The following is a 57,671-nucleotide window of genomic DNA, read 5'->3' on the forward strand; positions in this document are numbered from 1 at the left end:
ATCGCTGATAGGACGTTTCCAGAATCTCAGCGAGAAGCGGGTTGTCTGCGTGGCTGGCAAAATTACTGGTATTAAACCCGCTGAAATCCGCGGGCTCATACTTCACATGCCCGTTCAGTAAAATGTCATTTGGCGCGGCGTTCAGCACGACATTCCCCACGTTAACGGTGAGCGTGTCGTCGGTATCCAGGTATATCCCACCGTATTTCTTGATCAGTGCAACGCGCATGACGTCCGACGAAGCCGAGAGGTTTTGCCCCTGCCCTGCGCGAAAATACTGATACATCTCACCATAGTTACTGGCACTCAGTTCTCGAAACGCTTCGTCTTTTTGCAGGTCCTGCACTTCAAGGCCGCCCACCTTGTGGTCCAATTCGGACTTTATTTTCTGAAAAATACTTTCATTGTTGCCATCGACGTGAACAATAGATTTATACCCTGGACTTTTTCTTGAGTTTTCAATGATGTTCTCGATCAAATGTTCAGGCATCTCATTGCCTGCCCAAAAATAATGGATGACCTTGGGTACCTGCGTAGCGTTTGACGGTATCGACGGCAACATCGGCAACTTCAGCGTTTTATGAGTCAAGGAGACAGGTCCATTGCGCTTACCCACAAGTGCTTCAGCTTTAGTACCGGACGCCCACTGATCGGCGCCTTCACGCCAATAAAAAATATCCTTCACCTGACCTTCTTCGTTAAGTCCACGCCACAGGCCCGCCGCTACGTCGTACTTGACTGGGCATGAGTAGCCGTTAACAAAAATATTATTTTTGTTCATGGCAAACTTATGAACATCGTCCATGGGAACTGTGAATTCTTCAACGATCACGGGCGGCGAAACAGGGCTCATCGGGTAGCCGATTCTGCCGTTAACGCGTTGAGGCGGGTTGAAAAATGGGCGCTCCTGTACGCCGGTTTGAGCGGTCACTTGGGCTCCCACTTCAACCCCGGCTGCTGCTCCCTCACTCGACACTTGGTTCAACAGCCTTGACGCTGTCAGCGCTTTTGCAAGCGGCGCGCCTACATGAGTGACCAAGGGCGGCACCGCGTTCAATACGCCGAAAACGATGCGGTCAGTGCCGGCCGCTTTCCCCTTGGTGACATCGTCGATACCGATGCCCACCTGAGTAGCCCCCGCTGCCAGATAGAAAACATCCAGTGCTATCGCGGCTTCCGGCATGACCATTGCCAAAGGCGTCATGAACATTGCGACTTTTAACGCCTCTTCCACGCCCTGAGCTATTTTGTCCTTCGTGTAGTCATTGTCGCTGACGATCGCATTTTCCGCATCAGAGTAAGAGCGCGCTTTTTGTCGAACCAACACCTCTTGAAAAGGATCACCACTCACTGCATCAACGGTGATGTAGCGGTCTGGCGACCAGTCATTGATCCTGTCAAAAAAGGAGCTGCCTGGCTCCTGCGCATCGGACCAGGCGCCCAGCCCTTCAAGGGTTTGGCGTACCCCTTCGAAAAATGTTTTGTGCGCCTGATCCTTCAGGGAGAAGTGCGTCAACAGCGATTCGCGCTTTACGGGATCAGAAGCCTGCTTGGCCAGCCACTTCTTCATTTGCTCTGGATTGTCGAAACGATGTATCGGCGAGGAGTTACCTGGAATATAGAGCAATGTCAGTTGGGTTTTCTTATCCGTCACGCACATCAAGTCCGCAGACTGCGAGCCGTAGATGCTCAGTAAACCGATGTGCAGATCCGGGTCTTTGACGGCGGGGTTGGTAAAGTCCTGAACCGTTAGCTCGGACCATTCCTTCTGTGCAGCAGCGCCCAGGGCTCGCTGGGCGAGTTTCGCCTCGATAGGCCCAAGCGTCCCTTCCAGACGTTGTAGATTGATAGCTTTAACAAAGGAAATTTTACTCAGTGAATCATAGGTAGCCGTGTGTTTTTCCCAAAACCCGTCAAGCATGTTTTTATAAAGCTGGGTCCTGTCCGTATCCCATACCAGTGTTTTGAACGCATCGACGGGTATAGCGACTTTAGTAGCCGACGTATAAGGAGATGACGCGGGCGGCTTGGGCGCTTGATAAATAGCTTGTCGAGTGTTCGCGGCCTTCACCCAGTGGTCTATTTGGTTATAGCCATACATCAACGGTGAAAAATACTGAGCGGTTTTTCGAAACCACCCTTCATCATCTTCAATGGGCACGTCCTGTCTGTTTTTCAACGCTGCCTGCGTCAGCGTAATTTTTTCTACAACATCCTTCTCGGTGTCACCATTGTTTTTGAAAGTAACCAGATAGGTTTTATCCGGGTCAACGTCGAGCCCCCAGCGCTGCTTTATTTTCTCCGCAAGCATGTTTGCAATTGCTTTTTCTGGAGAAGCAAAATCGGCCAAGTGCTGATGTATATAGTTATCGATATTGGCATTGTGCTTGAGTGCGAAACGTCCTGCGCCCTGGCCTCTGGTGCCATCAGCTGATTCAGTGTTTTGTGAGGGACTGTTTTGATTGGTGTTTTCGGCATAACTTGACCGCGCATGAGCGAGTGGGTGCGCGGGGCCTGATCTACCGGGCGGCAAAGGGGCGACAATTTTTGTTTCTTCAACAGCGGGCACGTGTGCCGGTGGGTTAACAAATTCGCGTATTACCTGAATAGGAAAGCGTATAGCCATGTCCATTTATCCTTTAATAGAACTTCTCCGTGTGCCGACCAGAATAATCAGATCGCCGCGAATTGCACGCAACGAAACATCCAAAAATATATAAACATCTTACAATCACAACATCTGGACACATGCATTAAATTACAAACAAAAAAAAGGCCGCACCCTGCCAAGGAGACGGCCTAAAACAGTTTTGAGCGGCAAGCGGCAAGCTTCAAGTAAAAGCAGATCCGCTCTAACTTGCAGCTTGAAGCTCGAAGCTCGAAGCTTGCCCATACCTATCGTGCAGTAATCACCGACAGCTTGGTGATACCCGCGCGTTCAATAGACGCCATGGCTCGCGCCACTTCGCCGTAATTCACACCATCATCGGCCTGCAGTTGCACTCGCACTTCGGGGTCTTTGGCCTTGGCCGCTTGCAGGTTGAACTCGAGCAAACCCGGCTGAATTTCATCCTTGTTGATGAACAGCTTGCCAGCGCCGTCGATACTCACCACCAGCGGATCTTTCTGCTCGACCGGTGCCACGGCCTCGGTCTTGGGCAGGTTGATCGGAATCGAGTTGGTCAAAAGCGGCGCGGTGACGATAAACACCACCAGCAGCACCAGCATCACGTCGACCAGCGGCGTAACGTTGATCTCGCTCAGTACCTCATCACTGTCTTGCGTGGAGAAGGCCATCTCAAGACGCCTCTTTGACTTTTTGCGGGCTGGCAGCCGCGGTTTTGGTCAACGCCGGATGCAGCAGTACGCGGAACGCATTTTTCTGCGCGAGGCTGTAGAAGTCGTGGGCAAAGTCATCCAGGTCAGCAGCGGTCAGCTTCAGGCGGCGTAAAAAGTAGTTGTAGACCAGCACCGCCGGTACGGCGACGGCGATACCCACGCCGGTCGCGACCAGCGCTGCGCCAATCGGCCCGGCCACGGTTTCGAGGCTGGCGGAACCGGCGGCACTGATGCCCTTGAGCGCTTCCATGATGCCCCACACGGTGCCGAACAGGCCGATAAACGGCGAGGTGCTGCCGATACTGGCGACTACGGCCAAGCCGGTTTCGAGGGAGCGGCGTTCACGCACGATCTGTTGGCGCAAGGCGCGTTCGAGGCGGTCCTGGTGATTAATCGCCTGGCTCAGGTCTGCCGCGTGCGGCGCATCGCCGACCTGAATCGCGGCATAACCGGCCTGTGCAACACGGGCGGCGGCGCCGGGCTGGGTTTCGGCAAGTTCAGCGGCCGCGTCGAGGCTGGACGCCGCCCAGAACTGTTTATGGAACTTGCGATCCTGCGCCTTGAGGCGACCGAACTGCAGGCCTTTGAGCAGGGCAAAGCCCCAGGTCGCGACCGAAAAGACCACCAGCAGCCAGATCACCGCGCTTTCGATGGATTCAAGTGGAGATGCTAATGCCATGATGTTTTCCCTCTGTGCAGGTCGCGGCGTGCACAACACACCGCTGCCGAATAGTTAGTGAATCTTGAAGTCGATCGGTACGCTGACCCAGCCGTCCTGAGCCACATCGCCCTGCTTGGCCGGCACGAAGCTCCAACGCTTCACGGCGGTCAGTGCGGCGTCGTCGAGTTGCTGGCGACCGCTGCTCTTTTGGATTTGGATCTCACCCGGCTTGCCGTTGGCCAGTACGTGCACGCGCAGCAACACCGTGCCTTCCCAACCACGCCGCTGAGCCAGCGAAGGGTATTCGGGCGCCGGGTTCTTCAAGTACGCGGCGTTGGCCGACGCGGGAGTCACCGGCGCCGGCGCGGGCGGCGCTACTGGCGCAGGCGCCGGCGGTGCAGGCGTTGGAGGCGCAGGCGGTTGCTCGACCGGTTTCGGTGCGGGCTTGGGCTCGGGCTTCGGTACCGGCTTGGGTTTCGGTTTTGGAATCGGTTTTGGCGGCGCCGGTTTGGCGGCCAATTCATCCACCACCGGCGGCGGTGGCTCGACCACTGGGGGCGGTGGCGGTGGCGGTACAGGCGGTGGCGGTTCAACCACCGGCGGCGCCGGCCGGGAAAATTCGATAGTCATCGGCGGAATTTCCGGCGGCACAATCGGCAGCACCGGCGTCGGTTTCTGGCTCACCCAATAAATCACCGCACCGTGCAGGGCCAACACCAGCAACGCCAACAGAATCCCTTCACGGCGACTCGAAAAGCGCTTCGGGGTTTTCTGCAACCGCAGTTGCCCCAATGGCGTGCGGTGCTGCCGGCCAAGGTCGACCAACTCACCACCCGGTGCCTGGCGCCACTGCGCCTCGGGTGCACTGGCGGCGGTCTGGACATTGCCCATTGATTCACTCCCTACGATTTTGAAACAAAAAAACCGACAGGCCTGCCTGGTAGGCCGTCGAGGGCTGAATCATCGGGGCTAGACGCTTATCTCTTAAAGTAACCTTTAAAGTTAAATATATGCCCTGATCGAATAAGCGAAATATTCTGAAACGTCAAAGCCCCGTACTACGTGGCTTAGCGAACAAACGCTGAATGTCGATGCCTTTGAGGCATACAAAATATTCATGGAAAGCATGGTTTTGCGGCCGATTGGCGGCTCAAACGTCAGAACCGGCAGCCTGCCCAAGTCCGCGTTTCCCACTCTCATCACTGGAACCCCAAACCGTCAGGAACCACCAAGGGTTGATACGGCGGGCCTGCTTGCACGTCGGCACATAGTCGCTAATACGCCTGGCTGCTCCTGCATTGGCGGAGCGCACTGGACTGGAGAGCCCATGAATATCTACTCCCTGATCATAAACACCTTCAACGGCCACCCGCCCAGTAGCGCACCGGCCGACACGCAACCGCCCGCGCGCCGCGCGCCACGCCCTACGAAAGGGCCTCAGTCGATTAGCTTTGGCCCGGCTAATTCAAAGAGCCCCGCCTCCAGTTCAACAACCGCCAAAGCTGACACCACCGACGGCAAGCAGCCGCTGCAGGAGATGCTGAGCTTAGTGCGCTCGATGGTGACCGCCATCGAAACGCTGTTGGCTGGGTTGGATGAAAAGAAGACGCCGCCAGACGCGAAACCCACACCCAAAGACCTACCAGACAACGCGCCAAAACCCGGAAAACCCTATACGCCAGATGCGCTGATAAATGGATTCTCGCAGAAGCGAGGCAGCATGAATTGCGTGACCGTCGCGGGCATCAAGGCGGCAATGCAACGATTCGGCGGCCCGAAAGAGGTCTACGCGTCCGTCGAACAAACTAAAGACGGTGTGGACGTCAAGATGAGAGACGCGCCTAACAAAACCTTCCATGTGACCACTGCTGAGCTTAAATACGCAGCTGCCCACTCAGGGTTCAAAGGCAGCAACCAGAAGATGCTTAACGATGCCAACTTCATGTACGCGGTCAGTGCCAAACGGGCACAGATGGAAAACAACGACGGCACCGCGTCGCGCAGTTTTGCCGCAGCCGTGAAGACCCTCGACACGTGGGAAAACACCCAGGAAGGGCTGCAGCGCCTGGGCTTGAGAAACTATGTGCAGCGCACCAGCGCAAAGGAACTGGCCAATGGCGTACCTGGCGTCATGGCCCAAAACGACCATGTTTTCACCGTGCTGAATGGCCGAATAGAAAATTACGGTAATTTGGGAAGCAGGCCAAACGGAGGGGCAAAGGCCTATAAGTTGAAGTAAGCGCACGGCGGGGCGGGTTGATGGCGGGCGTGGCCGGACTTTCGGTTCGGTCGCTCTATATATATGCATTTAAGATCTATAAAAAACAACAAAGCATTGTTGACGGAATAAGCGCTGACCTTAAAATCCCGGTTCTTTAAAGGACGCCGGGCACACCATGGACCTTCGCCAACTGCGCTACCTCATCGCGCTCAACGAGCATCGCAGTTTTGTGCGCGCCGCAGATGCCATGGGCATCACTCAGCCGGCGTTCAGCCGCAGCATTCAGGGGCTGGAGCAGGAGCTGGGCTGCGTGCTGGTTGACCGCGCCAATAAAGACCTGCGCCCGACACCGGAAGGCCAGGTGGTGCTGCAACACGCGTTGAGCCTTGTGCAAGGTGCGGCATTGTTGAGCCATGAAGTTACGCGCATGACCAAACTTGACGCTGGCGAGGTGCGTTTTGGCAGCGATGCGGTGGCGGCAGTGCACTTGGTGCCACAGGCAATCGCGCGATTTATGACCGCCTACCCCAAGGTACGCAGCCGCTTGCAGGTCGATAACTGGGAAAGACTCGGCCGCAGCCTGAACCGTGAAGAGATCGAGTTTTTTATCGCCGATGTGCGTCACTTCGAAGCTGATCCGAATTTCCAGACCCAAGCCTTGACGCCCCGCCGCACGGTGTTTTTCTGCCGCGACGGGCACCCGCTGCTGGCCAAGGACAGCCTGTCCACCAACGACTTGTTCGACTACCCGCTGGCAACCCCGCTGATCGCACCCGGCATTCGAAAAATACTCGCCAACCTCAGCGGGCGCATCGACTTTGCGCCGGCTGTCGAGCTTGAGCTGTTCGCTGCGCTGGCTACCGTGGTGCAGCAGTCGAACGCTATCGGTCTGGGGTCCGAAGAGGCCTTTGCCCAGGCGTTCGGCGGCGGCGAGTTACGCGTGTTGCACTGGCGCAATCTGCCGCCTGCACTGGACAGTTTGAACAACCGCTGCGGGGTGATCAGCCGGGCGGGGGATCGCCTGTCGGCTGCGGCGAAGGCGTTGATCGAGAGCCTGCTGGCGGTGGAAAACCAGGCGCTGAGGAGTGCCTGAAGTCATGCATTGTTCATGACAGGGACTGCTACGCAGCGCAACGCGAGCAAGCCCGCTCGCCGCAATAGCCGCGCTCGCCACAGAAGCGGCACCTAGACCTGCGGCTGCAGCCGATTGGCTCGCGCAAAGGTGCCGAAATCATTGAAGCGCACGCCCATCTCGGCCATGACTTTATGCGCCACCCTGGCGGTCATCTGGCGGATGTAAAACGGCTCTTTGACCACGAAGTGATGGATGCCGTGGGTGCTGCCGAAGTTGAAGCAAAACGCTTGCAACGGCCACATCCACCAGGGGTTCAATACTTGGGTTTGCTGGATCACATTGCCCAACTCCACATCACCGTAGTAGTGCATGTTGGAGCTGACAAAGTGCAGGCAAAAAGTGCGCAGCACGTTGGGGCCGATGATCACCACGGCGGCGATATCGATCACCTGCATGACCTGTAACGTGCCGGCCGACCAGTCGATGGGCGTGCCCATAAGCATCGCAATACCCTGCGCCGCGTGAAAGCCCAAGAACACATACCACGCGCCCCAATGCAGCAACGCCAGCGGTGCGTACACCCGCAGCGCACGCTTGAGGATCTTGAATTTGTGGCCCCATGTCTTGGCGCGCAGCACGCGGATGAACGCCGACATCACGTTGTCGCCGACCATCAGCAACCGCGCAAAACCCCACGGCTCACCGTTGGTGATGGCGCGCTCTTCCATATCGGCTTCGGTGCCGGAAAATTTGTGGTGGTTAAGGTGCAGGTGCCTGCGTACCCACGGGTTGATCGTGCTCGGCCGCGCCAGCCACACCAGGCCCATCATCAGGTTGTGCGGCAGGCGCTGTTTGCGAAAATACATACTGTGGATCAGGTCGTGTTCCAGTTCGTGCGTCAGTGAGGCAAGAAAAGCGTTCAGCAGGAGGCACACCCACCAGGCCATGTACCCGGTTATGTAGAGCGCCGCCGAGCCGAGCATGCCGAGCAGCGCAAACGCCAGGATGCCCGCGCCCAGCGCGTCCTGATGCAGCAACCACGGGTGTTGCTGGCGCAACCTCACGCCTTCGGCGAGCACCACTTCGCGAATGCGCGCCGAACGCTGGTGTGCGTTCATCTGTTGGGGACTTGCAGAAGTACCGTCCATGCTCCCATCCTCTTGTGCAGTGATGGATGCATCCTGGCCCAAGCGGTGCGCCAGAGCATCAGCCCCACACGCCAACCTGTTGACCGCAAGCGCCAATCGCCATGACCGAACCCACTTCACTCGCCAGTTGGACCCGCGCCCTGCGCAAGCAACTTGATGCCTTGGGCCTCGACAGCGCCGCGCTGTGCGCGCAGGCCGGGCTCGACCCGCAGCAGATGGACGACCCCAACGCGCGCTACCCGCTGTCGGCGACCACGCGCCTGTGGGAACTGGCGGTGCAGGCCAGCGGCGACCCGGCGATCGGCCTGCGGGTGTCGCGGTTTGTCAGCCCCACTACCTTTCATGCGTTGGGTTATGCGCTGGTGGCCAGCGGCAGTTTGCGCGAGGTGTTCGAGCGCATCGTGCGTTATCACCAGGTGGTCAGCGATGCGCTGACGCTGGAGCTGAGCCGGGAGGGCGAGCGTTACCTCTTTCGCTTGCTGCAACCGCCGGGCAGCCCGGCACCGGCGCTGGAAGCGATTGATGCGTTTGCGGCGATCTATGTGCGCACCTGCCGCAACCGCTTGGGCCGGGCCTACGCACCGCTGGCAGTGTATTTGCGGCGTCCAGAGCCTGATGATCCGACGCCGTGGCACACGGTATTTCGCGCGCCGGTATTCTTTGGCGCTGAAGAAGACCGCCTGGAGTTTGCCGCCCACGACTTCGACAGCCATTTGGATGACGCCAACCCGGAGTTGGCCGAACACAACGAAACCGTGCTCAAGCGCACCCTCGCCCAACTGCAACCGCTGACCTGGGAGCGCAAAGTGCGCGCAGCCATTGAAGCGCAATTGCCGGACGGCGAACCGAGTGCCGAGCGGATCGCTCAGGCGTTGCATTTGAGCCTGCGCAGTTTGCAGCGGCATCTGGCGGATGAGGGTTGCCGGTTTGATGCCTTGCTCAATGAGTGTCGGGAAAATCTGGCGCTGTTGCACCTGCGCGACCCGCAGTGTTCATTGGCCGAGATCAGCCATTTGCTCGGGTTCGCCGATACCAGCAGCTTTAACCGGGCGTTCAAGCGCTGGACCGGGATGACGCCGGGGCAGTTTCGGGATGGGTCGCGGTAGCAGTAAGGGCCTCATCGGGAGCAAGTCGAATCGTCGCACCGGCCCTCCCACATTTTTGACCTGTGGATATATTTCAAAGGTGGGGGGCTTGCTCCCGATAGCGGTGGCTCAGGCACTACAACCGTGATCAGCGCCCGCGATCGCGGCGCAAAAGCTTCCTCACGCGCGCCACCAATACCTTGTCCTCAAATGGCTTGAGCAAATAATCGTCTTCATGCAATTCCAGCCCACGCAACCGGTCTTCAATCCCGTCCGGCGTGGTCAAAAACAACAGCGGCGTGTCGCCCTTCAATCGAATCGCCTGCTGCAACTTCCAGGCATTCAGGCCCGGCAACATCACATCCAGAATCACCAGGTCGTACTCGTTGCTTTCAACAAACCGTAGCGCCGCCATGCCATTGGGCGCCACTTCTACCGCAAAGCCCGCCTCGCTCAAACCCTGAGCCATGCGCCGCGCCAGTTGCGGCTGGTCTTCCACTAACAACACCTGCATGCCCTACCTCTTGGTTTGATTACAAACCTGTCATTGAATTGTTCGGCTTTTGACGCCGTTCACTGGCTAACGTGGCCGCCTGCCTTTTGGAGGTTTCACCATGTTTCGCATTGCTTTATGCCTGAGCCTTGGCCTCAGCAGCGTCGCCCTGGCGGCGCCGCAATTACCGCGCCACGCCGACTTGAATTTGCACACCGCGCAACAACTCGCCGATGCCGGCCTGGCCCATTGCACCGCGGCGCTGACCGTACTCGACCGTGGCGGCAACCTGTTGCTGAGCCTGCGGGCCGATGGCGTCGGCCCTCACAACAGCGACGCCAGCCAGCGCAAGGCGTACACGGCGCTGTCGACAAAAACCGCAACCCGCTTGTTCGCCGAGCGCGCCCGCAATAACCCCGAGTCAACCAACCTTAACAGCTTGCCCCACTTGCTGTTGCTCGGTGGTGGCGTGCCGTTATTTGCAGGCGCAGAACTGGTCGGCGCCCTGGGCATCGCCGGTGCCGGCGGCGCCGCGCAGGACGAGGCGTGCGCGGTGCAGGCCGAGGCGTGCGCGGTGCAGGCCGCCGAGCAAATCGGCCTGAAAATCACCCTTTGATCCCCCATTAATGGAGACTTCGATGAAAACGCTAAGCATGACCCTCGCCGCCCTCAGCCTGAGCGGCCTGTGCAACCTGGCCATGGCCGCTGGCAACCCGCTGAGCGTGCACGTGTTGAACCTGGAGAATGGCCTGCCGTCTGCCGGTGTCAGCGTTACCCTGGAACAACAGGTGGGCGACCAATGGCAGCCACTGTCCCAAGGTGTGACCAACCAACAGGGGCGCATCGCCGAACTGTTCCCGGCCGACCGCAGCATGAGCCCCGGTGAGTATCGCGTGGTGTTCAAGACCGGCAATTACTACAAGAAGGCCAACCGCGAAACGTTCTTTCCAGAAGTGCCGGTAATTTTTCAGGTCAAACAGGCCGACCAGCATTACCACATCCCGCTGCTGCTGAGCCCTTACGGCTTCTCGACCTATCGCGGTTCCTAGTTCAAGCGGCGCCTGCGGCAGCACGCAGGCGCGGTAAATCGAGCACTTCAATTGCGCCATAACTCAAGTCGACAATGCCCTGCTGCTGCAACGCTTTGAGCAAGGCATTGGTGGTTTGGCGCGACACGCTGAGCATCGCGGCCAGGTCCTCTTGGGGCAGCTGCAACACGCGCCGCGCCGAGGTTGTTTCGCCGTAGCCTTCGGCGATCATCAACAACCGGTGGGCCAGCCGCTGGGCTGCAGGCATCAGGCTCATCTGCTCGATGTTGATCAACGACAGGCGCAACTTGTGGCTCATCAGCAAGGCCATGTCCCGCCAATAGACCGGGCGGTTGTCGAGTATTTTGAGCAGCGCCGGCTGCGGCACTTGCAACAGCGTGCAAGGGCCGACGGCCATTGCGTCGTGGGTACGCGGCAAACCGTCGAACAGGCAGATTTCACCGAACCAGTGAGGCGGCTCAACCAGGCTCAACACCGCTTCCTTGCCCTGTGCGCTGACCGCGCTGATACGCACGGTGCCCTGCAATACCGCGTACACCCCGCACGGGCAATCGCCACGCTTGAACAGCGCCTGCCCCGCCGTCAGCACCTGCAGGCGCGCCGCAGCCAACAGACTATCCTGAAGCTCGGCAGGCAAGTGGCTGAACCAATGCCCGCTGGCCAGTTGGGCGTACCATTTAGCCGCAATCATGAGCACTCCGAAGATTGTCGCCCACCTGACAGTCAGGCGCAGGCTGGCAGGGCATGATCAAGCATCCTACAGGAGGAACAACAATGAAAAGCCTCGTCGACCACCTCAGTCAATACGCCGCGTACCACCGCGACCCACGCAACATCGCCAGCCACTTTATCGGCATCCCGCTGATTGTGGTCGCCGTAGCTGTGCTGCTGTCACGCCCCGAATGGCCGCTGGGCGGGTTATGGCTGTCGCCAGCGGTAGTTGTGGCGCTGTGTTCGGCGTGGTTTTACCTGCGCCTGGAACGCGCGCTCGGCGTGCTGATGACGCTGTTGATGGGGTTGTCGGTGTGGGTCGGGCATGTGCTGGCAGCGCACAGCACGCTGGTGTGGCTCAGCAGCGGCATCGGCCTGTTTGTGGTGGGCTGGGTGATTCAGTTTGTCGGCCACTATTACGAGGGCAAGAAGCCTGCGTTTATAGATGACGTGTCGGGGCTGATCGTCGGGCCGTTGTTTGTGGTGGCAGAATTGGCGTTTTTGCTGGGGTTGCGGCAGGGCCTGAAGCAGCAGATCGAAGCCCGTTCCGGGCCGGTAACGCGCCATGATCCAAGGGCTAAACCGGTCTGAAATGTGGGAGGGAGCAAACCCCTCCCACAAAAGCCCATTCCCACGCAGGTTGTGCAGTGGGTTCAGGCTTTTTGCCACACCTTGGGTTTGAAGAAGAGCGTTTCACCGCGCGCCAGGCCGGTCAGGCTGTCGTGGTCTTTCACCACCTCGGCTTCGATCAGCTCACTCTGGCCTTCGACCTTCAAGGTCACGCGGGTCGTGGCGCCCAGCGGGCGAATGTCGCGCACTTCAGCCGCGTGGTGGTCCTCCAGCTCATGGCGCGACAGCGACACTTCGTGAGGGCGGAACAATAGGTGCTGGTCTTCGCCCAAATGCAGGCGGTTGGAGTCACCGAGGAAGTGGTACACAAAGTCGCTGGCCGGGTTTTCGTAGACGTCGCCCGGTGAACCGATTTGCTCGATCACGCCCTTGTTCATCACCACGATACGGTCGGCAACCTCCATGGCCTCTTCCTGGTCGTGGGTCACGAATACCGAGGTCAGGTTGATGTCTTCGTGCAGGCGCGCCAGCCAGCGGCGCAGCTCTTTACGCACCTTGGCATCCAGCGCGCCGAACGGCTCATCCAGCAGCAGCACTTTGGGCTCTACCGCCAGCGCGCGGGCCAGAGCGATACGCTGGCGCTGGCCACCGGAAAGCTGCTCCGGGTAGCGATCAGACAACCAGTCGAGCTGCACCATGTTCAGCAGCTCGTGCACTTTTACCGCGATCTGGCTTTCGCTCGGGCGCTGGTTTTTCAGCTTCATGCGCAAGCCGAAAGCCACGTTGTCGAACACGGTCATGTGGCGGAACAGCGCGTAGTGCTGGAACACAAAACCGACGTTGCGATCACGCACGTCATGGCCGGACACGTCTTCGCCATGGAACACGATGCTGCCGTCATCCGGGGTTTCCAGGCCGGCAATAATGCGCAGCAAGGTGGTTTTGCCGCAGCCGGACGGGCCGAGCAACGCCACCAGCTCGCCACTCTGGATGTCCAGGTTGATGCTGTTCAGGGCCTTGAAGGCGTTGAAATTCTTGCTGACATTACGGACTTCGATCGACATGACTTATTCCTCACCGGCGCTTTTGCGCAGGCGGTTGATACGGTTCTCGCTCCACTGCTTGAGCAGCAGGATGAAGAGCGCCAGGATCAGCAACAGGCTCGCGACAGCAAACGCGGCGACATGGTTGTATTCGTTGTAGAGGATCTCGACGTGCAGCGGCAGCGTGTTGGTAACGCCGCGAATATGCCCGGAGACCACCGACACCGCGCCGAACTCACCCATGGCGCGTGCCGTACACAGCACCACGCCATAGATCAAACCCCACTTGATGTTCGGCACGGTCACGTACCAGAACATCTGCCAGCCATTCGCGCCCAGCAGCCGCGCGGCCTCTTCTTCCTGGGTGCCCTGCTCTTGCATCAGCGGGATCAGTTCACGCGCCACGAACGGCACGGTGACGAAAATGGTCGCCAGCACGATGCCCGGCAACGCAAACACGATCTGAATGTCATGCTCTTGCAGCCACGGGCCAAAGAAGCCCTGCGCACCGAACATCAGCACGTAGACCAGGCCCGCGATCACCGGTGATACCGAGAACGGCAGGTCGATCAGCGTCACCAAAATGCTCTTGCCACGGAACGAGTACTTGCTGACGCACCAGGCGGCGCTGACCCCGAACACCACGTTAAGCGGCACCGAAATCGCCACGGCGATCACCGTGAGCTTGAGGGCCGACAGCGCGTCGGGCTCCAGGATCGCGGTGAAGAACGCGCCGAGGCCATTCTTCAAGCCTTGGGACACCACGATAAACAACGGCAGCAGCAAAAACAGGAAGAACACCAGCCAGCCAAGGCCGATCAGGATGCGGCGCGACACTGCACTGCCACGGCGGGCAGCGTTGGCCGAGGACGCGGCGGAAATAGACGATTGGGACATGTTCCGCGCCTCCTTATGGACGTTCAATGCGCCGCTGCAACAAGTTGATCAGCAGCAGCAAAACAAAGGAAACCACCAGCATCAGCACGCCAATCGACGTGGCACCGCGGTAGTCGTATTGGTCGAGCTTGACCATGATCAGCAACGGCAAAATCTCGGTTTTCATCGGCATGTTGCCAGCAATGAAAATCACCGAACCGTACTCACCGACGCCACGCGCAAACGCCAGCGCGAAACCGGTCAACCAGGCCGGCAACAACGCGGGCACGAGGATGTAGCGGAACACCTGCAGTGGCTTGGCGCCCAGGCAGGCGGCGGCTTCTTCGATTTCGCGGGGGATGTCAGCGAGTACCGGCTGCACCGTGCGCACCACAAACGGCAGCGTGACGAAGGTCAGTGCCAGGGTGATGCCCAGCGGGGTGTAGGCGATTTTGAAGCCGAGGTCTGCGGCGAATTGGCCAACCAGGCCGTTGGGCGTGTACAGCGCCGTCAGTGCAATACCGGCGACAGCGGTGGGCAGGGCGAACGGCAGGTCAATCATCGCATCGATGATCTTGCGGCCAGGAAAGGTGTAGCGCACCAGCACCCAGGCCAGCAGCGTGCCGATAACGCCGTTGATCAGCGCCGCGTAAAGCGCGGTGCTGAAACTCAGTTTTAACGCCGCCAGCACGCGCGGTGCCGAGATGATGTTCCAGAACTGATCCCAAGTGAGTTGGGCGGCGTGTACAAACATCGCCGCCAGCGGGATGAGCACAATCAGGCTGAGGTACACGACGGTGTAGCCCAGCGTCAGCCCGAAGCCGGGTATGACGGGGGAAATACGACGCGACATAAGAGTCCTTGGTTAACGGGGTAGAGACCACTGTAAGAGCGCGCCGCACCTGCAAAGGTTAGCTCACTGTGGCGGGGGGGCTTGCTCCCGTTGGGTTGCGAAGCGGCCCCAAAACCAGGCGACCCAGATGCATCAAGCGCATCTCGGATACCGGTTTGGGAGCGCTTCGCACTCCAACGGAAGCAAGCCCCCCCGCCACAGTGAGTGCGTCACACAGAAAACTTGCTCCTGCCAGTAGTGTTGCTTACTGCGCCGTGTAGATCTGGTCGAACACGCCACCGTCATTGAAGAATTGCGGTTGGGCAGTTTTCCAGCCGCCGAAATCTTTGTCGATAGTCACCAGGTCCAGTTTCGGGAACTGTTGGGCGTATTTGGCGGCCACTGCTGCATCGCGTGGGCGGTAGAAGTTCTTCGCCGCAATCTCCTGGCCAGCCGGGCTGTACAGGTGTTTGAGGTATTCGGTCGCGATCTCGGTGTTGCCCTTTTTCTCGGCGTTCTTGTCGACCACGGCCACCGGCGGCTCCGCGAGGATCGACAGCGAAGGCACCACGATGTCGAACTTGTCGGCGCCGCCGTCTTCTTTCAGCGCCAGGAACGCTTCGTTTTCCCACGCCAGCAACACGTCACCCTGACCGTTGTTGACGAAGGTGATGGTCGAACCGCGAGCGCCGGTGTCGAGGATCGGCACGTGCTTGAACAGCGCTTGAACGTATTCCTGCGCCTTGGCTTCGCTGCCACCGGCTTTCAGGCCGTAGGCCCAGGCGGCGAGGAAGTTCCAGCGGGCGCCGCCGGAGGTTTTCGGGTTCGGGGTGATCACCGACACGTCTTTTTTGATCAGGTCGCCCCAGTCCTTGATGCCTTTAGGGTTGCCCTTTCGCACCAGGAACACGATGGTCGAGGTGTACGGGGTGCTCGCGTCCGGCAGGCGGGTTTGCCAGTTTTCCGGCAGGGTTTTACCCAGCTTGGCGATTTCGTCGATGTCACCGGCCAGGGCCAACGTCACTACGTCGGCGCGCAGGCCGTCGATGACTGCACGGCCTTGCTTGCCCGAACCACCGTGAGATTGCTGGATCTTGACGTTGTCACCGGGGTGGGACTGTTTCCAGAAGTTGGTGAACTCAGCGTTGTAGTCCTGGTACAGCTCACGGGTAGGGTCGTACGAGACGTTAAGCAACTCGTAGTCCTTGGCAACAGCGGAACCTGCAAACACAGCACTGGCCAGTGCGGCCAGGGCGTAACGGCGAATCGACGACATAGAAGGCTCCTGAAATTCTGGGGTGTTGGCTTTTTCTTATAGTTGCGGGTCTGGCATGCGAATCGCCGGTGTCGCTTAAGCCGGTTTGTTGCCGGGGTTCTGCAAACGGAATTTTTCTTTGCGTTCGATTTGTACGACCTGGGCGTTGTGCACAGTGATTTCCACCGCGCCAAACCGCAGGTCGCGCAAGGCGCTCTGGATCTCACGCAAAATGGCTGCTTCGTCCTGGCCGTCGACGCTACGTAGAGATGCGCTCATGGTCTCGCTCCTGAAATGAATAGTGCCTCGCAGTGGCGGCACTGCTTGCGGCGTAGGGCGATAGTAGATAAGCGCGGATATTCTTAAAAATACTATTTAAGAATGTTTATATAACCAGAAAGAATTTTCTGGCGGGCCGTGGGGTTGCGAGGGGATTTTGCCAGCAGCGCCAACAGTAACGCTGGAGTAGCTCCACTGTGGGAGCAAGCCCTCTCCCACATTGGCCCGGTGTTGCCTATCGAATGGCTGGCGCACGTGACCAATCAATCTGATGCGCCGGCATTGGGCGCCCGAACCAATACCCTTGGCCCATATCGCATTCTTGATCCAACAGAAACCGCGCCTGCTCGACTTGCTCGATGCCTTCGGCGTGCACCTGCATGCCCATGCTTTTCGCCAAGGCAATGACCACGCGCACAATCGCCGCGTCGTCTTCATCCCACGGCAACCCGGCAACAAAACCCTGGTCGATCTTGAGCTTTTGCACCGGCAGACGCTTGAGGCGCAGCAGCGAGGAATAACCGGTGCCAAAGTCGTCGATTGCCAGTTGCAGGCCCAGTTCGCGCAAGCGGTGCAACTGTTCAAGGGCCACTTCGGGGTCGTCCATCACTGCGCTTTCAGTCACTTCAAGCTCAAGGAACGCAGGGTCCAGGCCGGTGGTGTGCAGTACCTGAGCCACTTGCTGGTACAGCTCGCGACGGGCAAACAACCGGCTGGAAACGTTAACCGCGATAAAGCTCAGCGGCGCGCCGCCCGCCAGCCATTCGCACATCTGGCGGCAGGCCTGGCCCATGACCCAGGCGTCAATGTCGGCAATCAGCCCGCTACGTTCGGCGATGGGGATGAAATCGCCCGGCGGCACCATGCCCCGCTCCGGGTGCTCCCAGCGCACCAAGGCTTCGACGCCGATCAGGCGGCCACCGCGCAGGTCGTGCACCGGTTGGTAGTAGACGCGCAGTTCTTGCTGATCAAGGGCGCGGCGCAACTCGCTGGCGACTTCGACGCGATTCTGCGCATGCGCGGTCAGCTCTTCGGTATACAGCGCGTAGCTTTCGCGGCCGGCGCTCTTGGCTTTGAACAGCGCGGAATCGGCATTACGCAGCAACTGTTCGGCGCTCAGCGCATCACTCGGGAACAGGCTGATGCCGAGGCTGGCACTGATAAACAGCTGGTGGCCGTCAAATATAAAGGGCTGCTTCATGGCATCGAGCATGCGTTGCGCCAACGCGGCGGCCTGCACCACCTGTGGACAACTTTCTGCCAGTACGGCGAACTCATCCCCACCGAGGCGCGCCAAGGTCACGCCGGGGCCGAACAGGCCTTTAAGTCGCTCGCCCACCGCTTTGAGCAACTGGTCGCCGACGTTATGGCCAAGGCTGTCGTTGATGATTTTGAAGTGGTCCAGGTCCAGCAACAGCAAGGCACAGCCGCGCTTGTGCACTTGCGCCGAGGCCAACGCCTGCTCGGCGCGGTCGGTGAACAACAGGCGGTTGGGCAGGTCGGTCAGCGGGTCGTGGTGGGCGAGGTGCGCCAGTTCGTGCTGGGAATCCTTGATGGCGCTGATGTCGGAAAACACCGCGACGTAATGACTGACATCGCCCTGGTCATCCGGGATCACGCGGATGGTTTGCCACTGTGGATAAATTTCACCGCTTTTGCGCCGGTTCCAGATTTCACCGCTCCATTCGCCTGTGCGCTCCAGGGCCTGAAACATCTGCTGATAAAAATTCGACGGGTGGTGCCCGGATTTCAACAGGCTCGGTTGCTCGCCCATTACGTCTTCGCGGCTATAGCCGGTTATCTCCATAAAGGCCCGGTTGACGTGCACGATCAGCCCCTGCGCGTCGGTGACCAGCACCCCTTCTCGGGTGCAATCGAACACGGCGGCAGCTTGGCGCAAGCGCTCGCGGTTTTCCTGAAGAGGTTGCTGCAGCTGATGGGTGCGGGCAGAACGCGCACATATCAGGTAAATGGCCAGCGCACTGAGCGCCACCCACACATACCCGAGCACCTCACGCCAGAGCCCCAGATCCCGTGGGTCATCGAGAAACTCGATCAATAAGTGGTTGCCGAGCTGAAGCCACACGATGGAAACCAGCAGGTATGCCAGCCCCACTCCCAAGGCACCTCGGTACGAAAACAGCATATAGTCAGTAATCCTTACCCAAAAAACAAAATCGCCCTACAAAGACTGCGGATTATAGAATAAGAAACATCCGGTCACTCCTATCTGAAAGAGCGGCTGGTTTTCTTTGTAGGCTTAGTGATAATGCGTGAGCTGTTTTTTACTTTATCAGAGGGCCATACAGCCTATGTGGTACAACGGTTTTCTTGACCTGTCAGCCTGGCAACTGGTTGCAGTCACGTTGTTGATGACCCACGTGACCATCATTGGGGTCACGGTCTATCTGCACCGATATTCAGCCCATCGCTCGTTAGAGCTGAATGCCGGCCTGAAACACTTCTTCCGCTTCTGGCTGTGGCTGACCACGGCGCAGAACACCCGCGAGTGGACCGCTATCCACCGCAAACACCACGCCAAATGCGAAACCGTCGATGACCCGCACAGCCCGGTCATAAAAGGTTTGTCCACGGTACTGCGCAAAGGTGCCGAGCTTTATCGCACCGAGGCGGAGAACCCCGAGACCTTGCGCATCTACGGCAAGAACTGCCCGGACGACTGGATCGAACGCAACGTCTACACGCCCTACCCGCTGCTGGGCGTGGCGATCATGGGCGTGATCGACGTGCTGCTGTTCGGCACCATCGGCATCACCATCTGGGCGATCCAGATGATGTGGATTCCCTTCTGGGCCGCCGGTGTCATCAACGGCCTGGGGCACGCCGTGGGCTATCGCAACTTCGAATGCCGTGACGCGGCGACCAACCTGGTGCCGTGGGGCATCATCGTCGGCGGCGAAGAGCTGCACAACAATCACCACACCTACCCCAACTCAGCCAAGCTGTCGGTGAAGAAGTGGGAGTTCGACCTGGGTTGGGCGTGGATCAAAGTGTTCAGCTTCCTGCGCCTGGCCAAAGTGCAGCGCGTGGCGCCTATCGCGCACCGCGTGGAGGGCAAGGGCCATTTGGACATGGACACCGCCATGGCGATCCTCAACAACCGCTTCCAGATCATGGCCCAGTACCGCAAGTTGGTTATCGGCCCGCTGGTCAAGCAAGAGCTTGGGAAGGTTGATCATTCGGTGCGCCACCAATTCCACCGTGCCAAGCGCCTGCTGTCGCGTGAAACCAGCCTGCTGGATGACCGCCACCACCTGCGCATCCAAAGCCTGCTGGAACACAGCCACGCCCTGAAAGTGATCTACGAGAAGCGCCTGGCGTTGCAACAGATCTGGCTCAAAACCAGCTCCAACGGCCACGATATGCTGGCCGCGATCAAGGAGTGGGTGCATGAGGCCGAGGCGAGCGGCATTCAATCGTTGCGCGACTTTGCGCACCAATTGAAGACTTACTCGCTGCGCCCCGCGGCGTTATAACCGGGTATTCACAGCCCGAATGGAACGGTCGGGCTTCCCTTGGTGAATGGGCTTTCTGTGGCGAGCGGGCTTGCCTGCGTTGGGGCGCGTAGCGCCCCTGAAACCCAACACCCACGTTCATCAAAAAAACCCGCATAAACTACCGCCCCAGCCCCCTCGCAAAGCCCAAATTTCACTTTGTCACCACTTTCTGACGTCAGTTCTTAGTCACCCCATTCACGGAACTTCACCGCATTTACCCTCTCTCAATGAACACTTCGCCATCATGGTGGCCCTTGTAGTGACCGCTGCTCCATCCTGCGGCGCGCCCAGAGAGAGTTGTGCCGATGGTTCACGAAAAGCCCTACCTGCCCGATACCCCGACGGCTGAAACACCCCGTTCGGCGGCAGCTACCCTGCTGGCGCTGATGCACGCCCAGGGCGAAGTCGAGCGGCTGAGCGAGCGCGAACAACTGCTCAGTTCACTGCTGGTCAGTGTGAACGCCGTGCTATGGGCGATTGATTGGGAAACCCGCCGCGTGCTGTATGTCAGCCCGGCTTATGAACGGGTATTTGGCCGTTCATCGGGTATGTTGCTGGGCGATCATCGGGAATGGCGCAACAGCATTCATCCCGAAGACCTCGACTACGCCGAACAAAGCCTCGCCCGGGTCCTGGAGCAAGGCGCCGTGGAAGACCGCGAGTACCGCATCATCACCGCCGACGGGCAGATTCGCTGGCTGAGTGACAAATGCTATATCAACCAGCAGGTCGAACCCGGCGAGCCGGTGATCGTGGTCGGCATGGCTGAAGACATCACCGAAAAGAAACAGATGGAGCTGGAACTGCACCGTCTGGCGACCACCGACGTGCTGACCCAAAGCAGCAACCGCAGGCACTTTTTTGAATGCGCCAACCAGGCGTTCGACAGCGCCTGCGCCCAAGGCGCGCCGCTGGCCTTCCTGTTGCTGGACATCGATGACTTCAAAGAGGTCAACGACACCTACGGCCACCTGGAGGGTGACCAAGTGTTGCGGCGTATCGCCGAGAGCGGTCGCGGCGTATTGCGCCGTGGCGACCTGTTCGGGCGCATTGGCGGCGAAGAGTTCGCCGCCGTGCTGCCCGGTTGCCCGCCGGAAATGGCATTGCAAGTGGCCGAGCGGCTGGGCAAGGAGATTCAGGCACTGAGTTTCAACTATGAAGGCCGCGCGTTTACCGTGACCGTCAGCCAAGGCCTCTCCAACCTGCGCGAAGATGACTCAACGCTGGACGTGCTGTTCGCTCGGGCGGATGCGGCCATGTACGAGGCCAAGCGCCAAGGCAAAAACCGCGTAATAGCCAGTTAAAGCGCTCACTCATTGAGTCACTGTTGAAATGCAGTCAACTGTGGGAGCGGGCTTGCTCGCGATGGCCTCAACCCGGTATGCGTGATGCTCCGAAGTGCCCGCATCGCGAGCAAGCCCGCTCCCACAAAAGACACCAATCAGGCTGCCTGCGTACAACCAACCAGCCAGGAATGCGCAGCGCCAGGCACAAAAAAACCCGCCGAAGCGGGTTTTTTCTGTCGATCAAGTCAACCTCTGCTTACAGCTCAGAGAAGCACTCTTCAATGATCGCCAAACCTTTGTCCAACTGCTCGTCCGGCGAGGTCAGCGGCACCAACACACGCAACACGTTGCCGTAGGTGCCGCAAGACAGCAGGATCAGGCCCTTGTCGCGCGCCTTGGCGACCACAGCCGCCACGGCAGCAGCGTTCGGCTTGTGACTGTCGCCATCTTCGAACAGCTCCAGCGCGATCATCGCGCCCAAGGCACGCACTTCGCCGATCACCGGGTACTTGGCCTGGATAGCTTTCAGGCCGGTCACCAAGCGCTCGCCGACGGCTTTGCAGCGGTCCAGCAAGTGCTCTTCTTCGAACACTTCCATCACCGCCAAAGCCGCCGCGCACGCAATCGGGCTACCGGCGTAAGTGCCGCCCAGGCCGCCTGGCGCGATGGCGTCCATGTATTCAGCCTTGCCGCACACACCGGCCAGCGGGAAGCCGCCCGCGATGGATTTGGCGAAGGTGGTCAGGTCGGCAGCAACGCCCATCTGTTCCATGGCGAAGAACGTACCGGTACGGCCGGCGCCGGTTTGCACTTCGTCGGCGATCAGCAGAATACCGTGCGCGTCGCACAGCTCACGCAGGCGCTTCATGAAGGCTTTAGGCGCGACGTAAAAACCGCCTTCGCCCTGCACCGGCTCAATGATGATGGCGGCGATGTCACGCGGCTCGGCATCGTTCTTGAAGATGCGTTCGATGCTGGCGATCGCGTCGTCGACGCTCACACCGTGCAATTCATTCGGGTACAGCGCGCGGAACACGCCGCCTGGCATCAGGCCCATGCCCGCCGAGTAAGGCACCACTTTACCGGTCAGGCCCAGGGTCATCATGGTGCGGCCATGGTAAGCGCCGGTGAACGCGATCACGCCGGCGCGGCCAGTCGCAGCGCGGGCGATTTTGACGGCGTTTTCAACGGCTTCGGAACCGGTGGTGACCAGCAGGGTTTTCTTGACGAAATCACCTGGCACCTTGGCATTGATCTTTTCGCACACTTCTACGTACGGCTCGTAGGCCAATACCTGGAAGCAGGTGTGGGTCAGCTTGTTCAATTGCTCGGTCACGGCGGCGATGATTTTCGGGTGCACGTGGCCGGTGTTCAGCACGGCGATACCGCCGGCGAAGTCGATGAACTCGCGACCTTCAACGTCGGTCACGGTGGCGTTCTTCGCGGATTCAGCGAAGATCGGGTGAATCTGGCCAACACCGCGCGGTACAGCGGCTTCGCGGCGTTTCATCAGGGATGCGTTGGTCTTGCTCATAAAGTCCTCATTCGCCACTCATCGGGTGGCGTGGTCCAAGGAATACGTGGCGGGGAGGCAACTACGGCAGCATGCGATGATCGACTGCCACAGCTTTCCCGGCCACTACGAATAACGTTTTGAAACACGCAAAGGGTCAGCGCTCTCGTGCCCTCTGCGTTTGCAGCCATGCCTTGCCGAGCTTAGATACTCAGGCAGAGGTATTTGATTTCCAGGTAATCCTCGATCCCGTACTTGGAGCCTTCACGGCCAAGGCCTGACGCCTTGATGCCGCCGAACGGCGCTACTTCGTTGGAGATCAACCCGGTGTTGACGCCGACCATGCCGTATTCCAGGGCTTCCGCCACACGGAACACACGGCCCAGGTCGCGGGCATAGAAGTACGACGCCAGGCCGAACTCGGTGTCGTTGGCCATCGCGATCACGTCGGCTTCGTCTTTGAAACGGAACAACGGCGCCAGTGGCCCGAAGGTCTCTTCCTTGGCCACGGCGGCGTCTTTTGGCACGTCCACCAGAATGGTCGGCTCGAAGAAATTGCCTTCCATCACCTTGCCACCGGCCAACAGCTTGGCGCCTTTGCTCAGGGCATCAGCGATGTGTTCCTGCACCTTGGCCACGGCCTTTTCGTCGATCAGCGGGCCCGTGGTGGTGCCGTCTTCCAAACCGTTACCGATCTTGAGTTTGGCCACCGCCACCTTGAGTTTTTCAGCGAACGCGTCGTACACCGAATCCTGAATATACAGACGGTTCGCGCAAACGCAGGTCTGGCCGTTGTTGCGGTACTTGGAGATGATCGCGCCTTCAACGGCCTTATCCAGGTCCGCGTCGTCGAACACGATAAACGGCGCGTTGCCGCCCAATTCCAGCGAGACTTTCTTGATGTCTTTGGCGCATTCAGCCATCAACTGACGACCGATTTCGGTCGAGCCGGTGAACGACAACTTACGCACAATCGGGTTGCTGGTCAGCTCGCCGCCGATGTCGCCGGCGCTGCCGGTGACCACACTCAGCACACCTTTCGGGATACCGGCCCGGTGCGCCAGCTCTACCAAAGCCAAGGCCGAGAACGGGGTTTGCGAAGCCGGTTTGATAACCATCGTGCAACCGGCAGCCAACGCCGGGCCAGCTTTACGCGTGATCATCGCGGCCGGGAAGTTCCACGGCGTAATCGCCGCCGTCACGCCAATCGGCTGCTTGATCACGATCAAACGCTTATCGGGCTGATGGCCAGGAATCACATCACCGTAGATGCGCTTGGCCTCTTCAGCGAACCACTCGATAAAAGACGCGGCGTAAACAATTTCACCCTTGGCCTCGGCCAGCGGCTTGCCCTGTTCAAGCGTCATCAGGCGACCGAGATCGTCCTGGTTTTCGATCAACAGCTCGAACCAACGGCGCAGCTTATTCGCGCGCTCCTTGGCCGTCAGCGCACGCCACGCCGGCAGCGCCTTGTCGGCGGCCTCAATGGCGCGGCGAGTTTCAGCAGCGCCCATCTTCGGCACAGTGCCGAGAATCTCGCCGGTGGCAGGGTTATTAACCTTGATGGTTTGACCGTCGTCCGCATCCACCCAAGCGCCGTCGATAAAGGCTTGTTGGCGGAACAACTGAGTATCTTTGAGCTGCATGTCGGCTTTCCTTAACAGCACCGCGCGCGCGCGGAGCGAATTAGAGTTGTAGAAAGGCGCCTTGTGGGCTGCCGTCAGGAAAATCAGCCCCAGCACGCGAAGGTAAGGTGAACAGCGCGCGGGAGACAAAGCGTTTGAAATCTCAAACGAATCCTAGGATCAATGGGGGTACAGGGCAATAGTCTGTTCGAAAAAAAGAACGAAAGCGCCGACCTTGCCAGTGCTTTTCGATCAGCGTTGCGAGGTCGGGTTGCATCACAGTGATCAGCGGTCACCGGCGCAGGGCCTTCGCGGCGCTTTTTCCTACCTGCCAACGCGGAAAAACCAGCATGGACGCCCAAGGGCGACATGGGTATGATGGCGCCCGCAAAGCATCCGTAGCTCAGCTGGATAGAGTACTGCCCTCCGAAGGCAGGGGTCGTGGGTTCGAATCCCGCCGGGTGCACCAAAATGATGTTTCTGGTTGTCTTCTGATGACTACGACACCCCCCCGCAAAGCCCGCCCTGTGCGGGCTTTGTTGTTTCTGCTTGTCTACCTTTATCTCTCCTCATACTGTAGCTCTGTGTATCCCACGGTGTACCCTCAGGCATCTCTAGAACCGAGGGGATACACGGGCGTGAAACGGTCAGAAATCAAACGCAGACCACTTAGTGACAGCGCGCTGGCAAGCATCGAACCCGAGACCGGGGAAGATCGCGAGCTCGACGGTAATAGCCTGTATCTGCGCGTGAAGCCAGACGGCCAGAAGTCCTGGCAGATTCGACAGCAGTAAGGAAGCGCGTCGCCTGGGCGAAATCCTATTTAGTTTTATCGAACAAGCCAGCACCGCTTTATCAACCGAAGACGATGCCATCAGGCAGGCGCTTGCCGTCGTCCCACGCGATGATTTCACCACTGGCGAGTATGAGTTGAAGAACCTGATCTATCGAACACGTCGACGTTAGGAGCTGAATGCTACGATTGAGGGACAGGCGCAAACCCTCACGTCCTGAATGCATCGCGAGATAGAGATTACAAGCCGCCTTAGGGCGGCTTTCTAATGATATAGGCGTCTGCCTAGATAAATAGAAGAGCTGCCCACGAAGTTTCTAGAGATAGCCAATCGCTCTCGACCTTATTAACTTCTCTCTCCGGCTTACCCAACATACGGTACAAAAAACGGTCAGAGGAGGAAATTGCGGCGCAAAATAAATTTCTTTCTCTAGTCGATAAACTTTTCTAAGCCTGGCAGGGGCTCACTTTCTAAAAAGATTTTTGATTTCTTGAATTTTTGTAAATAGAGGACAAAACCCCTCAAATGAAACGTCATCAAATGGAGCGACTCCCTCATGAATATTCGTCGCAAAGTCCACTTTACTTAATGCCACACTAGCTTTTGTAGAAATATTTATGACACCAGAGTCACAAATCAATGATTTCGGAGGGGTCCTAATGAAAATACAAGGATCTTCGAGATGACAACTATGTTTATCAAACTCACTTTTCTTATATAGGCGCCTACCAGCACCATCAACTTTAAACAAATCCGAATCTTTATATAGATGCTCAATACAGATATCAGTCTCAGCTCTAAAGCTAGGCCGAGGAATAATCAAGCTAAAGACATTATTATTATGATCCATATAGTCTCCAGACGACCCTCCCATACTTTTCACATATGCCTGTTCGTCTCGATCAAATATGCAAATTGTTAGACAACGCTGAGCATTTGCGCTGAGTGTCTCGCATAATGACTTTAAGTTACTGCTTCCATATTCCCTTTGATTTGGGAATGTCAGATTTAGATCTAGGTACAATCTATTCTGTTGAGCATCCCTAAAGGCTTTCTCTATATGCTTTTTATCAGTGACGCCTTCTACAAAAACCTGGACCTCTTCAATAACCGACAAGGCTGAGACTTTAGCGTCGAATGTAAACTTATCATCTAACTTCTTTAGCTTCTTAGCAAGACTTAGATAAACCGGGTCTGCCTCACCTTTAACATGTTTGACAAAGTTTATTTGTCCGCGCACGACCCATCGGAAACGCGGCGGCTCGCCTGCTCTATCTCTTGAGTCTACCTTATTGCGCCAATACTCTTCTGCCGCCTCTAAGCCAAATTTTTCCCAAGAATAAAGTGCTGCTCGTATTTTTTTAACGTACTCACGAGGTACATTCGTGCGAGAATTTACGACAATACCCGTCACGACTTGGCGCTGAGAAATCGGCTTAAGAGAAGTTTTTTCTTCATTTGGCAGGAAGCCCGCGCGCACAATTTCCGATTTTAACTCCTCGCCAATTATAACGTTGCTCTCGGTATCACTCTTTCGTGCAAGCGAGGCAGGAAACAAACTATTGCTCGTAGAAAAAAACAAATCATCTGCGTACCGACTGTAATAACATTTATGCTTGGAAGCTAGACGTTTTAAATTATAGTCCAAACCCTTACAAATTACATTTGTAATCCATGGACTTAACGGACTTCCTTGTGGTAGAAATCCGTCCTTAGTGCTAATTAGCGCAAGTGCACGAGCGGCTTTTGGTGCCATACAAAAAGGCGGGTGCATAAACATGCCAGAGACACGTGCGGTAGTTATGCTCGGGAAAAAGTCCTTTATATCAACTCTTAGCACCCATCTCTGCCTAACATGAACTGCGCTATTCTGAAGAATACCTCTCCCCGGAATGTACCCATAGACACAGTGCCTGAAAGTCGCTTCAGGAGAAAGCTTCTTGAGAATAGAACGCTGAAGTTCTTTTAGACCTCGGACAGGAGCGTCAATTGTACGCTCGCCCCCTGAACGCTTTTTGATCGAAAAAGAAGTGTACGCTTTTGCAGAGTCGAGATAGTAAGCATAGTACGCGACCACTCCCCTTTTGACCCCAATATAACTCGCGAGGTCCTGATTATTATTTATCTGGGGAATAGCCATCTTTCATCCTTAAAATGGAGGTGCACACTCAGGACTCCAACTACGCAGAGCTATCCATCTGCGCGCGACTCGAAGAGTCAAAGGTGTAAGCACAACAAGCTAAGACGAATCAATCTTAGAAATGCGAGTCCTGAGGGTGCGTCAGGATCATAATTCAGTTGCAGCAATCTGCCAAGTTTCAAAAATGGCCCTCCCACGAGACTCATTAGATTTCAGAAAAAATAAGGCCGAAAGCGGAGAGCTGCTTCGGGTCGGTTGAGGTCCTTTTTCGTTCTTATCCTACGTACCTTCTCAGCAGCACCCGCTGCCAGCGCGAAAGCAAATGACTGATCAGTAACGGCGAAATCAGATGCTCAGAAAAGCGATAACGCAACTGATCCCGTTGATTGAGTAATCCATGGCTGGGTGACGAACGCTCCACTCGGCGCGCGCAGTTGTCCCCCCACCACACCTGCGGTCTAAATATGTCGCTTTTTCTGCACCTCCTGCACCTATGCTACGTCAAGGCCCTACTGGTCTTGAGCCGTTTTTTTGAGGAACTGCAGCCCTGCGAATCCCTGCAGTTCTCTACCTCAATACACAAAGCAAACCTAGTCAGTAATGGCGACTACCCCGCTTTACTTCAGACTAATTATTGTTAGCGTTCTTGGCTGAGCTTGAACGTGCTTATGACTTCTAGACGGCAAGGCGCTTTACGAGTAAAACATATCAAAAAGCCACTACAAGGAACGTGCATGAACTCGTATCAAGCGATTGTGGAATGGGCGGCAAAAGACCTGCCAGAATGGGAAGCAGACCTTGTTCGTCGCCTTTTACAAGACTCAGCGTTGGGTCCAGACCAGCTTAAGCAAATTGCGAAAAACGCACTGTGCGCCTTCGGCATTAATGATGAGAATGAAAATAAGGAATGCTCACCGCCGGTGTATCAATTAGACGGGGCCATTGCCGAAACCTCCGTCGAACCTATAAAACTGTGTAGCATCGACATTGTAGAAAATATCAATGCCATTCATTCAGAAGCCAAACTACCGTTTGGACACTCTGGAATCACACTAATATACGGAGAAAACGGCTCAGGAAAATCAGGATACAGCCGGATATTAAAAAACGCATGCTTTGCAAAACATGTAGAACCAACACTTCTCAGTAACATTTATAAGCCAAAGACATCCAAGCAATCCGCCCGCATAAGCTTTTTGAAAAACGGCAGTCGAGAGGAATGGACCTGGACTCCAGGAAGAAACCATGCGGAATTAGCCTCCATTAATGTATTTGATACCGACTGCGGAAAAACCTTGCTTGATAGCACCAACCGCGTCACATACAAGCCCCGAGGCGCGGACATCTTCGACCATGTATCCCAAGCAATAGAAAGCGTCAAAAATACAATTCAATTAAAGCTACGAGACGCGAAGAAACCAATTATAAACGGCTTAGAAGAAAATATAGAAGTTCAAGCATGGTTAGATCGTATGTCGGACAAAACCAACAGCGCCGACGTGAAACTCACTCTCACTTGGAGTGAGCAAGATTCAAGCGACCTAAAAAACTTAACAGGCACTGTTACCGACTACGAAAATGGCACAACAGTAAAAACCATTGCGAAATTAACAAAAATCTCAACGGAGCGGCTTCCCCGAGCAATCCAAAAACTAGCTGCTGCCGCAAAAATATTAAACGAAACAAAACCTGACGAAATTAATAACTTACAAGTCGCTGAAGTCGCTGCAAAAAAAGCTTACGACTTTTCGCTAACAACTTTTGACAAAGCAGATCCGTTAGAGGGTGTTCACTCCGACCCTTGGAAAATTCTTTTTACCGCAGCCAAAGATTTTTCTACCTCTCATGCCTATACCGAAAGCGAATTCCCGAACACTAGCGAAGACGCGTTGTGTGTCCTTTGTATGCAACCACTTGATGACCATGCAAAAGATCGTCTTGAACGCTTCTGGCAATTCATGCAAGACAAGAGCAAAGTAACTTATGACAAAGCTTGTACCAATTTAAAAAACAAAAAAGATGAAATTATCAATCTGGCTTTACCCGAGTCAGAAGCTTATGAACCCCTTTGTAACGAGTTGGCGGAGGCAGTAGGTTCAGACTTTGGATTGGCTGAAGCTTTCCGAACACTTAAGACCAGACAGGAGTTTTTCAAAGCGGACCAGCCTAATAATGCAGCATATAACAAAAGCAACATTTCTGCTGAATTTATAAAAGACAGCATCTCTGAGAAGCTCAACAAAAAACTTGAAGAACTTCAAGAAAATGTATCTCCCGAAAAATACGAATTAGCCAAAGAAAACTTAAAGAAGAAAAACACTAAAAAGTTGCTGTCAGACGCGTCCGAGAAAATCATCAACCACATCAACAGTCTCAAACACAATAAAGATGTGGAAAGTGGTATCAACTCACTGAAACAGACAAAAACACGCTTTTCCAGCAAGGCAAAGTTAATTATTTCCGAACTAGTAACACCTGATTTTATTAGTAACTTCAAAGCAGAGCTGGATGCATTTGGTATCGAACTAGAAGTTAATATAGCGCCAATCGTTAAGGACAGCGACACCTCCCACAGTTTTTCAATAGGTGCACAAAAACCAGGAAAAGTTCTCAGTGAGGGTGAGCAAAAAGTTGTTTCACTGGCAGCGTATCTTGCAGAAATTAAAACATTCTCAAATTCATCACCCATTGTTTTTGATGACCCTGTTAGTTCTCTTGATCACGTATACCGTGAAAAAATCGCGTCCCGTCTATGTTTGGAAGCCTTATCAAGACAAATAATAATCTTCACCCACGACTTAGCACTTATTATGGAGATCGATGGCAAGTGCACGGAAATGGCTTTAAGTAAGAACATACGCCCTGCCGTTTCTTCATTTACAGTCAGAAGAAATGGTAAAGATTCTGGGTTCTGCCATATAGAAGCACCTTGGCGTGGAATGAGCACAAGTAACAGAGCGCACAACTTAGAGCAGGAGTTAAACACCTTCAGAGATCTCTATGATTCGGATATTTCAAATTATAATAAAAAATCTGCAATGCTTTACTGCCTACTAAGGGAGGCTTGGGAGTCTTCAATTGAGCAGGACCTTTTCTTCGATATAGTTAGCCGCGGAAGAAACAGCGTACAAACTACTAGGCTAGGTCAAATAACAGTTGAGCCTTCAGATGCTAACCGAGTAACTACTAACATGTCCCTTGCGAGTAGTTGGATGTATGGTCACGATAAATCTAGATCTCTATCAGAAAATAGGCCAACGCCAGCAGAGATAAAAATTCATATTAACGAGTTGAGAACATTTGCTAGCGACATTGCTACCCGTAGAAAGGCTGCAGAAAAAGCATTCAAGGCTCAGACCCAGCCTCCCGTTAGCACCTTCGGATAAGGTTCAGCAGGTTGCCAAGGCAGGGCTGGACCCTGCCTACGTGTATCCCCGACCTAAAAACAGAAATAAAAACCTTTTATTTTCAAATGGATAGTGATCCAGTAAGAAGCCCGCCGGGGCACCATATAGTGGTTTCGGACTGTCTCTGACGGTCTACGAAACGCCCCAAGAAGCCCGCCTCGTGCGGGCTCTCTTGTTACCCGCTATCCATCTCTCGAAGCAACCGCTCCCCCCACGCCCTAGCCACCGCTTCAGCGCTCTTTCACCGCGCCACACGCTCTACACACACCCTCAAACAGCCTGCGGCTCCGGACCAAACTCCAGGCATTCAGACAATGGCGTGAACTCACCTCTACGGCACAGCCATGCTGTTAAAAGGCTGTAGCCCGATGACGCTGCGACTATGTGGGCTCTGCTTTGCCTGGCTTCTCTGCGTTGCCGCGCCTCGGCCTGTGTTAGCGACTCACCTTTTCTGCGGGCGGTGCCAAACAACGACAGTATTAACAGCCCCATGACGATGTAGAACACCGACACCAAGGTCAGCTTGGCAATCACGGTCAGTAGGATATTGACGCCGCCTTGGTTGGTTTTCACTGAGGCATACAGGGCATACACGACTGCCAGCAGCACGCCGGTGGCCACAGACACTTGGTACACTTCTTTAGGCATGCCTAACCAGCCGCAAACAAGGCCAATGAGCAAGCCGGTGATTGGCAAACCATTGGTAATTGCGGCGTCGGTGTAGTCATTATAGATAGTTGCCTCTTCCCGATGATGGCGTAGTACCGCCCAGCAGGACGCCAGGATTGCTGCCAGCAACGCGCATTTCCATGCGACGTTGCCTACCTGCTGCCATAGCGATTCTTTCTGTGGCGCCTGACTTGCTGGCGGCTGCGGGGCTGTCTGACGGGGCGTCGGCTGAGCATTAACAGCCTGCTGTTGCGCGGCCTGTCGTCGTTGTTGAGAAGCCTGCTCTTGGGCTATGTAAGCTTGGTTTTCGCGGCGCGTTCTTTCAGCTTCTTCAGCGTAAGATTTGGCCATTTGCTGTTGCCGCTCAGCCTCCAGTTTCTTGCCTGTTTCGGCGCTTTTAATGTTTTCAAGCGCTTTGATACGCGCACCCAGTGTTTGATCCAGGCATTTCTGTGTGGTGCATTGGTCGCGAATAACAAGCCAGTCACGCTGGGATTGGCGAAGCTCATCCGGCTGATCGGTGGCGCTCAGGGCAGCCTTGTAGCGCCCCGCAAGGATGTTATCGACGCCTGACAGGTAGCCATCACGGCAAATTTCTTTTTCGGCAAAATTGCCAGCTTTAGTGCAGTCAAAACTGGCGGCCATCGAATGGTTGGCAAGTAACAGCAATAACAGCGCAGTCGCGCGGTGAACTAACATTTAGACGATCTCCTGTCTGGCAACCCGAGAATGAATATCCCTGTCACATTCAATGTGCCGGGCTCATAACGGCCAGCTCCGTTTAGCCCCGCACGTCGGCAGGAAAGTAGTCAGGGAGTACGCAACCGGCTTCGCCCGCAATGCACAGCGCGCTGCCTTCATCCATATAGTCTTTATAAGTGCCTTGGCCGATGAATGCGGATGCGTCACCACGACAGTTGGGACCGTCCTGCCCCTCGTCAGCGCAATAGGCAGGTTGGCCCTCGTATTGAAAGATCACGATTTTGTCTGCACTTGGGTTGCCCGCGACGGTGTGGCTTTCAAGTGTCTGTGTTGGCGTTGTGGCAGCGGCATTTTTTGCGCGCTCACGCTCGTTAATACCGGCCACAGCCAGGTCAAAGCGGTTGGTCAGACGCTGTATGGACTCAGCCCCGCCTTTGCCCGATTTTTCGAACAGCATCCAAATATAGGTTTCGTCAGCAGGGCCGTCGACCAGGTTGATCGTGTGTTGCCCATCCGATACCTGAACACCGAGTAACCCTGTGACGGTGGCCCAACTGCGTAAAAAATGTTTGGGTGCTACAGAAAACAACAGGGCGATGTGTTTTCCACCCGCGAGTTCTGCACGGGCTTCAACTACCTTCATGCCTGTTGCCGCAAAAATTTTGTGGGCTTGCTCAGACTCGACGTAGCGGATGTCCACGTTGGACAGCAACTTATTGTCCTCAAGCGCATCCTCAAGTTCTCTGCTTGTATCTATCCCCATGCTTGCCAACAGCCGCTCTTTGCGCTCTGGGTCTTGCGCGGTAGTGCCAGTTAGCGGGATCAGATCTTTAGGCGTAAGTTCTTCGACAGCGCTGATTGCATTGTTCGAAATAACATACATGGGAAGGTAAAAAAACAGGCCGAATAGCAACACAGACAGCCAAATTTTAAACAGGGTACGCATTCGCAATCCTTTACGTGCTCGGGGGGTAGTCCCACCAGGCGTTCCATTCCCAAAGGTCGGGCTGTCAACGCTGGCAGTGACCGTACCCTCAGATTATCGGACGAATGTGCGATAGCTTGAGATCTGCTGAGCATCCCTCCCAAGACGCCTGATGCACAACGCCTCCACGGATGATGCCATTGCGACATCACCGCTCTCGAAAAGATCCTTTCTTATACAAAAATATAAATTTGTACAACTTTTTATAAAGTATTTAGCATCAACGCCGACACGTTAAATGTAACGATTAATTTCATTCAAACGTTGAAAAGCCGAGAAAGCCGAAAAGAGCCAGGCAACCTCGAGAAAATGGACCGTTCTCACCCCAAAAACACAAACAAACCGTCCCATTCCGGGCCTGTGAGAACCATGAACATCCTTACTCCTGCCGTAAACCTGGCTAACCGCCTACGCTTCCCCACCAAGTTCGGCCTGCTGGCTATCATCGTCCTGATCCCGCTGGTGTTGCTGGGCTGGCGCATCATCCATCAACTCAACGACAGCCTTGAAAATATCAGTTCGGAGCAGCTTGGCCAGCGCTACCTGATGGAGGTGACGCCGGTACTGCGCTTGTCCATGCTGCAGCGGGCGCTGACTAACCGGTTGCTGAGTGGTGACCAGACCGCTCAAGCCGACCTGTCTGCCAACCAGGCAAAGCTTGAAGAGGCTTTTTCCAAACTGGCGACCATTGACAGGCAATTTAATGCGCAACTGGAAACCGGTGATCGCGTGCAGCGTTTACGGGCAGGTGCACAAAAACTGATTGAGCAGGCCAAAGGCAATGCCAACCAGGCGAAGATGTTCGACGAATGGAATGATCAACTGACGGAAACATTGAATTTCGTCTATTTCGTCTCTGCCACGTCCGGGATGGTGCTGGATGAGGATTTCGCATCGCTGTTCATGATCGATCAAAGTACCTTGAGGTTGCCGCGCCAGATCAACATTGTCGGGCAGCTGCGCGGCATGACCAGCGGCCTGCGTGACGGGCAACCGTTGGGCGATGGCAACCGCTTGGTTATCCAGTCGTTGCTCAAGCAAGAGCAACTGATCCGCCTGCAACTGCAACAGAGTCTTAACCTGCTTCGTCGTAAAGAGCCTGTACTCGCCGATAAAATCCAGGCACCGGTGACTAATGCGTTACGCGACCTCGACAGTTTCCGCAGCGACCTTGAGGCCATGGTGGGCTCAACGAGCGACACCCTGAGCGGCGTACAGAACTTGCTGCCCAAGGGCAACGCGGTGGTTGCCGAGCTGTACAAGGCGCAGGACCTTTTGCAAGCTGCTCTGATGGACACGCTGGACCAACGCAGCCATGAGAAAACCTCTGAACGGTCGCTGATCCTGGGCATGTTTGCCTTTATGGGCTTGCTGCTGGCGTATGCGTTCAGCGGTATCTACAGCGCCATGCGCAGCACCATCAACGCAGTGCTCAACGCCGCGCGGCTGATCGCTCAGGGCGACCTGACGACGCGCCTCACGGTGCAGGGCAGAGACGAGATGGCCGACGTGAGTACCAGCCTCAATCTGATGGTTCAGGCCTTCGCCGATTCGCTTTCACAGGTCGAGCGCAGTTCGCGTTCGGTGTCCGACGCGTCCACGCGCATGGGCTTGTCGATCGATCGCGCCAAGCACTCGATGAATGTGCAGCAACAGGAAACCGAGCAAGTCGCAACGGCCATCAACGAAATGACCGCCAGCGTCGCGGACGTCGCGCAAAACACCGAAGGCGCAGCGCATGCCGCCGAGCATGCGCGCCAGGCATCCAACACCGGGCTTGCGATGATGCAAGAGACGCGCGTGACCATTGAGGCGCTGGCCAACGAAGTGCAACTGAGCGCGCAGAAGGTCTCGGCGCTTGCACTGCACAGCCAGCAGATCGGCGGCGTGATTGAGGTGATTCGCAACATCGCCGACCAAACCAACTTGCTCGCACTGAACGCTGCGATTGAAGCGGCGCGAGCCGGTGAGCAAGGTCGCGGGTTTGCCGTGGTGGCTGACGAGGTTCGAACCCTGGCCTCGCGCACGCAGAACTCCACGGAAGAAATCCGCCGGATTATCCAGGAGCTTCAGGTGGCGACCTCGGCAGCCGTGGAACAAATGAAAGCGGGCGAGCAACGTGCGCAAGAATGTATTGCGTCCGCCGACCAGGCGTCGAACAGCCTGGATGCTATCAACGATGGGGTTGAGCAGATTGTCGGGATGAACACGCAGATTGCGAGTGCGGCGGTTCAGCAGCACGCCGTGTCTGAAGACATCAACCGCAATGTGACTGAAATTCGTAACGGCAGCGTCGTGCTGATGGAAGGCGTGGAAGACAACGCCATCACGGCAGAAGAGCTTTCGCTGTTGGCCGCAGAGATGCGCACGGTGGTTTCGCGCTTCAAACTGTAGGCAAGCCGCGCAGTGATGGAACACTGATACCCGCCGCTAAAACAGCCCCCGCACCCGCATCCGGTGCGGGGGCTTTTTTGTGCCTGGCTCGCCGCCTCAGCGCTTCAACGCTTCCAACCGCGCCGGCAGGTCTTCATTGGGAAAACGCTGGTGCAGCGCCAGCAGTTTTTCATCCGCCGCTTTGGTTTGCCCAGCCCGGCGCAGGCTCACAATTTGCTGCAAGCCCTCCTCCAGCGAAGGCGATGCAACCGGGGCGCGCTTGCTGAGTGCTGCCGCGGGCTGATCCGCCAACGACGCGGCGATTTCCGCGTTAGCCGGCGCGCCGTTCACGTGGGGTGCGACGGCCAGCCGGGCCATTGGCGCGGAGAAGGTAGCAGTGGCCAGCTCCGGTTGCGGCACCGGTGAGCGTGTCAGCATGCCAACCATTAGCGCTACGCCTGCGACGGTGGCAAATGCCATTTGCCAGCGCGGTCGACGGCAGGCCAGCAGCCAGCGTTGCCACAGGCTCGGCTGCGGCGCTGGCGCTTCGCGGCGGGCGGCGTTGAGGATGAACGCGTCGAGGGACGCAGGCGGTTCGCCGCTGCCGTGTTGACGAAAATGGGTGACGAGCAGGTCGTCGGGGTCCGGGGTGTGTCGGGAGTCGGTCATGCGGGCATCTCCTCGGCCAGCAGGCGGCGCAGTTTCTGCTGGGCGTAACGCAGGCGGCTTTTTACGGTTTCCAGCGGGGCGCCGGTGAGCGTGGCGATTTGCGGCACTTCAAGGTCACCGTGCAGGCGCAACAGGAAGACTTCGCGCTGGTCTTCGGGCAAGTCTTGCAACGCGGCATCGAGGCGAGCCTGGTCGCGGCTCAGGCTCAGTAGCTGCTCAGGGCCGGCGCTGGCGTCGGGCTGGGCGTGCAGTTGCTCGTCGTAGCTGTCGTGCAACGGGTTGTGTAGGCCGTGCTTGCGCCAGTGATCGATCAGCCGGTTGCGGGCAATCTGAAACAGCCACGTACGAAAACTCGCCCGGCCCTGTGGCTGAGTGGCGCTGCGGATCAGGCTGAGCCAAGTCTCCTGGTAAACCTCTTCGGCCAGTTCAACCTTGTTGCTCAGCGACAACAAAAACCGATACAGGCCCTGGCGGTACCGCGCGTACAAAATCTCGAACGCCGCAGCATCACCGGCTCGGTAGCGGGAAAGCAGCGACTCGTCGCTGGCTACGTCGTTTGCAGCGAGCATTTCGATGGTTAGCCCCTTTATCCGCAGAATCAGGGGCCAGTGTAGCGGCCTTGCTCGCTGGCCACAGGGCCCTGCGCAAAAAACACGCAGCCTTACTTGAGTTCTTTCACCAGGTAACTTGCGGAGATCTGCGTGATGCCCGTCAGCGCGCGGCGCAACGCCTCGGGGTCGGTGCGATAAACGAGCGGCGTGTAGCCGTAAACATTCTGGCCGTTGAACGGCGTGATTGTCTCAAACGTGCGCCAGAGCATTTCGTCGCCGCGGTCCATCTGCGCCACCACGCTGAGCGTCGGGTACACCACGCTGCTGAAACCCTGCGTCAAGCGAAAGCCCCACTCGCTCACCGTCAGTTGAATGTTCGCATCGGCCGGCTCATCGTCACCCACCACCTTGAGTGATGAGGTTTTGCCCAAGGCCTCCACAAAAGCCTGTTTGAGCAACACGCCCACGTCGATATTTTCGGCGTCCATCACCGTGAGGATCGCCGCAGGCGTCGACATCTCGGCCAGTTGCCCGACCTTCATGCCAGCGGCGAAACCCGCGCCGCTCAACGCCGCCGTGCCCAACTTCGACGCGCCGCTGGCCATGCCGACACCCGCGCCAAGCCCGGCGCCCAACGCCGCGCCCCATGCTTGTTCACGGCCCATGTAGACCATGTTTTTCGCCCATTTTACGGGCAGCACTTTGACCGTTTTGACCTGCGCGCGATGCTCGGGCGTGAGAGGGTGGCTGACGCAGCCGCCAAGGATGAGGGCGGAGAGGATAATCAGGAGGAGGTTTTTCACATCAGTCCTTTAATGATTGTGCTGGTTCAAAAAGCCAAGCGGCCGAGCCTGAAGCCCGGCTGCCGCAAGCGTTTTTAACTCACTTGCTTTCTTTGGTCACGGTGCCCAAAGACGCGTCCTTGACCAGGTAACGGCCTTCCAAATCGCTCAGCTTTTTGAGGCTGTTGCGCGCGATGGCGAAGCCCATGTCGACTTCCTGCTTGAGGTACACAACCTCACCGGCTTTGACGTTGATCGGCATGTCAGCCCAGTTTTCAGCTTTGGAGCTGATGACGTGTTGGCCCGGCGTGACGAAGAAATAAATGTACTGATTACCGCGGTTGTAACCCATCTCCGAGTCGGCTTCCTTGTCATCCAGGAACACGTTGAAGCGCACCATCATTCCGACATTGCTTGGGCGTACGACATACACCAGGCCTTTATCGGCGACTGCAGCCTTGGGCAACGAATAGTTGGCCACGTCCGCCTGCATCTTCTCCACGGACGGCGTCGAGGAGCAGCCGAACAACGCGGCCAGGGACAACACCACGGCAGCTTTGCAGAACAGCTTGATCATGTACTTCTTCCTTGTGGGGTAACGGTAAAACGGGTTGAGAGCGGCGGCGAGTTACCGGCGCGGGTTATGTGATGCGTTTAATCACCGCCAACGTATCGGCAACGTCGGTGAACACATGAGAGGATATTATTTCGCTGCTGCTTTGATGCCTTGCGTGGATTTGGGCGCGGGGCTTATAGTCCGGCCGTCGCCCAAATAGGGCGAACGGGTTTGGCGACCCGATAACGAGTGCAAAAACGTTCTGCGTTTTTTTGCAGGCTTTTTTGCACCTGCAGAGTCGCTGTTATGGCGGCTGTGCGCGGGAGACCTTCGGGTCTGCCGGTTTCTCGTTTCCGGTTCGCCAACCTGCGTACGGCTGCCACCCAATTCGTTTGGCGACGAACAGGTGATGGCTCTCATACCATCTAAACGAGGTTTCAAATGACCCAATACATGCCCCTCACGGGCCACGACTGCACCGTCCCCGCACTGCTCATCGACACCAAAGCGCCTCTCGACGTCCTCCACGATGCCGCTGTGTTCAGAATTCGGGCAGTCACTCAACTGCTGGAAAATCTGGCTTTCCGCGAGCAACTCCGCAGCGATGCTGTGGTGCTTCAAGACTTCGCCCATTTGCTGGCTATTCCGCTGCGCGACGGGTGTGATTTGCTGGACGTCATCAGTCGCAGGCTCAATGCCGATCCTTCCTGAGTAACAGCCCGGGCGGCCTGGTGCCGCCCGATTTGAGCGTGAGAAATAGGCACAGCGAACCAACATTTGTCTTTGCATTAATCGTGTACTGAAGCCTATTTTTCTTCTAACGCAGACCGCTGCATGGATCTGTCACTGGAGTCGTGGCGATGACATTCTCTGGGGTAAATTTCACACCATTAGCAGCTGACTCACCAAGCAAGGATGTGTTCAGCATGCCTTTTGCACCGAAGACAAATTAAAAGCCATGCTGATTAAATTTACCAAACTATCCACTCCACCTCAAAATCAACTAGCTGAGCCTGAAGCCCTGCCTCATGTTCGAACCAGTAGTCAAACCCTTCAGCAGCACTTTTCTTCAAGTAAAGATAATACCCGCCAGTGTCGCCATTACGGTCATCCGCTACATCAATTTCCCAGCCAGAATATTCGCCAGTGACAACAATACCCTTCCGAACGATAGACATATCTATATCCTAGCCCGCATAGGGAACATGATTGTTAGAAATATATTTCCCCGTCACAGGTTCTTTAACTCCGAAATGTACATGCGGAACTCCCGGCGCGTGTGCTCCTGCCTTGGTGCCATCAGCGCTGTGAAACACCCCTGAGCCGGGCTTACCGATTTCCCTGTACTCGGGCCGAGATATTTTTGCCCTGCTGATAGGGCGTCATCGGTTGTGAGCGTCATAGAGCTCGTGAAATTTTTCTTACCAGATAGAGTTTCATTGATAACTTGATCTACACACTGCCCAGCACCTGCTTACAGTTGAATCTGCTGTCAGCATTAACAAAAACTTTCCAGTTTTCAGTAGGACCAGCTAGTGGAGTGCGTGGAGTAGCAGTAGCTTTTGCACCATTAAATCAGGCCAAGCTCTCGCAACTGCCTCTCACTTGCAAATTCTAATCCACCGTTCTCAACCCTAGACCCATCTGAATAATGGGAGTACCCACAGACATTGCACTGATAAGCCAACAATCCATTATGCTTACCTATAAAGGCGCGCATTCCCTCAGACTCACATCTGGGGCATTGCTCATCAACTTCGACAGTCGCTAACTCCTCAATCGTATCGCGTAAAAACCTGGCAATCGACTCTACATCTCTAGCCTGACGTTTCAAAATAACACTCTTGAAATTAATTAAATCACTCACCTTAAAGGAAGAGTATTCAACTGGAATCTCCCTCTCATCTAATTTCGTAAAGCTATCGAACCCATAGACCGAAAACGGCTCACCGGCAAGATGCTTATGGTTACTTCTCATCCAAAATAGTATTACTTGAAGAACTTGCCTCGGAGGTGTTTCGTCACTCAGACTTTCCACCACCGACTGGAATTCATGCCATATCTTTATGGGTAGAGTACGCATCAGTTGCCCACCTTAACCGGGAAGGTCGTAATTAAATTTCCTGCTTTATCGGTGAATACCTTTATCACAGACGTAGGAACACCACCATCCTTCAATGTAGTAGTGCCAATAGCCCGACCCACATCAACCGTTCTTACGAATTGGCCATCTGGCAGCGCAACAACTGGAGACTTCACAACAGAACTGCTCTGTAGGATGCCTTTCAGCTCATCCGGAGCAATGGTAAACACGGAGCGCGAGTTGGAAATTTCTCTATTGAAATGCCCATCTACAACGTGATCGAAACCCGCAGATACGGGATTGCCGTTATCACGAAGAGGAGTCGTTTCCGTGCGACCACTGGCAATGTTTACACGCGACTGCACTCGGCCTGGGATCTGAGTAGCAGCTTCGCCGGTCGCTTTTTCACCTCCGCTAACAACATCCGCCCCGACTGCTCTGGGCTCGTTACCCACGTAACGCTGCCAATCCGGATCGTAAGGATCAGCCTTCATCTCGTCCGTAATAGTGGTAATGCTAGCCGGTTTGGGAGCCTCCGCTGCCGCTTTCGTATCCAACCCACCACTATTGCTGGTCAGTGACGGCCTGTCCGTCGAAGCTTTTGCCACCGCCTCGAACTCGGCCTTGGTGACCTTAGCAGCGACCTTTTCCGCCAGCAAGGCGCCGCCCTTCACGACCCCCCCGCCAACTGAAAGAACACCCGCCATATCACTCAACAGCTTTCCAGTTTCAACCCCAGCCAGGTATGAACCACTGGGACCGGCTTCTTCAAACTGTGCCTGCAATGTATCAATGCGGTCGATGTACGTCTGTTTGACCGAATCCCAAACGCCGCCGCTCTCAACCACGGCCTTGAGGGCCGCGTACGTTTCCCTAAGGTTGCCAGCGGTGTGCACGATGCTATCAACGGCGTCATTCAGCCCCAACACAGCGCCAGCGGCAGTACCTGCTGTAAAACTGGCGTCTTGCGCGATGTCGATCGCCATCCACTTGGTCGCAGTTCCTGTCCGGCAAACCGTGCCCTCGCAGCCGGCCATTTCCGCGTCACGCTGAGCTTTCTGCGCCTTGCTCAGGTAGTTGTTCTGAACAGCATTACTACCCGCTTGCGCGCCCGTCACTGCGCCGCTCAGGTCACCACCTGCAATCCCTCCAGCCAGCCCGGCAGCCAAACCGGACAGTGCTGAAACCGTCTCTTTTTGCTTCTGCGTCAGATCATCCGCGGCTATACCCGGATAAAGTTGATGGGCGATTAACTCGCCCGTCGCTGCCCCGGCGCCGCCTGCCAGCGCCGAGTTACCCTGTACCTGCGCAACCACCGCACCCAATACGGCATGCGCCATGGTGTTGAGTGCGAGGTTGTCTCCAGTAGTTTTCTTGATGACTTGCGCCAGGTACGGCGCCGATGCGCCCGCAATGGCTGAACCGATGTCGCCCCCAACCAGCCCCTGCAATGCCGCTGTCACGGCCTGAGCTACGCGCGGGTAGTTACCGCCGACGCCGTAGTCAACCATGACTTTTTTGTACGCAGCGCTGGCAGCGATCTGTTCACTCGTTGGCTTATCAACGCCTTGAGCGGCCAGTTCTTTGCGGCCCGCGTCCTGGGCGTTGAGCTCTCCTTGCGTGTGCACAATGTCGACGGTTTGAGTACCAATATCCGCAATCAACTGCACCTGCCGCAGGCGCTTCTGCTCTTTTTCCTTATCGAAAATCGGGCTGATGCTGCCGTTGGCGTGTTCAACATCGTGGCTCAGCGTCGCCACATCCTGCTGCTGTTTGGCAGGGTCGCGGAGGTCGAGGGTTCCGTTGGAGATCGCCGACGAGGTGGTGCCGCTGTCACTGTCGCCGTGATTGGAGGCGATCAAGGTGCCACTCGGCATATTGCTGATGAAACCTTCAGCGCCATCGCTGCCACTGCTGGCGCTGGCGCTCTGCAACTGGCTTGTGTAGTCAGCCTTGTTCTTTAAAACGCTCCAGCCAAGGGTGTTGGTGCTCAGGCGGTTTTTGTCCGGCGTGGCCGTGCTGGCGATCACGCTGCCGTCGAGTTGCGTGTGGTTGCCCACATCAATTTGGTAGCCGCCTTTGCCGCCAAATAATCCGGTCTGCTCCTGCACACTTTGGTAGTTGGAGTCGATTTTGCTTTTGCTGATGCTCAGATTTGCACTGCCACCGCTGCCGATGATGGCAAAACTGACGCCGCCGCTGACATCCGTCTGCTTGGACTTGTAGTTATCGGTGTCTTGCAGACTTTGCAGCGTGAGGTCGCGACCCACAGAGGCAGTAATATTGTCTGCACTGACCTGCGCACCTTTGAGGGCCGTGTCGCGCCCGCTGATCAGGCTGACGTGTTTGCCTGCGTCCAGGGTTGTTTCTGTCCACGTGGTGCCGGTGCCCTTTTCGTTACCGGTTCCCTTGTTCGCATTGGCGAAGACGCTCAAGCCACTCTCTTGCGAACCTACGCCCACACTGATGCCTACGGCACCGCCGCTGCTGCTGTTCTTGCCATCGAGTTTTTGATTGTTAGCCGCAGCTTCCAGGCGAATATCACGCTCTGCCGCCAACTGCATCTCGTTGCCGGCTTGCAGCTTGCTGCCTTGAACACGGATGTCACCCGCAGCACCGGGCGTACCATTGCCGTCTGCAACGATGGTGATGTTGTTGCCCGCCGTCAGGCTGCTGCCCTGGCTGAGTGTCTGCTCCTGGGTTTGTTTGGAGTCGGACTTTTGCGAACCCAGCGAGAGGCTGATACCCACAAATTGGCTGGCGTTGCCGCTGTTCATGCCGCCGTTCTGTTGCGCCGCTTGCCAGGCCTGCACGCCGGTCAAGCCCGCCTTCACACCTTGTAGCGCCGAGAGGCGGCTGTCGTCCTCGTTCTTGGCTTGCTTGGCGGTCTGGTAAGCGGAATCCACTGCGCTGCCCACGGTGCCGGACAGCGCCAGGGTCAAGCCACTGGATTTGCTCTTGGAGGTTTGCTCGCTGCGGTTGTTGTTCTCGGAAGCCAGGATGCTGACATTTTGCCCAACCAGGCTGATGTCCTTACCGGCAACAACGTCAGAACCTCGAAGGGTCAGGTCGTTGCCGGCCTGGACGTTCACGCTGCCAACCACACTGCCGATGTTACTGGCGCGGGTGGTTTCGGTAGTGCTGGTGGAGGTGTTCTTGTTGCTGCTCGAACCCAGGGTGACGCCGATGCCGCCAGTGCTCAGCAGCCCCGATTTTTTGACCGAAGACGAATGGCTTTGCTCGACGGTTTCTGTCGCCCCGTCGATCAGCACATTGCGCCCGGCAATCAGGCTGGTGGCGTTGGTGGACACGACGTCGCTGGCACGGGTGCCAATGTCCCGACCGGCACGCACGACCACGGTGTCGGCGCTGATGGAGGAGCCTTGCTGGGTGACTGAGTTGCTGCTGTCGATGCGCGTCTTCTGGCTGCTGGAGAGCAACCCGCTGCTGGTTTTGGTTTTACGGTAATAGCTGTAGTCGGTGTTTTGTGCGGCGTTCAGCGCCAGGTCATTGCCTGCGTACAGGTAGGCTTCCTTGCCCGCACTCGCGCGGCTGGCACTAACGACGAGGTCGTTGCCTGCACTCAGGGAAAGGTTGTCACCGGCCACTAACGATGTGCCCGCTTGCTGCACATGGTCTTCCTGACTGGTGACCTTTTTGGAGTTAAACGCCGCATGCTGTTCATTCGCCGCCGACGCCAAGACCACATTGCCCTTGGCCGCCATCGCCAAATCACGCGTTGCATTCAACTGGCTGCCAATCGCACTGATGTCCCGCGCAGCCACAATTTGAAAGTCACGCCCTGCCTCCACAACCGTGCCGTACTGCGCCACGCTGCTGCTGCGTGCGTACGTGCTGACGGTATTGGCATTGCGCTGTTCAGCGGTGGCCAGGTTCACGTCACGCCCAGCTTGTATCTGCGTGTCGGCGCCGCTTTTAAGCGCCCCGCCGCTGCTGTTGACGTCGCGGCCGGCTTGCACGGTCAGGGTGTTGGCGGCTTCGATGCGCGCCGCGTTGTCGACGAAGTCGGTGCGTTCGGTGCGGTAGCCGCTGCTGCTCTGGTGACTGATGACGCTGCGCTCGTTGAGCACGTCGCCATTCACCGCGCCTACGTTGACGTCGCGCCCGGCGATGATGCCGCCGGCGCGGTTGGTCAGGCTGTTGCCGGCGAGCAGATCAAGGCGGTTACCCGCTTGGGTGAGGCCGCTGTTGACCATGTTGCGCCCAGCGCTGGCAGCGAGGTTATTGGTGGCGCGCAAGGTGCCGACGTTGTTCAGATCAGCCCCGGACACCAGGCTTAAGTCGCTGCCGGTGATCAGTGCACCGTTGGGCGCCAGGCGGTTGTTGGCCTGGGCCAGGTAGAGCACCGGCACCAGCACTTGCTGGCCGGCGACGGTGGCGTTTTCCATCCACACGATGTCGTGGGTCAGCGCCGCCACTTGTTCGGCGGTGAGGCTCACGCCTACCGACAGGTTGAGTGCCTGTTGGCTGCCGAGGGCGTTGTCCATCAGGTACTTGAACATCGCTGTATCGCTGGTCTGGCCATCGATGAAGCGCTGGCCGGTGCGAGCAATCACGGCCTGCTGGATCAGGCGTTGTTCATAGAGGCCGTCGCCGAGGCGTTTCTGTGCCTGGTCCGGGTCAAAACCCAGCTTGGACAGAATGTAATCAGAACTCAAAAACTGGCTGAGGTTGGTCAGCGCCGGGTTGGTTTCGATCAGGTACTTTTGCGGGTTGGAGACGAACTGGCTGTCGGGCAGGCCTTGCACGCGGTTGATCACCACGCCATCGGCCGAAGTGCCGCTACCCGGCACGACCGGGCCGGTAGCCGCCGCACGGTCGACGGTGCCGCCGCCCAACGTCCAAGGTTGAGGGCCGGTGCTGGCAGGCGCGCTGGCGCTTTCACCACTGAGGCGGAACAGACCACCCTGCCCGCTCGGCAACGCAAAACCCGGCAAGCTCAGCGGGTTGATCTGCTGTTGGGCCAAGTCAGGCGGCAGTTGCTGATTGAGGGTCACGAGGGTCGAGTAACCGGCGGCGCCACTGGCACCGGTGGCCGCGGTCGCGGTTTTCGCACCCGCGCCAATGTAGTGGTAACCCAGGCGTACAACGCTGTTGTCGATACCGGCTTGCGCCTTGACGTCCACCGCGCCAGCGGCCTGAATCACCGCGGCGTAGCGTTGGTCATCGCTGGCGATTTTGGTGACTTTGCCGAATTGGGTCCTCTCGCTCTCCATCAAACCGATGAAGTTGGCGACGGCCGCTTGCAGGCCGCCGAGGTCATTGGGCGTGTAATCAGGGCTTTTGTACCAATACTTATCGGTCAGTGCGCTGGCGGCGCTGAACCAGCCATCCGGGTGCTTGGTGCGCTCGGAAGTAAACAGCCGATAGGTTTCGGTTTCGCCGGTTTCGATGCCGGTGTTAACCAGGCTGTTCAGGCGTGCGGTGAAGTTGCCACCGGCAGCAATAGAGCTGCTGCTGTTGAGCAAATCGCCGCCGGTCAGCGTCATGTTGCCGCCCGAGGTGATGCTGGAGCCCGCGCTGGCGGCCAATACTTCCAGCTTGTCGCGGGTCACCAGTTCCCATACGTAGTTGCGCGGCGTGCCGCCGGCTCTGCAGTCACCGGCGTTAACCGACTCGATGCAGGTGCCTTCAGTGGCGGAGGCGGTGTAGACGCCCGCGTTATTCACGGTCAGCACCGCACGTTCATTTTTGATCGAGCCCGCAGCGAGGCTCAGGTCGCCGTCACTTTGCAGACTCGACGAGCTGTTGATAATGCTGTCGGCCAAGCCGCCCTTGCCGTCGCGATCGACGCTCAGGTTGCCCATGCTGTAGATGTCGCCGTAGCTGTTGTTCAACGACGCCACACGCAGGCTCATGTCAGCGCCGCTGAAGATCAGGCCGTGGTCGTTGAGCAACGCGCCGGTGGTGGCGGTCAGTGTTTGCCCGCTGCCCAAGGTGGCGTAGTTGTTGAGCGTGCCCGCGTTTATCAGCAAGTCGGTGGCCGAGGTCAGGCGGCCGCGGTTGTTCAGCACGCCGCTGATGGTTGCGCTTGTCACGCCACCACCGGCGATGCTGGCGGTGTCGCTCAAGCTCGCTTGGGCAGCCGTAAGGTTCAATTTGCCCAGGCTGCTGATGCGCCCGCTGCTGTTCAACGCGCCGCTTAAAGTCAGGTCGAGGTCGCCGTCGCTGGCGATCAGGCCGTTGGTGGTCCAGTTGCCGCCGCTGCCGATAAAGCGCCGCGCGCCGAGCAGTTGCCCGGTCGCGGTCTGGTCGAGGGTGTTGACGTTGACCGTCAGTTGCCCGGCCTGGATGACGCTGCTGTTGGTCCAGTTGTCCTGGCTGATGGTCAGGTCACCCCGCGTGACCAGGCTGCCGCCCACGTCGTTGAGGTTGGCGGGGGCTATGCCGAAGTTGCCGGTGCCGACGTGCAGCACGCTGCCGCCAAGGTTCTGCAAGCTGCCGGCAGTCAGGAGCAGGTCGTTGTTGGCGGTTTCGAGCACGCCGTTGCGGTTGTCGAACACGCCACCGATGGCGAATTCGGTCGTACCACCGGCGCCCAGCGCACGCAGGCGCCCGGTTTGGTTGTCGAGGCTGGCCGCGTGCACCTTGAGCGTGGATTCGCTTTCCACAATGCCCAAGCGGTTGTTCAGTGCACCGCTCAGGTCCAGATCGATTTGCTGGGCAGCTATCTGGCCATCGTTGTCGCCACTGTTATCGAAGTCGTGCCCGACCACGCGCATCAGGCCTTTGGCATAGAGCCCGCCGTTGCGGTTATCGAAATTGCCGGTGGTGACGAGGCCGTTGCCGCCCTGCGCGGAAATGCGCCCACCGTAGTTGTCCACGGCGCTGGCTTGCAGGTCCAGGGTTTGCCCCTGCATCACGCCGCCCTGGCGATTGTTGTTGAGGTCGTAGCCGTTGCGCAGCACGCCGACTACTCGGGTCTGCAGCAAGGCTTTGAGGCTGGCGAGGGTGCCGCCCCGATTGTCGAGGCTGGCGGCGCTGACGTTCAGGTCGCCCGCTTGGGCGATCAGCTTGCCACTTTGGTTGTCGACGGCGTCGGCCACGTTCAGGGCCAGGCCCGTTTGGCTTTGCACTGCGCCTGCGCTGTTGTCCAGCCGGTTGGCAGTGAGCGTGAGGTCCGCGTTCTGGCTGTAGATCAAGCCGTCGCTGCCGTTCTGCACCAGGCCGCTGGCGGTGATGCTCAGGCGGTCATTGGCGGCCAGTGTGCCGCGGTTGCGGTTATCCAGGCCGCCGGTCAATAAGGTCAGCAAACCCTGGCTGGCGAGTTGGCCACCCTGGTTGTTGACCTGCGCCGCACGGCTGATCAGCAGCGGGCCACCGCTGGCCAATTTGCCGTTGGTGTTGGTCAGGGTGGCAAGCAGGTCCAGACGCGTGTCGGTGCCGCCAGTGATACTGCCGGCGGTGTTATCCAGGTTCTGCGCGTTCAGTGTGAGCGCCGTAGCGCTGTCGATCACGCCGCCTTGGGCGTTGTTCAGCAAACCGCCGACGGTGAGCGTCTGGCCGGTGGCGCTGGAAAGCACGCCATTGGCGCTGTTGTCCAACTGGGCGGCGTTAACGGTCAGCGCTTTCTGGCTGACCAGTGCGCCCGCACCGCTGTTGAGCAGGCTGGCGGTCAGCGTGGCATTCAAGTCGCCATAGCGGCTCGACAGCGTGCCGTTGTTGCGGTTGTCCAGGTTAGCGCCGCTGACGCTCAGGCCTTGCCAGCCAGACATCAGGCCGTTCTGGTTGATCAGGTTTTCGGCAGTGAGTACCAGCAGGTTATTGCTTATCAACTTGCCGCCGCTGTTGTCCAGCGTGCGCCCGCTGAGGTTCACGGTTTGCGCGCTGGAGAGTTCGCCGCCCTGGTTGCTCAGGTCGCGCAAGTGGCTGATGGTCAGGTTGCCTGCGCTGGTGATCAGGCCACCGGCGTTATACAGGTCGCCCGTGGCGTTGCCGAAGTCCAGGGCAATCGCACTGCCCAGCAGTGAGCCGTTCTGGTTGTGCAACTCGGCGCTGTTAAGCGTCAACGTGGTGCCTGCGTTGAGCAGGCCCTGATCGCGATTGGTCAGGCGGCCATCAACGTTGAGCAGCGTGTCGCCACGGCTGGTGACGGTGCCGCCGCTGTTGTCCAGGCTGGCCGCGTGGGCGTCCAGCGAGGCGGCGGCGATCATGCCTTTGACGTTGGCCAGGGCCTGGCCGATGCGCAGGGTCAGCGCGGTGTTGCTGAGCAATTTGCCGTTGCTGTTGTCCAGGTTGTCTGCAGCCAACGTGAACGCCTGGCTGCTGGAAATCTCGCCGCCCTGGTTATTCACGTCCTTCAGATTATTGAGCATCAACAGCGGCGCGTTAATCAGCCCGCCCTGGTTATTGAACTGGCCACGATTGAGTGCCAGGGTCAGGCTGTCGGCGCTGGTGATCTGGCCGCCCTGCTGGTTGTTCAGGTCTGCGGTGGTGAGGTTCGCAGTTTGTCGTGCGCTCAGGGTGCCTTGCTGGCTGTTGTCGAGACTCGCGCTGTTCAGGTTCAAGGCGCCGTCGGTCACCAGGCGCCCGCCCTGATTGTCCAGGGCGCCGCGCGTGCTGATGGTCAGCGCGCCAGCGCTTGAAACGGTGCCCCCGCGGTTGGCCAACGTGCCCGCCGTCACGCTCAGTAGCCCTTCGCTGCTGATCAACCCTTGGTTGCGGTTGAGCAACTGATCCGCCGTCAGGTTCAAGCCGCTGCCGGCAATCACCAGCCCGCCGTCGCTGTTATCCAATTGCGTAGCGCTGACCTGCACGCCCGCCCGGCTCGACAGCTCGCCGTTGCGGTTGTCGATGTTGGCCACGTTCACCTGCACACCGCTGGTCCCGGCGATCAGGCCTTTCTGGCGGTTGTCCAGATTATTCCCGGCGAGGGCGACATTGCCCTGGCTGGTGAGCACCCCGTTCTGATTATTCAAGGCGCCGATGTTCAGGCTCAACGCTTTGCCGGCCGTGACCAGGCCCGCGACGTTATCCAGGGTATTCACTGTCAGTGCCGCAGTATCCAGGCTCGACACTTCGCCGCCCTGGTTATGCACGTCGCCCACGGCGGCGGTCAGCGCGCCATTGCTGGTGACCAACCCACCTTGCGTGTTCAGTAGGGTGTCAGCCGTGACACTCAGGCTGTCGTTGCTGAGAATGCGCCCCTTGTTCTGGTTGTCGACGGTCGCAGCGGTTATCTGTGTGCGCTGTTTCGCGCTCAAGGTGCCGCCCTGATTGTTTAAGGCGGTGGCATCCACGGCCACTGTACGGCTTGCGATAACGCTGGCGCCGGTGTTGTTGACGGTGTTGGCGCGCAGGCTCACATCGCCAGCGGCATTGCGGGTGTTATCGGTGTTGACGCCGGCTTCGATAACGTCGCCGTTGGTCAGCGTGCCACCGCTGGACAGCGCAATGCGGTCACGTGCGGCGAGGCTTTTGCGGTTAGTCAGGTCGCCTTGGGTGTGCACGTCCAACGCGGTGCCCGCGTACACAGGGCCTTGCGCGTCGAGGCTGGCGGCTTTGACGTTGATTGCGCCGCTGGCCGCCGCCTGCGCCATGCTCAAATGCCCATTCGCATCAAGCTGAATATCCCCGCCACTGGCCGCCAGCGTGCCGTCGAGCTTCACGCCCACACCGGCCTCTGTGCCGACCAGTTTGATCGCGCCAGCGTACATGCCGCCCAGCGCCGACGAGTCAATCGCCAGCTCGGGTTTGGCACTGCCATCGTCGGCGCGCGGGGTGGCGGCCAGGGTGTTGGCGTCGACGTCGTTGCGCCCGGCGATTACCGCCAGTTGGCGGGCGTTGATTTGCGCGTTGATCTTGGCTGAGCGGGTAATGATTTCGAAGCGGTCGACGTTGCTCGCATTGAGGCCTTCGCCGTCGATGGTCACGGCGCCGCCGTCGACCTGGTAGCGCTGCAACTGGCCGCTGGCGTCGAGCACCGGTTTGCCGGTGGTCAGGGTGACGTTGGGGGTGTTGATGAAACCGCAGCCGCTGCAGGTGACGCCGTAGGGGTTGGCGACGATGACTTTGGCCGACTGGCCGGCCACTTCGGTGTAGCCGCGCAGTTGGCTGGGGCTGCCGCCGTTGACTTCGTTAAGGATGACGCTGGCGGCGCCGCCTTTGAGGTTGGGGTTGCCGATAATGTTGCCGCCCAACTGGGTGTTTTGTATCGCGCCGGTGGCGTTGTTGAGAATCACGCCGTTGGGGCCGACGTTGTAGTCCTTGAATTGGTTGTGCGACAAGCCGCTGCCATTCGGGGTGGCGATGTTCACCACGGGCACGCCGTTGCCAGCCTGGCCGACGGTGGTGCCGGGCGCACTGACCGCAATGCCGTCGGCCTGGGCGAGCAGCGGCTGCCAGAACAGCGCGTTGGCCAGGATCAGCACCAGGCCGCGCTTGGGCAGGCCAAAGAACGAGTCCCGCGGCTTCAACGCAGCAGAAGGTTGGCGGGCCAGGAAGGCAAAGTGGCGAACATCCATTGTCGAACTCTCGATGTAACGGGGCGTTGATTACAGGAAGAAATCCATACGGAAGTAGATCGGCGCTTCGCGCTCGCTCATCACTGCCGGGCGTTCCAAAGAATGTGCAAAGGTCACGCTGGTGCTCACGTATTTGCCACGGGCGAACAGCTCCAGCGAGTTGCTCGACACCCGGCCGTGCACGTCGCCGTTGTAGCGGCCGTTGCTGATCACGCCTTGGTCGTAACCGACGCTGGCGCCGTATTCGACGAACGCCGGGCGCATCCAGTCCAGGGTCACCGGGCGCGCCCAGCGCACCTCGTTGCGCCAGTAGCCGCCGCTGTCGCCGGTCAGTTCCTGGTCCTTGAAACCACGCACCGAGGCCGAGCCGCCGAGGCTGATGCGCTGCGGGCTGAACAGAATGTCTTCACTGCGCTGGCCGGTGGCCAAGCTGGAAAAACTTAACGCCTCGCCCAACAGGCTGAACGGTTGCAGGTAGCTGACGGTGGCCGTGTATTTGCGGTAGCGCGCGCTGGGCTGGCGGTTGCCGTCAGCATCGCGCTCGTGTTCAGACTGGGCGTCGAACGCGCCAATGCCGTTTTGCATGCCCAGGTCGAGGTTGACGAAGGCGGTGCCGATGCGACGGCCGTGGTTGACGCCTAATTGCAGCTCGCTCAGGCGGTTGCTGCTGGTCTGAAGCTGTTCGTCATTGATGTAGTTGTTAGTGCGCAGGTGCGCCACGCCGACGTTGAGCGAGGTTTTGCTGACGTCGTCGCGGTGGATCACGCGTTCGGCGCGCAACTGGTGGTTTTCATTGTCGCCCGACTGCTTGAACTTGAAGGTGTCGGCGTAACCCGGCGCGCGGTAATCGCTCTCGCTGTAGGTGTAACTGAAGTTCCACCAACCCCATGGCACGTTGTAGTAGAGCATGCTGTTTTTCGAGGTTTTTTGATGGTCGCTGACAGCATCGTGGCCGCCGCGCAGCACGAGCTGGTCGGCCAGGCCGAGCGGGCTGTCCCACTCAAGGCCTGCGCCCCATTGCTGTTCGCCGGTGCTTTTTTGCCCGTCGTTATTACGCGACAGGCTGGCGCGCCAAGGCTTTTGCGGGGTGTTTTTGACCACCACGTCGCTGCCGCCGATCTGGCTGCCGGGGGTCAGTTCCATTTGCGCCTGCTTGGACGGCAAACGGTTCAACTGGTCCACCAGTTGTTCCACTTCGCGCAGGTTCAGTGCCTCGCCGACCTTGCCGGGGAAGGCCATGGCCAGTTCACGGTCGGTCACCGTGCTGCCTTCGGCGCCTCTCAAGGCTTCAAGTTTGCCCTCCACCACCAGCACTTGCAGGTGGCCGGTGGAGAGGTCTTGTTGCGGCAAGTAGGCGCGGCTGGTGACGCGGCCTTTGGCGATGTAGTAATCGGTGATGTTCTTGAGCAGTTCATTCAGCTGCGAGACGCCCAGGCACTGGCCGATGTAGGGCTTGAGCAAGCGCTCGCGGTCGGTGGCCGGCAGGCTGTCGGCGCCTTGCAGTTGCACGTCTTTGATCGGGAAGCAGCGTGTGTCGGCAGGCGTGGCCGGGGCTTGCGGCTTGGCCTCTTTGCCGGGCAGGTCCTTGAGTTCTTCAAGGCGGCGCTGCTGTTCTTCGAGCAGGCGGTTTTGCCGGTCGCGGATCAGGTCCTGATCACCCGGTGTGGGGGCCGCTGCGGCAGTGTTCAGGCTCAAGCAGGCGAGCGTGAGCGTGCACAGCGCAGTCCGAATCCGTGGCAATAACGAAGGCATATCCGATCCATCGAAAATCAAGGGCTGGCAAATTAACACCCAACTTGGACAGATCCAAGAAGTTGGACTAGCTGCCTATTCGTCGGCGTTAAACCTGCAAGTCATTGATTAATAAGAATAATAAAATTATCAAAAAGTGTGACAGCTTGTTACAGAGGCTTTTATTCCGACAAGCGGCCGCTGTTTTGATAACGATTCGACAAAGGGCGCCTGGGTGCCATTGTTTAGCCACCAAGTTCGCGTCGTGAGGGTTAGTGCCGGGGAGTTCACAAAAGTTCGCGGGTGTTTTGTGAAGTGGATCGCATTTATCGACTTTGCCGTGTTGGGTCGTGGCGAGCGGGTTGTAGAGGCCTCTCAGCGCGCTCGCCACAACAGCCCGCTGGCCCTATGGAAACGGGGGCCTTTAGCCAAGCCTGCCGGGGCGCTCAACGTCGCGGGAAACCTGTGAACAAAAACGAAAGGGGAGCGGCCGCTGCCTCAGGCAACCCCACTCCCCCACGCTTTATTGCTTGCTTGATGCAGGAAACGTTACTGCGCGCCGCTCACAGCACCCAACTTGGCCGTCATCAGGCTAATGAATTGCTCAACGGTCATTTTTTGGCCGTTGAAGGTCACTTCATTGTTGGCGTAATGCAGCTTGGACACCACATCCGTGCCCACCAACGTTGCCAGCTGAGTGCCGACCGCCATGCCGCTGATCATCTCGGCGGCCATCTGCGATTGCTGCTCGATGGCTTTAGGGTCAGTCACGCCACCCGCCTGCGCTTGCAAGGCAGCCACGTCACCGATCATTGGCTTGGACAGGGTCAGGTTGGCGTCCAGCAGCGCGATGGCCTGCTTGCCCAATTCAACCGGTGGCAGTTCCAGCGATGCCGGTTTGGTCAGGTCGACAACCAGGTTGAATTTGCTTTCGCCATGGGTGGTTTTCAGCGAGAGGTTTTCCACCGCCAGTTGCGGCTTGGCAGCCAGCACTTGGTTGACGTTGGTCTCGGCCAGGGTTTGCTCGGCTTCAGTCAGTTGCAACTCAGGCATCGGTTGGTTGTTAGCGGAAGCTGCTTGCACGGGCTGCATCTTGTCCTGGTACAGCTTGGTCAGTGCCAGCATGCCCGGAATATCGATGTTCTTCATGCTCACGGCCATGGCCGCCGAACCAACAGGTTTGCCCTGATAACCGATCTCGTCGATCTTGTAGTCAACGCGGCCTGCGAGGTTGTTGCCCTTGGCCTCGCTGCTGTCTTTTTGCTCGAAGCCCTTGAGCGTCAGCACGGTTTTCTGCGGGCCGAAGGTGACTTTGGTGTCGGTCAGCTCAATGGTGTTTTGCCCGGTGTAGAAACCGAACGTGGATTTTTCCAGGTTGCTGGCCACGGTCAGGCCGGACAGCTCGGCTTCGAACGGCTCGCCTTTGGCGTCGATCAACGCGACTTTAAGGCTGTTCATGTAGCCGCTGGCCTTGACCTTCTGGCCTTCGGCGCTGCTGTCGACGTCGAGGTTGGCGCCGGAGAAGCTCACCGAGGACTTGTCGTCCTTGATTTCCAGGGGCAGCAATTCGACATTGCCATTCACCGAGCGGTTATAGCCGATGTTCGCCACGCCTTTGACCGGCGATACGTCTTTGCTGGCGGCGAACCATTTTTCGGTGGTGGGGTTTTTTTCCATCTCGTAATGACTGGTGGCCATGACCGGCAACCATTTCAGCGACACCAGGCGCGAGAATGGCAGCGGGCCGTGTTCAATGTGGTCAACGAACAACAGCTCCGGGTTCGGGTTGGTGTCGCCGAATACACTGCCCTGCCCTTTGAGGCGGTAGTGCGCGGTACTGCTGAACAGGCCACGGTCCAGCGACACCAGCTCCAGGTTCAAGCTGCCATCGGTGCCGGCCATGGACGTTTGCAGTTCCTTGTTGGCGTTCTGGATCGCGGTTTGCAGCACCGGCTCCAGTTGCTTGCCGGTGTACCAGGCGCCGCCTGCACTGACGACGCCGACGGCGACAACGAAACCCAAAAGAACGACTGCTGGCTTATTCATGAAGTGACCTGATCAAATCCTGTGAGAAGTGGGCTGTCTTCCTTGAACCCCGAAAGGGTTGGCTCAAGCCCGCCGAAAACGGGGGAAGATTAGCACTGGCGGCCGAGAACGGCGCAGCTTTTCAGAGGGGTCAGCCTGGCAGTTGGTTCACGGGTACCGCGTTTGGATCTCATCCAGCGGGTGGTCAAAACGCTTCAAACGCGCCGTCCAGGTGTACACCAACACCTCAAACTCACGGTGTGTAACGGCATTATTCGAGGTCACGGCCTCCAGATCGCAGACGTCCAATGGGTAACGCTCTTGGCCCATGGCAGTAGCCACGCCAGACAATTCCCACGCGCTATTCAGCCAATGCCTACCGGACCGCCTGACTAAAACATCAAGGCGGACCCCCTTTTGCAGCATCGCTATTGGCTCAGGGTTTGCCGGGCGGTGACGCTTGCGCTCGTGCGCTTTCCCAACCGCCGCCCAACGCCAGGAACAGATTGATCTGGCTCATGGCAACTTGAGTGTTCGCCGCCGCCAGTTGCGCGCGTACGTCGGTGTAGGTGCGCGTGGCTTGCAGGTCGGCGAGGAATGAGGCGCGGCCGGCCTGGAAGAAACGGTGCGTCTGTTGCGCAGCTTCTTTGGCGGAGTTACCGGCATCGGCCAGTGCATCCCGGCGCTGCAACTGCGCGGTGTACTGCGCCAGGCCGGTCTGGGTCTCGCGGATGGCGTTGAGCACCACCCCGTCAAAATGCGCCAGCGCGCCTTGGGTGGCGGCTTCGGCTTCGTGAATACGTGCACGCGCGCCGTTGGTTGGCACCGTCCAACTGATCAGCGGGCCAAAGCCCCAGCGATTGGTCGCCGGCGTGCCCAAGTCGTCAAGCAAGCCGACGGTGCCCACGGTGGCGCCGATACTGATGTCTGGGTACAACGCGCCGGTGGCCACGCCGATACGCGCGGTGGCGGCGGCCAGTTGGCGCTCGGCCTGGCGTACATCGGGGCGGCGCTTGAGCAAGGTGGCGCCGTCGCCCACCGGCAATAACTGGGCAATGTGCGGCAGCTCTGCGCAGCTGTCGGTGCCTGGCGGCAGTTGGTCCAGCGGCGTGGCCAACAGCATCGACAGGCGGAATAACCCGGCCTGGCGTGCCGCTTGGTAGCGCGGCATGTCGGCGCGCAAGGATTTGTATTGGGTTTGCGAACGGGTCACCTGGGTTTCGTCACCGCGCCCGGCGTCACGCAGGCGCTGGGTCAACTGGGTGCTCTGCGCTTGCAGGCCGAGGGACTCGTTGGCAATCGCCAGTTCTTCGTTGGCCGCGCAGACTTGGGTGTAGGAACGCACCACATCGGCTACCAGCGTGATGCGCGCCGTATCGGCGGCGGCTTGGGCCGCGTCCGCACTGGCGTGGGCGCTTTCGATACCGCGCTGCAAGGTGCCGAACAAGTCGAACTGGTAGGACGTGCTGATGCTGGCGGCACCGATGTTGCCCACCGGGACTTTTTCCGTGAGCAAATAGGCTTCGCCGGACTCTTGCAGGCGCTGGGCTTCAGCCTTGGCACCCACGCTCCAACCGCCCGCAGATTCCGCCTGTTGGGTCTGGAAGCGCGCGCGTTGCAGGTTGGCGGCGGCCACCCGCAGGTCGGTGTTCGACGCCATGGCCTGGCGCACCAGCGCATCCAGGCGCGGGTCGTTGTAGAGCTTCCACCAGTCGGCAGGCACCGGCGCAGAGACCACGTTGTTACCCTCGCCCGCGAGCTGCCCTTGCAGGTCGTCACGGTTGATTGCGGCGTTTTCCGGCAATTTATAATCCGGGCCAACCGCTTGGCAGGCCGACAGCAGCACACCCAAGCTGACCGTTGCCAGCAACGCCGCGGGTTTCATGGTTTTTCTCCGTCTGTAGCCGTGTCGGCAATGATCGACACGGTGGCCGTGCGCCCGGCGATCATGCGAAAGTTCGCCGGCACCTCATCAAAGGCGATGCGCACCGGAATCCGCTGGGCCAGGCGCACCCAACTGAACGCCGGGTTGACGTTGGGCAACAGGTTGGAACCGCTGCTGCGGTCGCGGTCTTCGATACCGGCGACGATGCTCTGCACATGGCCGCGCAGGCGAGCGTTGTCGCCGATCACGCGAATATCCACCGCCATGCCGACGTGAATCCCGTCCAGTTTGGTTTCTTCGAAATAGCCGTCGATGTGGAAGGAATTGCTGTCCACCACCGACAGCACCGGGCGCCCGGCCGTCACGAATTCCTGGGCGCGCGGCGCGCGGTCGTTGACGTAGCCGTCCACGGGGCTGCGGATCACCGAGCGGTCGAGGTTGAGTTGAGCGGCGTCCACCGTCACTTGCGCCTCGGCCAACGCAGATTGAGCGCGGGCCACGCGCGACTGGCTTTCTTCCAGTTGCTCGCTCGGCACCAAATTGCCCAGGCCACGGTTACGCTTGTACTCGCGAGTGGCCTGGGCCAGGGTTTCCTGGCGGTCAGCCACGGCGGCCTGCGCTTGGCGCAGGGCCAGCTTGAAGCGGTCCTGGTCAACCGCAAACAGCACTTGGCCCTTGGCGACGAGCTGGTTGTCGCGCACGTCGACTTGCTGGATCAGCCCGGACACGTCCGGGGCGATCTGCACGATGTCGGCACGGATGTGCCCGTCACGGGTCCAGGGCGCAAACATGTAGTACATGACCATGCGCCACACAACGACGACCGCAAACGTCACGATCAACAATGTCAGGACGACACGGCCGATGGTCAAAAAAGGTTTTTTCATGTCATGAGGTATCGACTGAGTGAGTCCACCGCGCCCAACAACAGCGCGTAGAGCCCCACATTGAACAATGCCCGGTGCCAGACCAGGCGATAGAAGTGGACGCGGGTCAACAGCCCGTGCACCACCAGAAACAGCACATACGTAATGCCCATCAGCACCAGCAACGTGGGCAGGAACACCCCGCTGATGTCCAGGTCACCGATCATAAAGGCGCTCCATCAGGCAGCGGCGCTTGCATTTCGGTGCCGCCAATAAATTCCACGCCCGGCAGCAGCGACAGGCGTAAACCCGCGAGTGCGTGCAACAGATGCAGGCGGCTGTCGTCTTCGTTTTGCAGGCCTTGGCCGTTGAGCGCGCGACGCGTGCGGT

42 protein-coding genes, 1 tRNA gene and 1 pseudogene (2 of these 44 running past the window's edge) are annotated in these 57,671 nt (G+C 57.9%); 12 read left to right on the plus strand and 32 right to left on the minus strand.

Annotated features, from left to right (window positions below; all coding sequences use genetic code 11):
• From ACOZK9_RS13865 to ACOZK9_RS13880, 4 genes are all read right to left on the minus strand, one after another.
• Window positions 1–2,626: the 5' portion of a dermonecrotic toxin domain-containing protein gene (locus ACOZK9_RS13865; protein ID WP_421556030.1), read on the minus strand. The gene continues 323 nt to the left of window position 1, outside the view; only the first 2,626 of its 2,949 coding nucleotides appear in the window; the start codon lies at window positions 2,624–2,626; its stop codon lies off the left edge, out of view.
• A gap of 269 nt (window positions 2,627–2,895) precedes the next feature.
• Complete coding sequence (locus ACOZK9_RS13870; RefSeq protein ID WP_058413049.1) at window positions 2,896–3,297, minus strand: ExbD/TolR family protein; 402 nt, start codon at window positions 3,295–3,297, stop codon at window positions 2,896–2,898.
• A 1-nt stretch (window position 3,298) separates the two neighbouring features.
• A complete protein-coding gene (locus ACOZK9_RS13875; protein ID WP_172979325.1) occupies window positions 3,299–4,021 on the minus strand; it encodes a MotA/TolQ/ExbB proton channel family protein in 723 nt (240 codons plus the stop codon).
• 51 nt (window positions 4,022–4,072) lie between these two features.
• Window positions 4,073–4,891: an energy transducer TonB gene (locus tag ACOZK9_RS13880; RefSeq protein WP_058413047.1), complete on the minus strand. Its 819-nt coding sequence runs from the start codon at window positions 4,889–4,891 to the stop codon at window positions 4,073–4,075.
• A gap of 436 nt (window positions 4,892–5,327) precedes the next feature.
• Here ACOZK9_RS13880 and ACOZK9_RS13885 point away from each other — a divergent pair, with 436 nt between their 5' ends.
• The gene (locus tag ACOZK9_RS13885; RefSeq protein WP_421556031.1) at window positions 5,328–6,239 is read left to right on the plus strand and encodes a hypothetical protein; all 912 of its coding nucleotides are present in this window, start codon (window positions 5,328–5,330) and stop codon (window positions 6,237–6,239) included.
• A 157-nt stretch (window positions 6,240–6,396) separates the two neighbouring features.
• Entirely contained in the window at window positions 6,397–7,314 is a 918-nt protein-coding gene (locus ACOZK9_RS13890; protein ID WP_421556032.1) for a LysR family transcriptional regulator, read from the plus strand.
• A 92-nt stretch (window positions 7,315–7,406) separates the two neighbouring features.
• On the opposite strand, the gene ACOZK9_RS13895 is transcribed toward ACOZK9_RS13890, so the two are convergent.
• On the minus strand, window positions 7,407–8,444 hold the full coding sequence (locus tag ACOZK9_RS13895; protein WP_421556033.1) for a fatty acid desaturase: 1,038 nt from the start codon (window positions 8,442–8,444) through the stop codon (window positions 7,407–7,409).
• Between the two features lie 101 nt (window positions 8,445–8,545).
• On the opposite strand from ACOZK9_RS13895, the gene ACOZK9_RS13900 reads away from it, so the two are divergent.
• Window positions 8,546–9,550, plus strand: coding sequence for an AraC family transcriptional regulator (locus tag ACOZK9_RS13900; RefSeq protein ID WP_421556034.1), 1,005 nt, complete (start codon window positions 8,546–8,548; stop codon window positions 9,548–9,550).
• Window positions 9,551–9,677: 127 nt separating this feature from the next.
• Here ACOZK9_RS13900 and ACOZK9_RS13905 read toward each other — a convergent pair whose 3' ends face one another.
• The gene (locus ACOZK9_RS13905) at window positions 9,678–10,043 is read right to left on the minus strand and encodes a response regulator (protein ID WP_058413042.1); all 366 of its coding nucleotides are present in this window, start codon (window positions 10,041–10,043) and stop codon (window positions 9,678–9,680) included.
• A gap of 100 nt (window positions 10,044–10,143) precedes the next feature.
• Here ACOZK9_RS13905 and ACOZK9_RS13910 point away from each other — a divergent pair, with 100 nt between their 5' ends.
• Both ACOZK9_RS13910 and uraH read left to right on the plus strand, forming a co-directional pair.
• Window positions 10,144–10,638: a GlcG/HbpS family heme-binding protein gene (locus tag ACOZK9_RS13910; protein ID WP_421556035.1), complete on the plus strand. Its 495-nt coding sequence runs from the start codon at window positions 10,144–10,146 to the stop codon at window positions 10,636–10,638.
• Window positions 10,639–10,660: 22 nt separating this feature from the next.
• Window positions 10,661–11,071, plus strand: coding sequence for a hydroxyisourate hydrolase (uraH, locus tag ACOZK9_RS13915; protein ID WP_421556036.1), 411 nt, complete (start codon window positions 10,661–10,663; stop codon window positions 11,069–11,071).
• A 1-nt stretch (window position 11,072) separates the two neighbouring features.
• On the opposite strand, the gene ACOZK9_RS13920 is transcribed toward uraH, so the two are convergent.
• Window positions 11,073–11,762, minus strand: a complete 690-nt coding sequence (locus ACOZK9_RS13920; protein WP_421556037.1) for a Crp/Fnr family transcriptional regulator — start codon at window positions 11,760–11,762, stop codon at window positions 11,073–11,075.
• Between the two features lie 83 nt (window positions 11,763–11,845).
• Between ACOZK9_RS13920 and ACOZK9_RS13925 the strand changes: the two genes are divergently transcribed.
• The gene (locus ACOZK9_RS13925; RefSeq protein ID WP_421556038.1) at window positions 11,846–12,373 is read left to right on the plus strand and encodes an Mpo1 family 2-hydroxy fatty acid dioxygenase; all 528 of its coding nucleotides are present in this window, start codon (window positions 11,846–11,848) and stop codon (window positions 12,371–12,373) included.
• 62 nt (window positions 12,374–12,435) lie between these two features.
• Here ACOZK9_RS13925 and ACOZK9_RS13930 read toward each other — a convergent pair whose 3' ends face one another.
• From ACOZK9_RS13930 to dibA, 6 genes are all read right to left on the minus strand, one after another.
• Window positions 12,436–13,416 (minus strand): sulfate/molybdate ABC transporter ATP-binding protein, encoded by a 981-nt coding sequence (locus tag ACOZK9_RS13930; protein ID WP_421556039.1) that lies wholly within the window; start codon window positions 13,414–13,416, stop codon window positions 12,436–12,438.
• A 3-nt stretch (window positions 13,417–13,419) separates the two neighbouring features.
• The gene (cysW, locus tag ACOZK9_RS13935; RefSeq protein ID WP_058413036.1) at window positions 13,420–14,292 is read right to left on the minus strand and encodes a sulfate ABC transporter permease subunit CysW; all 873 of its coding nucleotides are present in this window, start codon (window positions 14,290–14,292) and stop codon (window positions 13,420–13,422) included.
• Between the two features lie 13 nt (window positions 14,293–14,305).
• Window positions 14,306–15,124, minus strand: coding sequence for a sulfate ABC transporter permease subunit CysT (gene cysT / locus ACOZK9_RS13940; RefSeq protein WP_058413035.1), 819 nt, complete (start codon window positions 15,122–15,124; stop codon window positions 14,306–14,308).
• 244 nt (window positions 15,125–15,368) lie between these two features.
• On the minus strand, window positions 15,369–16,379 hold the full coding sequence (locus ACOZK9_RS13945; RefSeq protein ID WP_421556040.1) for a sulfate ABC transporter substrate-binding protein: 1,011 nt from the start codon (window positions 16,377–16,379) through the stop codon (window positions 15,369–15,371).
• A gap of 75 nt (window positions 16,380–16,454) precedes the next feature.
• Window positions 16,455–16,637 carry a sulfur starvation response protein OscA gene (gene oscA, locus ACOZK9_RS13950; protein ID WP_010565387.1) on the minus strand — a complete coding sequence of 61 codons (183 nt, stop codon included), beginning with the start codon at window positions 16,635–16,637 and terminating at the stop codon, window positions 16,455–16,457.
• 235 nt (window positions 16,638–16,872) lie between these two features.
• Entirely contained in the window at window positions 16,873–18,783 is a 1,911-nt protein-coding gene (gene dibA / locus ACOZK9_RS13955; protein ID WP_421556041.1) for a phosphodiesterase DibA, read from the minus strand.
• 166 nt (window positions 18,784–18,949) lie between these two features.
• On the opposite strand from dibA, the gene desA reads away from it, so the two are divergent.
• Entirely contained in the window at window positions 18,950–20,134 is a 1,185-nt protein-coding gene (gene desA / locus ACOZK9_RS13960) for a delta-9 fatty acid desaturase DesA (RefSeq protein ID WP_152749094.1), read from the plus strand.
• A gap of 326 nt (window positions 20,135–20,460) precedes the next feature.
• Entirely contained in the window at window positions 20,461–21,459 is a 999-nt protein-coding gene (locus ACOZK9_RS13965) for a sensor domain-containing diguanylate cyclase (protein ID WP_058413031.1), read from the plus strand.
• A gap of 238 nt (window positions 21,460–21,697) precedes the next feature.
• Here ACOZK9_RS13965 and gabT read toward each other — a convergent pair whose 3' ends face one another.
• Together gabT and gabD are read right to left on the minus strand one after the other, a co-directional pair.
• A complete protein-coding gene (gene gabT / locus ACOZK9_RS13970) occupies window positions 21,698–22,975 on the minus strand; it encodes a 4-aminobutyrate--2-oxoglutarate transaminase (protein WP_152745763.1) in 1,278 nt (425 codons plus the stop codon).
• A 182-nt stretch (window positions 22,976–23,157) separates the two neighbouring features.
• Window positions 23,158–24,600 carry an NADP-dependent succinate-semialdehyde dehydrogenase gene (gene gabD, locus ACOZK9_RS13975; RefSeq protein WP_421556042.1) on the minus strand — a complete coding sequence of 481 codons (1,443 nt, stop codon included), beginning with the start codon at window positions 24,598–24,600 and terminating at the stop codon, window positions 23,158–23,160.
• A gap of 371 nt (window positions 24,601–24,971) precedes the next feature.
• Here gabD and ACOZK9_RS13980 point away from each other — a divergent pair.
• Window positions 24,972–25,048: transfer RNA gene (locus ACOZK9_RS13980), tRNA-Arg, on the plus strand.
• Between the two features lie 788 nt (window positions 25,049–25,836).
• On the opposite strand, the gene ACOZK9_RS13990 is transcribed toward ACOZK9_RS13980, so the two are convergent.
• Entirely contained in the window at window positions 25,837–27,513 is a 1,677-nt protein-coding gene (locus ACOZK9_RS13990; protein WP_421556043.1) for a reverse transcriptase domain-containing protein, read from the minus strand.
• Window positions 27,514–28,247: 734 nt separating this feature from the next.
• Here ACOZK9_RS13990 and ACOZK9_RS13995 point away from each other — a divergent pair.
• A complete protein-coding gene (locus tag ACOZK9_RS13995) occupies window positions 28,248–30,899 on the plus strand; it encodes an AAA family ATPase (protein ID WP_421556044.1) in 2,652 nt (883 codons plus the stop codon).
• Window positions 30,900–31,190: 291 nt separating this feature from the next.
• On the opposite strand, the gene ACOZK9_RS14000 is transcribed toward ACOZK9_RS13995, so the two are convergent.
• Entirely contained in the window at window positions 31,191–32,288 is a 1,098-nt protein-coding gene (locus ACOZK9_RS14000; protein ID WP_421556045.1) for a lysozyme inhibitor LprI family protein, read from the minus strand.
• A gap of 82 nt (window positions 32,289–32,370) precedes the next feature.
• Window positions 32,371–33,237 (minus strand): hypothetical protein, encoded by an 867-nt coding sequence (locus ACOZK9_RS14005; protein ID WP_421556046.1) that lies wholly within the window; start codon window positions 33,235–33,237, stop codon window positions 32,371–32,373.
• A 408-nt stretch (window positions 33,238–33,645) separates the two neighbouring features.
• Between ACOZK9_RS14005 and ACOZK9_RS14010 the strand changes: the two genes are divergently transcribed.
• Window positions 33,646–35,670, plus strand: a complete 2,025-nt coding sequence (locus tag ACOZK9_RS14010) for a methyl-accepting chemotaxis protein (RefSeq protein ID WP_421556047.1) — start codon at window positions 33,646–33,648, stop codon at window positions 35,668–35,670.
• A gap of 96 nt (window positions 35,671–35,766) precedes the next feature.
• Here ACOZK9_RS14010 and ACOZK9_RS14015 read toward each other — a convergent pair whose 3' ends face one another.
• The 4 genes from ACOZK9_RS14015 to ACOZK9_RS14030 form a co-directional block, all read right to left on the minus strand.
• Window positions 35,767–36,318: a hypothetical protein gene (locus ACOZK9_RS14015; protein ID WP_152746244.1), complete on the minus strand. Its 552-nt coding sequence runs from the start codon at window positions 36,316–36,318 to the stop codon at window positions 35,767–35,769.
• Window positions 36,315–36,887: an RNA polymerase sigma factor gene (locus ACOZK9_RS14020; RefSeq protein ID WP_421556048.1), complete on the minus strand. Its 573-nt coding sequence runs from the start codon at window positions 36,885–36,887 to the stop codon at window positions 36,315–36,317. Before ACOZK9_RS14020 ends, ACOZK9_RS14015 begins: the two co-directional genes overlap by 4 nt.
• A gap of 92 nt (window positions 36,888–36,979) precedes the next feature.
• Window positions 36,980–37,672 (minus strand): hypothetical protein, encoded by a 693-nt coding sequence (locus tag ACOZK9_RS14025; RefSeq protein ID WP_122250112.1) that lies wholly within the window; start codon window positions 37,670–37,672, stop codon window positions 36,980–36,982.
• A gap of 79 nt (window positions 37,673–37,751) precedes the next feature.
• Window positions 37,752–38,144 carry a DUF2846 domain-containing protein gene (locus tag ACOZK9_RS14030; RefSeq protein WP_421556067.1) on the minus strand — a complete coding sequence of 131 codons (393 nt, stop codon included), beginning with the start codon at window positions 38,142–38,144 and terminating at the stop codon, window positions 37,752–37,754.
• Between the two features lie 516 nt (window positions 38,145–38,660).
• Here ACOZK9_RS14030 and ACOZK9_RS14035 point away from each other — a divergent pair.
• Window positions 38,661–38,918, plus strand: coding sequence for a hypothetical protein (locus tag ACOZK9_RS14035; protein ID WP_421556068.1), 258 nt, complete (start codon window positions 38,661–38,663; stop codon window positions 38,916–38,918).
• A gap of 260 nt (window positions 38,919–39,178) precedes the next feature.
• Here ACOZK9_RS14035 and ACOZK9_RS14040 read toward each other — a convergent pair whose 3' ends face one another.
• From ACOZK9_RS14040 to ACOZK9_RS14085, 10 genes and pseudogenes are all read right to left on the minus strand, one after another.
• Window positions 39,179–39,385: a hypothetical protein gene (locus tag ACOZK9_RS14040; protein WP_421556049.1), complete on the minus strand. Its 207-nt coding sequence runs from the start codon at window positions 39,383–39,385 to the stop codon at window positions 39,179–39,181.
• Between the two features lie 392 nt (window positions 39,386–39,777).
• A complete protein-coding gene (locus ACOZK9_RS14045; protein ID WP_058413017.1) occupies window positions 39,778–40,290 on the minus strand; it encodes a hypothetical protein in 513 nt (170 codons plus the stop codon).
• Entirely contained in the window at window positions 40,290–50,774 is a 10,485-nt protein-coding gene (locus ACOZK9_RS14050; RefSeq protein WP_421556050.1) for a hemagglutinin repeat-containing protein, read from the minus strand. Before ACOZK9_RS14050 ends, ACOZK9_RS14045 begins: the two co-directional genes overlap by 1 nt.
• A 30-nt stretch (window positions 50,775–50,804) precedes the next feature.
• On the minus strand, window positions 50,805–52,526 hold the full coding sequence (locus tag ACOZK9_RS14055) for a ShlB/FhaC/HecB family hemolysin secretion/activation protein (RefSeq protein WP_421556051.1): 1,722 nt from the start codon (window positions 52,524–52,526) through the stop codon (window positions 50,805–50,807).
• 528 nt (window positions 52,527–53,054) lie between these two features.
• Window positions 53,055–54,551 (minus strand): YdgA family protein, encoded by a 1,497-nt coding sequence (locus ACOZK9_RS14060; RefSeq protein WP_421556052.1) that lies wholly within the window; start codon window positions 54,549–54,551, stop codon window positions 53,055–53,057.
• A gap of 147 nt (window positions 54,552–54,698) precedes the next feature.
• Window positions 54,699–54,911: pseudogene (locus tag ACOZK9_RS14065) on the minus strand (NADH:ubiquinone oxidoreductase subunit N); the annotation flags it as partial.
• Between the two features lie 55 nt (window positions 54,912–54,966).
• Window positions 54,967–56,415, minus strand: a complete 1,449-nt coding sequence (locus tag ACOZK9_RS14070; RefSeq protein WP_421556053.1) for an efflux transporter outer membrane subunit — start codon at window positions 56,413–56,415, stop codon at window positions 54,967–54,969.
• Window positions 56,412–57,302: an efflux RND transporter periplasmic adaptor subunit gene (locus ACOZK9_RS14075; RefSeq protein WP_122250138.1), complete on the minus strand. Its 891-nt coding sequence runs from the start codon at window positions 57,300–57,302 to the stop codon at window positions 56,412–56,414. Before ACOZK9_RS14075 ends, ACOZK9_RS14070 begins: the two co-directional genes overlap by 4 nt.
• A complete protein-coding gene (locus ACOZK9_RS14080) occupies window positions 57,299–57,508 on the minus strand; it encodes a DUF1656 domain-containing protein (protein ID WP_012721577.1) in 210 nt (69 codons plus the stop codon). The genes ACOZK9_RS14075 and ACOZK9_RS14080 overlap by 4 nt, the downstream gene beginning before the upstream one ends.
• Window positions 57,505–57,671, minus strand: partial view of an FUSC family protein gene (locus ACOZK9_RS14085; protein WP_421556054.1) — the 3' portion only. 1,912 nt of this gene lie beyond the right edge of the window; only the last 167 of its 2,079 coding nucleotides appear in the window; its start codon lies beyond the right edge, outside the window; the stop codon is at window positions 57,505–57,507. Before ACOZK9_RS14085 ends, ACOZK9_RS14080 begins: the two co-directional genes overlap by 4 nt.

The sequence above is a fragment of the Pseudomonas kitaguniensis genome (assembly GCF_049199985.1).
Classification (GTDB): domain Bacteria; phylum Pseudomonadota; class Gammaproteobacteria; order Pseudomonadales; family Pseudomonadaceae; genus Aquipseudomonas; species Aquipseudomonas kitaguniensis.

Coding starts and splice junctions, on each gene's coding strand:
- gabD (WP_421556042.1), bottom strand. CDS start 24,600: ATGCAGCTCAAAGATACTCAGTTGTTCCGCCAACAAGCCTTTATCGAC.
- ACOZK9_RS14030 (WP_421556067.1), bottom strand. CDS start 38,144: ATGCAGGCGGACGTGGCCAACTATTCGTTGCCCAAGGCTGCAGTCGCC.
- ACOZK9_RS14000 (WP_421556045.1), bottom strand. CDS start 32,288: ATGTTAGTTCACCGCGCGACTGCGCTGTTATTGCTGTTACTTGCCAAC.
- ACOZK9_RS14020 (WP_421556048.1), bottom strand. CDS start 36,887: ATGCTCGCTGCAAACGACGTAGCCAGCGACGAGTCGCTGCTTTCCCGC.
- cysW (WP_058413036.1), bottom strand. CDS start 14,292: ATGTCCCAATCGTCTATTTCCGCCGCGTCCTCGGCCAACGCTGCCCGC.
- cysT (WP_058413035.1), bottom strand. CDS start 15,124: ATGTCGCGTCGTATTTCCCCCGTCATACCCGGCTTCGGGCTGACGCTG.
- oscA (WP_010565387.1), bottom strand. CDS start 16,637: ATGAGCGCATCTCTACGTAGCGTCGACGGCCAGGACGAAGCAGCCATT.
- ACOZK9_RS13945 (WP_421556040.1), bottom strand. CDS start 16,379: ATGTCGTCGATTCGCCGTTACGCCCTGGCCGCACTGGCCAGTGCTGTG.
- ACOZK9_RS13880 (WP_058413047.1), bottom strand. CDS start 4,891: ATGGGCAATGTCCAGACCGCCGCCAGTGCACCCGAGGCGCAGTGGCGC.
- ACOZK9_RS13965 (WP_058413031.1), top strand. CDS start 20,461: ATGGTTCACGAAAAGCCCTACCTGCCCGATACCCCGACGGCTGAAACA.
- desA (WP_152749094.1), top strand. CDS start 18,950: ATGTGGTACAACGGTTTTCTTGACCTGTCAGCCTGGCAACTGGTTGCA.
- ACOZK9_RS14080 (WP_012721577.1), bottom strand. CDS start 57,508: ATGATCGGTGACCTGGACATCAGCGGGGTGTTCCTGCCCACGTTGCTG.
- ACOZK9_RS14050 (WP_421556050.1), bottom strand. CDS start 50,774: ATGGATGTTCGCCACTTTGCCTTCCTGGCCCGCCAACCTTCTGCTGCG.
- ACOZK9_RS14055 (WP_421556051.1), bottom strand. CDS start 52,526: ATGCCTTCGTTATTGCCACGGATTCGGACTGCGCTGTGCACGCTCACG.
- ACOZK9_RS14010 (WP_421556047.1), top strand. CDS start 33,646: ATGAACATCCTTACTCCTGCCGTAAACCTGGCTAACCGCCTACGCTTC.
- ACOZK9_RS14060 (WP_421556052.1), bottom strand. CDS start 54,551: ATGAATAAGCCAGCAGTCGTTCTTTTGGGTTTCGTTGTCGCCGTCGGC.
- ACOZK9_RS13870 (WP_058413049.1), bottom strand. CDS start 3,297: ATGGCCTTCTCCACGCAAGACAGTGATGAGGTACTGAGCGAGATCAAC.
- ACOZK9_RS14015 (WP_152746244.1), bottom strand. CDS start 36,318: ATGACCGACTCCCGACACACCCCGGACCCCGACGACCTGCTCGTCACC.
- ACOZK9_RS13885 (WP_421556031.1), top strand. CDS start 5,328: ATGAATATCTACTCCCTGATCATAAACACCTTCAACGGCCACCCGCCC.
- ACOZK9_RS14040 (WP_421556049.1), bottom strand. CDS start 39,385: ATGTCTATCGTTCGGAAGGGTATTGTTGTCACTGGCGAATATTCTGGC.
- ACOZK9_RS13900 (WP_421556034.1), top strand. CDS start 8,546: ATGACCGAACCCACTTCACTCGCCAGTTGGACCCGCGCCCTGCGCAAG.
- ACOZK9_RS13930 (WP_421556039.1), bottom strand. CDS start 13,416: ATGTCGATCGAAGTCCGTAATGTCAGCAAGAATTTCAACGCCTTCAAG.
- ACOZK9_RS13910 (WP_421556035.1), top strand. CDS start 10,144: ATGTTTCGCATTGCTTTATGCCTGAGCCTTGGCCTCAGCAGCGTCGCC.
- ACOZK9_RS13905 (WP_058413042.1), bottom strand. CDS start 10,043: ATGCAGGTGTTGTTAGTGGAAGACCAGCCGCAACTGGCGCGGCGCATG.
- ACOZK9_RS13920 (WP_421556037.1), bottom strand. CDS start 11,762: ATGATTGCGGCTAAATGGTACGCCCAACTGGCCAGCGGGCATTGGTTC.
- gabT (WP_152745763.1), bottom strand. CDS start 22,975: ATGAGCAAGACCAACGCATCCCTGATGAAACGCCGCGAAGCCGCTGTA.
- ACOZK9_RS13890 (WP_421556032.1), top strand. CDS start 6,397: ATGGACCTTCGCCAACTGCGCTACCTCATCGCGCTCAACGAGCATCGC.
- ACOZK9_RS14005 (WP_421556046.1), bottom strand. CDS start 33,237: ATGCGTACCCTGTTTAAAATTTGGCTGTCTGTGTTGCTATTCGGCCTG.
- ACOZK9_RS13895 (WP_421556033.1), bottom strand. CDS start 8,444: ATGGACGGTACTTCTGCAAGTCCCCAACAGATGAACGCACACCAGCGT.
- ACOZK9_RS14035 (WP_421556068.1), top strand. CDS start 38,661: ATGCCCCTCACGGGCCACGACTGCACCGTCCCCGCACTGCTCATCGAC.
- ACOZK9_RS13995 (WP_421556044.1), top strand. CDS start 28,248: ATGAACTCGTATCAAGCGATTGTGGAATGGGCGGCAAAAGACCTGCCA.
- uraH (WP_421556036.1), top strand. CDS start 10,661: ATGAAAACGCTAAGCATGACCCTCGCCGCCCTCAGCCTGAGCGGCCTG.
- ACOZK9_RS14070 (WP_421556053.1), bottom strand. CDS start 56,415: ATGAAACCCGCGGCGTTGCTGGCAACGGTCAGCTTGGGTGTGCTGCTG.
- ACOZK9_RS14075 (WP_122250138.1), bottom strand. CDS start 57,302: ATGAAAAAACCTTTTTTGACCATCGGCCGTGTCGTCCTGACATTGTTG.
- ACOZK9_RS14045 (WP_058413017.1), bottom strand. CDS start 40,290: ATGCGTACTCTACCCATAAAGATATGGCATGAATTCCAGTCGGTGGTG.
- ACOZK9_RS13990 (WP_421556043.1), bottom strand. CDS start 27,513: ATGGCTATTCCCCAGATAAATAATAATCAGGACCTCGCGAGTTATATT.
- dibA (WP_421556041.1), bottom strand. CDS start 18,783: ATGCTGTTTTCGTACCGAGGTGCCTTGGGAGTGGGGCTGGCATACCTG.
- ACOZK9_RS13925 (WP_421556038.1), top strand. CDS start 11,846: ATGAAAAGCCTCGTCGACCACCTCAGTCAATACGCCGCGTACCACCGC.